The sequence below is a fragment of the Stenoxybacter acetivorans DSM 19021 genome (assembly GCF_000745895.1).
Classification (GTDB): Bacteria; Pseudomonadota; Gammaproteobacteria; order Burkholderiales; family Neisseriaceae; genus Stenoxybacter; species Stenoxybacter acetivorans.
Map to the genome: position 1 here is coordinate 1 of NZ_JQKE01000022.1, position 41,807 is coordinate 41,807.

At 46.9% G+C, this 41,807-nt stretch carries 42 protein-coding genes; 31 read left to right on the forward strand and 11 right to left on the reverse strand.

What is annotated here, in order from left to right; all coding sequences use genetic code 11:
* Nucleotides 1–545: 545 nt before the first annotated feature.
* The 4 genes from radC to tsaE form a co-directional block, all read right to left on the reverse strand.
* Nucleotides 546–1,229: a RadC family protein gene (radC, locus tag Q384_RS03915; protein WP_037586094.1), complete on the reverse strand. Its 684-nt coding sequence runs from the start codon at nt 1,227–1,229 to the stop codon at nt 546–548.
* Nucleotides 1,230–1,604: 375 nt separating this feature from the next.
* Nucleotides 1,605–1,814, reverse strand: a complete 210-nt coding sequence (locus Q384_RS03920) for a heavy-metal-associated domain-containing protein (protein WP_037586095.1) — start codon at nt 1,812–1,814, stop codon at nt 1,605–1,607.
* Between the two features lie 52 nt (nt 1,815–1,866).
* Entirely contained in the window at nt 1,867–3,183 is a 1,317-nt protein-coding gene (locus tag Q384_RS03925; RefSeq protein ID WP_037586096.1) for an N-acetylmuramoyl-L-alanine amidase, read from the reverse strand.
* Nucleotides 3,180–3,680, reverse strand: a complete 501-nt coding sequence (gene tsaE / locus Q384_RS03930; protein WP_084224387.1) for a tRNA (adenosine(37)-N6)-threonylcarbamoyltransferase complex ATPase subunit type 1 TsaE — start codon at nt 3,678–3,680, stop codon at nt 3,180–3,182. Before tsaE ends, Q384_RS03925 begins: the two co-directional genes overlap by 4 nt.
* Nucleotides 3,681–3,890: 210 nt before the next feature.
* Between tsaE and murI the strand changes: the two genes are divergently transcribed.
* The 21 genes from murI (at nt 3,891) to Q384_RS04035 (ending at nt 21,734) form a co-directional block, all read left to right on the forward strand.
* The gene (gene murI, locus Q384_RS03935; protein ID WP_037586097.1) at nt 3,891–4,703 is read left to right on the forward strand and encodes a glutamate racemase; all 813 of its coding nucleotides are present in this window, start codon (nt 3,891–3,893) and stop codon (nt 4,701–4,703) included.
* A 24-nt stretch (nt 4,704–4,727) separates the two neighbouring features.
* The gene (purN, locus tag Q384_RS03940) at nt 4,728–5,369 is read left to right on the forward strand and encodes a phosphoribosylglycinamide formyltransferase (RefSeq protein WP_037586098.1); all 642 of its coding nucleotides are present in this window, start codon (nt 4,728–4,730) and stop codon (nt 5,367–5,369) included.
* A gap of 53 nt (nt 5,370–5,422) precedes the next feature.
* On the forward strand, nt 5,423–5,890 hold the full coding sequence (locus tag Q384_RS03945; RefSeq protein ID WP_051940435.1) for an acyl-CoA thioesterase: 468 nt from the start codon (nt 5,423–5,425) through the stop codon (nt 5,888–5,890).
* A gap of 105 nt (nt 5,891–5,995) precedes the next feature.
* Nucleotides 5,996–6,334 carry a phosphoribosyl-ATP diphosphatase gene (locus Q384_RS03950; protein WP_037586100.1) on the forward strand — a complete coding sequence of 113 codons (339 nt, stop codon included), beginning with the start codon at nt 5,996–5,998 and terminating at the stop codon, nt 6,332–6,334.
* Nucleotides 6,335–6,364: 30 nt separating this feature from the next.
* Complete coding sequence (locus tag Q384_RS03955) at nt 6,365–7,153, forward strand: NYN domain-containing protein (protein ID WP_037586102.1); 789 nt, start codon at nt 6,365–6,367, stop codon at nt 7,151–7,153.
* A 211-nt stretch (nt 7,154–7,364) separates the two neighbouring features.
* The gene (gene tatA / locus Q384_RS03960) at nt 7,365–7,571 is read left to right on the forward strand and encodes a Sec-independent protein translocase subunit TatA (protein WP_037586103.1); all 207 of its coding nucleotides are present in this window, start codon (nt 7,365–7,367) and stop codon (nt 7,569–7,571) included.
* A 5-nt stretch (nt 7,572–7,576) separates the two neighbouring features.
* Entirely contained in the window at nt 7,577–8,065 is a 489-nt protein-coding gene (gene tatB / locus Q384_RS03965; protein WP_037586104.1) for a Sec-independent protein translocase protein TatB, read from the forward strand.
* 9 nt (nt 8,066–8,074) lie between these two features.
* Nucleotides 8,075–8,815 (forward strand): twin-arginine translocase subunit TatC, encoded by a 741-nt coding sequence (gene tatC / locus Q384_RS03970; protein WP_037586105.1) that lies wholly within the window; start codon nt 8,075–8,077, stop codon nt 8,813–8,815.
* 11 nt (nt 8,816–8,826) lie between these two features.
* On the forward strand, nt 8,827–10,305 hold the full coding sequence (gene ubiD, locus Q384_RS03975; RefSeq protein WP_037586133.1) for a 4-hydroxy-3-polyprenylbenzoate decarboxylase: 1,479 nt from the start codon (nt 8,827–8,829) through the stop codon (nt 10,303–10,305).
* A 68-nt stretch (nt 10,306–10,373) separates the two neighbouring features.
* Entirely contained in the window at nt 10,374–10,871 is a 498-nt protein-coding gene (locus tag Q384_RS03980) for a TIGR00645 family protein (RefSeq protein ID WP_037586106.1), read from the forward strand.
* A 6-nt stretch (nt 10,872–10,877) separates the two neighbouring features.
* Nucleotides 10,878–11,672 carry a thymidylate synthase gene (locus Q384_RS03985; RefSeq protein WP_037586108.1) on the forward strand — a complete coding sequence of 265 codons (795 nt, stop codon included), beginning with the start codon at nt 10,878–10,880 and terminating at the stop codon, nt 11,670–11,672.
* Nucleotides 11,673–11,762: 90 nt separating this feature from the next.
* The gene (locus tag Q384_RS03990; RefSeq protein ID WP_084224383.1) at nt 11,763–12,293 is read left to right on the forward strand and encodes a dihydrofolate reductase; all 531 of its coding nucleotides are present in this window, start codon (nt 11,763–11,765) and stop codon (nt 12,291–12,293) included.
* 204 nt (nt 12,294–12,497) lie between these two features.
* Nucleotides 12,498–12,944, forward strand: coding sequence for an acyl-CoA thioesterase (locus Q384_RS03995; RefSeq protein WP_037586110.1), 447 nt, complete (start codon nt 12,498–12,500; stop codon nt 12,942–12,944).
* 1 nt (nt 12,945) lies between these two features.
* The gene (gene pyrI, locus Q384_RS04000; RefSeq protein WP_037586113.1) at nt 12,946–13,404 is read left to right on the forward strand and encodes an aspartate carbamoyltransferase regulatory subunit; all 459 of its coding nucleotides are present in this window, start codon (nt 12,946–12,948) and stop codon (nt 13,402–13,404) included.
* A gap of 167 nt (nt 13,405–13,571) precedes the next feature.
* Nucleotides 13,572–13,784 (forward strand): cbb3-type cytochrome oxidase assembly protein CcoS, encoded by a 213-nt coding sequence (ccoS, locus tag Q384_RS04005; RefSeq protein ID WP_037586135.1) that lies wholly within the window; start codon nt 13,572–13,574, stop codon nt 13,782–13,784.
* Nucleotides 13,781–15,109: an MFS transporter gene (locus tag Q384_RS04010; RefSeq protein ID WP_051940421.1), complete on the forward strand. Its 1,329-nt coding sequence runs from the start codon at nt 13,781–13,783 to the stop codon at nt 15,107–15,109. The genes ccoS and Q384_RS04010 overlap by 4 nt, the downstream gene beginning before the upstream one ends.
* A 372-nt stretch (nt 15,110–15,481) precedes the next feature.
* Nucleotides 15,482–16,615: a class Ia ribonucleoside-diphosphate reductase subunit beta gene (nrdB, locus tag Q384_RS04015; protein ID WP_156956443.1), complete on the forward strand. Its 1,134-nt coding sequence runs from the start codon at nt 15,482–15,484 to the stop codon at nt 16,613–16,615.
* Nucleotides 16,616–16,630: 15 nt separating this feature from the next.
* Complete coding sequence (gene yfaE / locus Q384_RS04020; RefSeq protein WP_037586117.1) at nt 16,631–16,924, forward strand: class I ribonucleotide reductase maintenance protein YfaE; 294 nt, start codon at nt 16,631–16,633, stop codon at nt 16,922–16,924.
* Between the two features lie 234 nt (nt 16,925–17,158).
* Nucleotides 17,159–18,232 carry a lysophospholipid acyltransferase family protein gene (locus tag Q384_RS04025; protein WP_051940423.1) on the forward strand — a complete coding sequence of 358 codons (1,074 nt, stop codon included), beginning with the start codon at nt 17,159–17,161 and terminating at the stop codon, nt 18,230–18,232.
* Nucleotides 18,223–19,113 carry a phosphatase PAP2 family protein gene (locus Q384_RS04030; protein WP_084224384.1) on the forward strand — a complete coding sequence of 297 codons (891 nt, stop codon included), beginning with the start codon at nt 18,223–18,225 and terminating at the stop codon, nt 19,111–19,113. Before Q384_RS04025 ends, Q384_RS04030 begins: the two co-directional genes overlap by 10 nt.
* 77 nt (nt 19,114–19,190) lie before the next feature.
* Nucleotides 19,191–21,734 carry a PEP/pyruvate-binding domain-containing protein gene (locus Q384_RS04035; RefSeq protein ID WP_051940427.1) on the forward strand — a complete coding sequence of 848 codons (2,544 nt, stop codon included), beginning with the start codon at nt 19,191–19,193 and terminating at the stop codon, nt 21,732–21,734.
* A 234-nt stretch (nt 21,735–21,968) separates the two neighbouring features.
* Here the strand turns inward: Q384_RS04035 and Q384_RS04040 are convergent, their stop codons facing one another.
* Nucleotides 21,969–24,848, reverse strand: a complete 2,880-nt coding sequence (locus tag Q384_RS04040; protein WP_051940429.1) for a type III restriction-modification system endonuclease — start codon at nt 24,846–24,848, stop codon at nt 21,969–21,971.
* Nucleotides 24,849–24,889: 41 nt separating this feature from the next.
* The gene (locus Q384_RS04045) at nt 24,890–26,770 is read right to left on the reverse strand and encodes a site-specific DNA-methyltransferase (protein WP_051940431.1); all 1,881 of its coding nucleotides are present in this window, start codon (nt 26,768–26,770) and stop codon (nt 24,890–24,892) included.
* A 14-nt stretch (nt 26,771–26,784) separates the two neighbouring features.
* On the opposite strand from Q384_RS04045, the gene Q384_RS13765 reads away from it, so the two are divergent.
* Nucleotides 26,785–27,012, forward strand: coding sequence for a hypothetical protein (locus Q384_RS13765; protein ID WP_037586118.1), 228 nt, complete (start codon nt 26,785–26,787; stop codon nt 27,010–27,012).
* 82 nt (nt 27,013–27,094) lie between these two features.
* Here Q384_RS13765 and ptsP read toward each other — a convergent pair whose 3' ends face one another.
* The 3 genes from ptsP to Q384_RS04065 are packed head-to-tail and all read right to left on the reverse strand — an operon-like array spanning nt 27,095 to nt 29,530.
* Nucleotides 27,095–28,837 (reverse strand): phosphoenolpyruvate--protein phosphotransferase, encoded by a 1,743-nt coding sequence (ptsP, locus tag Q384_RS04055; RefSeq protein WP_037586119.1) that lies wholly within the window; start codon nt 28,835–28,837, stop codon nt 27,095–27,097.
* Between the two features lie 2 nt (nt 28,838–28,839).
* Nucleotides 28,840–29,109, reverse strand: coding sequence for an HPr family phosphocarrier protein (locus tag Q384_RS04060; protein ID WP_037586120.1), 270 nt, complete (start codon nt 29,107–29,109; stop codon nt 28,840–28,842).
* A 7-nt stretch (nt 29,110–29,116) separates the two neighbouring features.
* Nucleotides 29,117–29,530, reverse strand: a complete 414-nt coding sequence (locus Q384_RS04065) for a PTS sugar transporter subunit IIA (RefSeq protein ID WP_037586121.1) — start codon at nt 29,528–29,530, stop codon at nt 29,117–29,119.
* A gap of 362 nt (nt 29,531–29,892) precedes the next feature.
* Here Q384_RS04065 and Q384_RS04070 point away from each other — a divergent pair, with 362 nt between their 5' ends.
* From Q384_RS04070 to scpC, 6 genes are all read left to right on the forward strand, one after another.
* Nucleotides 29,893–30,096, forward strand: a complete 204-nt coding sequence (locus Q384_RS04070; protein WP_037586122.1) for a cold-shock protein — start codon at nt 29,893–29,895, stop codon at nt 30,094–30,096.
* 116 nt (nt 30,097–30,212) lie between these two features.
* The gene (locus Q384_RS04075) at nt 30,213–31,487 is read left to right on the forward strand and encodes a paraquat-inducible protein A (protein ID WP_084224385.1); all 1,275 of its coding nucleotides are present in this window, start codon (nt 30,213–30,215) and stop codon (nt 31,485–31,487) included.
* Entirely contained in the window at nt 31,484–33,124 is a 1,641-nt protein-coding gene (pqiB, locus tag Q384_RS04080; RefSeq protein WP_037586123.1) for an intermembrane transport protein PqiB, read from the forward strand. The genes Q384_RS04075 and pqiB overlap by 4 nt, the downstream gene beginning before the upstream one ends.
* Nucleotides 33,125–33,152: 28 nt before the next feature.
* A complete protein-coding gene (locus tag Q384_RS04085; protein ID WP_051940434.1) occupies nt 33,153–33,686 on the forward strand; it encodes a PqiC family protein in 534 nt (177 codons plus the stop codon).
* Nucleotides 33,687–33,713: 27 nt separating this feature from the next.
* Nucleotides 33,714–34,280, forward strand: coding sequence for a rhodanese-like domain-containing protein (locus Q384_RS04090; RefSeq protein WP_245608503.1), 567 nt, complete (start codon nt 33,714–33,716; stop codon nt 34,278–34,280).
* Between the two features lie 552 nt (nt 34,281–34,832).
* Nucleotides 34,833–36,335, forward strand: coding sequence for a succinyl-CoA:acetate CoA-transferase ScpC (scpC, locus tag Q384_RS04095; protein ID WP_037586125.1), 1,503 nt, complete (start codon nt 34,833–34,835; stop codon nt 36,333–36,335).
* A gap of 121 nt (nt 36,336–36,456) precedes the next feature.
* On the opposite strand, the gene clpB is transcribed toward scpC, so the two are convergent.
* Nucleotides 36,457–39,030 (reverse strand): ATP-dependent chaperone ClpB, encoded by a 2,574-nt coding sequence (clpB, locus tag Q384_RS04100; RefSeq protein ID WP_037586126.1) that lies wholly within the window; start codon nt 39,028–39,030, stop codon nt 36,457–36,459.
* A gap of 352 nt (nt 39,031–39,382) precedes the next feature.
* On the opposite strand from clpB, the gene Q384_RS04110 reads away from it, so the two are divergent.
* The 3 genes from Q384_RS04110 (at nt 39,383) to Q384_RS04120 (ending at nt 41,473) form a co-directional block, all read left to right on the forward strand.
* Nucleotides 39,383–40,564 carry an acetyl-CoA C-acetyltransferase gene (locus Q384_RS04110; protein ID WP_037586128.1) on the forward strand — a complete coding sequence of 394 codons (1,182 nt, stop codon included), beginning with the start codon at nt 39,383–39,385 and terminating at the stop codon, nt 40,562–40,564.
* A gap of 126 nt (nt 40,565–40,690) precedes the next feature.
* Nucleotides 40,691–41,050 (forward strand): hypothetical protein, encoded by a 360-nt coding sequence (locus Q384_RS04115; RefSeq protein ID WP_037586129.1) that lies wholly within the window; start codon nt 40,691–40,693, stop codon nt 41,048–41,050.
* A gap of 9 nt (nt 41,051–41,059) precedes the next feature.
* Nucleotides 41,060–41,473, forward strand: coding sequence for a protein YgfX (locus tag Q384_RS04120; RefSeq protein ID WP_037586130.1), 414 nt, complete (start codon nt 41,060–41,062; stop codon nt 41,471–41,473).
* A gap of 49 nt (nt 41,474–41,522) precedes the next feature.
* On the opposite strand, the gene Q384_RS04125 is transcribed toward Q384_RS04120, so the two are convergent.
* On the reverse strand, nt 41,523–41,807 hold a 285-nt coding region (locus tag Q384_RS04125), incomplete at its 5' end, for an integrase core domain-containing protein (RefSeq protein WP_037586131.1).

Genomic DNA, 41,807 nt, shown 5'->3' on the forward strand with positions numbered 1-41,807 from the left:
GTTCATGTGTATTTCCTTCCCTGTTCTGAAAACGCATACGCTTTGCCGCAGTCATTCGCTTAAAATGCCGCTGACCCGGTATGTTGATTTGTTTGTTGTTGAAACTGTTTGCGCTTTCACCACAAAACACAACAATAAATAACATTTACTCTAATCGCTTTGTCGGTGATTTTCTTTGATGTAGGACAAATTAAGTGTACTTTGATTTTAATTTTACACCTTGAAGATCGAATTAAAAAAAACCGTGCCGCCCAAAGCCATTTATCCAAACGCATAGTGTTGTTATGCGTTTGTGCCTGTCATTAATTTTTGTCGTTAAATTGATTGAATACGCAATATTATAGCTAAAACACTATTCTCCACATATAGATACGACTTTTTATTCTGGTTTCTGTCATGTAAACATGCAAGGCTTGATTGTTTCGGATTGCTGCGTTTTGCTGGACTCAGTATAAATCATTTTGCCGTCTGAGATTATTTTAAAGAAACCCCGCCGATTATTTGGCAGGATTTCCGATTGGCTTGCCGAACCGCAATCCGACTTTTTACTCCGCTTTCAGGCAGCCTGATTGTGCCATGGAAACCGCGTTGTCTTTGGTAACAATAAAATGATCCAAAAGACGAATATCCAGTAAATTCAAAGCCTTTTGCAAACGGTGTGTAAATGCAATGTCTTCGGCAGAAGGCACGGCGTGTCCGCCCGGGTGATTGTGTGCCACGATAACGGCGGCGGCGTGCTGCCTTAGTGCCAATGCGGCAATTTCGCGCACATACACTGTGTTGGCATTGACTGTACCGCGCGTTAATTCTTCCGTATGCAGCAATTGGTTTTGCTGGTTTAACAGCAAAGCCAAGCTTACTTCCACTTTTTCGTGTCCGATACGCAAACGCAAATAATCCGCCACCGTTTTAGGGCGGTTAAAAATCGGGGTTTGCGTTATTTCTTCCGACAACAACCGCTTGCCAATTTCGCGCACCACCGCAAATTGGGTAAAACTCGCCATGCCCATGCCCTTGCAAGCACACAATGCTGCCGAATCTGCTTGGAATAAAGCACTTAACCCGCCGAAATGGCTGAGTAAATCCCGCGCCAGTGCCACTGCGCTGCAACCTTGGATACCGGTGCGCAATAAAATTGCCAGTAATTCTGCATCGCTCAATGACGATGCACCCAATGTCAATAATTTTTCACGCGGCCGCTCGCTCGTTGGCCAGTCTTTGATGCTCATTACGCACCTTTCAGATTGGAATAACAGCGGCAACCAAAACAACAAAAGCGAGCTTTCCCAATCACTCGCTTTCATTTCGTTCAACCATTTTAAACAACGATTTAAACAGCAAATTACCGCGTTACGTACCGCTTTTCGCGATAACAATTGATGCGTTATCAGTCTTTTCAGGCTGCCTGAAAAACTGTGTCTGTCGTAAATATAGCTGTACTATTATTTTTTCAAAAAAGAAAACATAGCCTATTCACAGATTTCAGATAATTAGCCGTAATTTTTCTGGCTAGTCGTTTTGAAAAATTTAATAGTTTAGCTATAAGCAAGCTGCGGCAAATCGTGTTTTACCGAAATGGCCTCAGCTGCGTTTTGTTAAATCAATCAAGCCGATGCGTCAAAACCCGCGTCTTCCACGGCATTGACCAAAACCGACACATTGGTTTGGGCTTCATCAAAAACAATGTCGGCGCGCTCTGCTGCCAAATCCACAGCGGCACTCTGTACGCCGTTTACTGCTTCAAGAACACGGACTACGGTTTTGGCGCAGCCTTGGCAAGTCATGCCGCTGATATTTAAACTAATGTTTTTCATAATGATTATTCCAATTTTGTTTGGTATTGTGTTAATGGGTATTCATGCGTGATTACGAACGAGCCAATACCGCGGTGGCAAGATAGGTTTTCACTCCGGAAACGATTGACAACGCGGTTTGTTGGCGAAATTGGGTGCTGCCCAAAAGTTTTTCTTCGGTGGGGTTGGAAATAAATGCCGTTTCCACCAATATCGAAGGAATGTCGGGGGCTTTCAAAACCGCAAAATTCGCTTGGTTCACAGTGTTGTTGTGCAGTTTATTGATTTTACCCAACGCGTTCAATACGCCTTTGCCGAGCTTTAAGCTGTCGTTTACCGTAGCGGTTTGCGTCAAATCAAATAATGTATTATTAACGTGTTTGTCAGCGGAATAACTCACGCCGCCGATTAAATCGGCGTTGTTTTGGGTTTGTGCCAAATATTTGGCGGCGGCATTGGTTGCGCCTTTTTGGCTGATGGCGTAAACGCCTGTGCCGCGTGCGGCAGGATTGGTGAATGCGTCGGCGTGAATTGAAATAAAGACATCGGCTTTCAATTTACGTGCTTTGGCAACACGCACTCCCAAGGGAATAAACACGTCTTCGTTGCGGGTTAAATAGGTTTTATAGCCCAATTCATCCAAACGTTTCTTGGTTTCACGGGCAATTGCCAACACCACGTCTTTTTCACGCAAACCGGAAGGTCCAATCGCGCCCGGGTCTTCGCCGCCGTGCCCGGGGTCAAGCACAATAATCGGTTTGCGGTAAAAATTTTTCGGGCTGATAAAAACAGGCGTGTCTTCCGGTATTTCAGGCGGAGCGGGGCGAACGGGCGGTGTGGGTGCTTGGGCAACGGTGGTTTTATCGGTGATTTTACTGGTGCCGTCGCTGTTGATTTTGCCTCGGTTGTAGTCTTGCAGCAAAGCCATTAAAGGGTCGGCTTCTTCTTGCTGCGTTGCGCTCGGGTAAAGGTCAATCACCAAGCGGTTTTTGAAATCGGCAACGGGCTTGAGCGCGAATACCTGCGGATTGACACTGGCTTTCAAATCCATCACCACACGCACTGTGTTTTCGTTGAATTGTCCGATGCGCACGCTACCGATATAGGGGTCAAACGGCAATACTTTTTGCGGCAGACTTTGCAAAACCGTATTGATACCAATGCCCTGTAAATCCAAAACCAATCTGCCCGGATTGGTTAAAGCAAAATATTTGTATTCAATGGGCAGGTCTGATTCCAGCGTTAAACGTGTGTAAGCATTTGCCGGCCAAATCCGCACCGCCGTTACGTCTGCGGCAGCAGCCGTATTCGCCCGCAAAAACGGCGATAAGCCCAACAACAGGCTGCCTGAAGAAAATTTCAACAAAGCCCTGCGGCTGATTGTTTTCATACAACATCTCCCCCGATATTGTTCGGCAGTGCAGTCAGACAATTTTGCCCCGCCGGCGTTTGGGCATCAAAGTGCAGCAAGCGGCCGTTTTCATGGTGGGTGAATTGAATCAATACATCGGCATCAGGAACATAATCGCCGCCCAATTTCGCCCATTCAATAAAATTCAGCGCGTGTTCGGTGAATAAATCATCTAAGCCCGCATCTTGCCATTCTTCCGGGCTTTGGAAACGGTATAAATCAAAATGATTTACTGCCGTTTCAGGCAGCCGATACGTTTCCACCAGCGTATAGGTTGGGCTTTTCACTGCGCCTGTATAGCCCAAACCGCGCAGAATACCGCGCACAAATGTGGTTTTACCCGCACCCAAATCGCCGTTTAAACACACCAGCAAGGGTGCCTGCAAGTGCGCTGCCCACGCGCTACCGAATGCCGAAAGAGCCGCTTCATCGGGCAGAAAAAATGCGTGTTTATCGTGTTCATGCAGTGCAGCCATAGCAAGCCATTGAGTGCGCCGATTAAGGCATTTGGTAAATTTTTTTAGTTTTAACACGAAAAAAACCAAACGACAATAGCAAAACGGTGTATCGCCGAACACATTCGGCTACAATACCCGCCTTTATCTGCTTGCCTGAAACGGATAAATGTGTTTTTCAGGCAGCCTTTACTCATACGAAATCCCATCTATAATTGGCGTGTGAACACAATGAATGCCTTGCAACAAAAACCGATAGGCGTATTCGATTCGGGCGTGGGCGGTTTAACCGTGGTGCGCGCCTTAATGGAACGTTTACCCAATGAAAACATCATTTACTTCGGCGATACCGCGCGCGTGCCGTATGGCGTGAAATCGCGCCACACCATCGAAACCTACACCGAACAAATTGTGTCGTTTTTATTGGAACACGATGTCAAAGCCTTGGTGATTGCCTGCAACACCATTGCCGCCGTTGCCGGACAAAAAGTACGTCAAATGGCAGGCGCGATGCCAGTGCTGGACGTTATCAGTGCGGGGGCAACCGCCGCATTGGCAGTAACCCGCAATCAAAGCATCGGCGTTATGGCAACGTCCACAACCGTAAACAGTAACGCCTACGCCCGCGCCATTCACGCCCAAAATCCGCAGGCACGGATTTTATCGCAAGCCTGCCCTCTGCTTGTGCCGCTGGTGGAAGAAGGCTGGCTGGATCACGAAGTAACCCGCTTAACGGTGCGCGAATACCTCAAACCTTTATTGGCGGAAGACGGCGTGGACACCTTGGTTTTGGGCTGTACCCATTATCCTTTGCTCAAGCCGCTGCTCAAACAAGAAGCCCCGCGTGTTACTCTGGTTGATTCAGCCATTACCACCGCCGAAGCCGCCGCCCGCGCCTTAGATGCCGCCAATTTGCGCAATCCGAACACCACAGGCGCAGACTACCGTTTTTATGTAAGCGACATTCCCTTGCGCTTTCAAACCATCGGCGAGCGTTTTTTGGGACGCAGTTTAGAGCAATTGGAAATGGTATCGCTGGGCTAAAGGACAAAAAAACAGGGCAGCAATATGAAAAAAATCGTTATTTTAATTTCAGGACGCGGCAGCAATATGCAAGCGGTTGTCAACGCCGATATTGCGGGCGCGGAAATTGCCGCTGTTATCAGCAACCAACCTGATGCGGCGGGTTTGGCGTGGGCAGCGGAACGCGGATTGACAACGGCGACGGTGAATCACCGTGATTATGCCAATCGCGAAGCATTTGATGCGGCATTGATGCGGGTGATAGACGCGCATCAACCCGATTTGGTGTTGCTGGCGGGTTTTATGCGGGTTTTAACCGCTGATTTTTGCCGCCATTACCAAAACCGTTTAATCAATATTCACCCCTCACTGCTGCCCGCGTTTACCGGCTTACACACCCACCAACGCGCCATAGATGCCGGCTGCCGCATTGCCGGCTGCACCGTACATTTTGTTACCGCCGAACTGGATTGCGGTCCCATCATCGCACAAGCCGCCGTACCGATATTGGACGGCGACACCGCAGACACCTTGGCGGCACGGGTATTGACAGCAGAACATCAAATATTGCCGCAAGCGGTGGCTGATTTTGTTTCAGGTAGCCTGAAAATTGACGGCAGCCGTGTGTTGAATCACCGCAGCAGTCAAATCCACAATATCGGCAATACAACCGTATTGTCGGTGTGAATAAATATCAATAAAATCAGCAGACACAATAAAATCAAATGAAAGCACATCAAATGCGCGAAGACCATACCATTCAAAAAGCCGACCAACATCAATTATCCATGTCGGTGTTGATGACTCCCTCTATGGCGAATTTCAACGGCAATGTTCACGGCGGCGATTTATTGAAACTACTTGATCAAGTGGCTTATGCTTGTGCCAGCCGCTATTCGGGCGAATACGTGGTTACTTTATCGGTGGACAAAGTAACCTTCAAAGAAGCCATTCATGTGGGTGAAATGGTTACTTTCTGGGCATCGGTGAATTATGTCGGCAGAACTTCTATGGAAGTCGGCATTCGCGTGGAAGCACAGAATATTCAGCGGCGCAGTATCCGTCACACCAACAGTTGCTATTTCACCATGGTGGCGGTGGATCAACACGGCAAACCGGTACCGGTGCAACCCTTGTGCTTGGCAACCGATGAACAGCGGGTGCGCTTTGAAGCCGCTGAAAAACGCCGTGCCGAACGTTTAAGATAGCCTTAGGCATCACTCGGATAAAAGTCATCCGAAAGTCACTTATTTGTCATGAATTTGACTTACAATACATCAGTTTCAGCTCGCCGAACCGATTCGGAAAACAACATGGAAATTCAAAATTTATCTTCAGATTCAATATTATTGCAATTGGCTGAGGTGATGGAAACCCGCCGCCTTGCTGCACCGAGTGAATCGTATGTGTCGCAGCTTTTGCATGCGGGGCAAGACAAAATTTTGAAAAAAGTCATTGAAGAAGCGGGCGAAGTATTAATGGCATCAAAAGACGGAGACAACAGCCATCTGGTGAAAGAAATTGCCGATCTGTGGTTTCACACACTGGTTTTACTCACGCATCACGGCTTGCGCCCTGAAGACGTGCTGGCGGAATTACGGCAACGGCAAAATAGATCAGGGCTGGCTGAAAAAGCAGCACGGCAAAACTGATTTTAATTACTCCAATTAAAGAATACATCAATGGCTTCTACACAAATTTCTATATCTGAGGATAAAACTGCAAAACTAGCTATTTTGATTGACGCTGATAATGCATCTGCTCAAAACATGGAAAATATCTTGCAGGAAATTACCAAATTTGGCGAAGCAACAGTTAAACGAATTTATGGAAATTTTGTGGGCGGTGGTAGCAATTGGAAAAATGTAATAAACCGTTTTGCCATTAAACCCATGCAGCAATTTGCTTACACAACAGGCAAGAACGCTACTGATAGTTTTTTGATTATTGATGCAATGGATTTATTGTATAAAAACCTATTTGACGGTTTTTGTATTGTTTCCAGCGACAGCGATTTTACTGCATTAGCCATTCGGTTAAGAGAAGAAGGTAAAATAGTTTATGGTTTTGGCAAAAAACAAACACCGGAATCATTCAGGAATGCGTGTACTCAATTTATTTATGTGGAAAATCTGATTGAAATTCCGCAAACTCAAGTAACAGGACATAACACCGAACAAGAAAAATCAAATATCGAGCAAAAAACTGAAGAATCTTTATCTACAGAACTATCTACATTGCCCACAGAAATCATCAGGAAAATATTTGAGCAGCAAGATGATGAATGGATTACAGCTGCTGTTTTAGGTCAGCAATGGAAATTACTGAAAACAGATTTTGATGCACGCTCATATGGGTATAAAAATCTTACCGACTTAATTAAACAGAATCCAAATATATTTGATATTAAAGAAATTACAAATTCTAGCAATACTTACACAAATTTATATACCAAATTAAAAATAAAATAAAGTAGGTAACCTGAAAGCATTTTGTGACAAAATTGAAATCATTTTATAAATGAAGGCTCAATAATCACGATTTTTCTCTATATCTATATTTACAACAGTACCATATTTTGTCATACAGTAATCAGAATATAACAGTTGCAACATTCAGCTGTTTTGGAGTAAAACAGAAGTATTAAACGTTTTTATTATTCATTTTATTTAGGAAATCATAATGGGCGGTTTTTCAATATGGCATTGGGCATTGGTTTTGTTGATTGTGGTTTTGGTGTTCGGCACCAAAAAATTACGCAACGTCGGCAAGGATTTGGGCGGTGCGGTGCATGACTTCAAACAAGGCTTAAACGAAAGCGGCAACGCGGAAAAAGCCGCCAATGATGTGATTGAACATCAAAATCAAGACAACAACAAACCCGTTTAAACACCATGTTTGACTTGGGTTTCAGCGAGTTAATGCTGATTGCGGTGATTGCGCTGGTGGTGTTGGGTCCGGAGCGTTTGCCGAAAGTGGCACGCGCTGCCGGTTTGTGGGTAGGGCGTGTTCAGCGTTTTGTCAGCCATGTCAAAACCGAATTGAGTACACAATCGGGTGTGGCAGAATTCAAAGATGTCCGCGATTCGGTGGCACAAACCGCCCGTGCATGGCAGCACGATTGGCAGCAGCACGCACAAGAATTACAGCAAGGCTTGGATATGCGCCCGGCTTGGGAGCGTTTGCCGCCACAGCGAACGCCGGAAGACTTTCAGGCAGCCGATGATCATTCGACCAACCCGCTGCCTTTATCCATACCATATTCCCCGCCGATACACAGCGTGTCTTTGCGCCGCCAATCCATTCAGCGCAAGCGCGATGTACGCCCGCGCCGTCAAATCACCCCAAAATTACGCGCTCGCCGCCATTCTTCCAACCATTGATGTTAAACCATGTCTGAACACTCTGCCGAGCCGCAAACCTTAATTACTCATTTGCTGGAACTGCGCCGCCGCTTGGTGTGGGTGGCGGCTGTTCTGTTGTTGTGTTTTTTTGCTTTAGTACCGTTTGCGCAAAACCTCTATACCTTTGTCGCACAGCCTTTAATGGCAAACCTGCCTGCGGGCAGTCATATGATTGCCACCGATGTGATTGCGCCGTTTTTTGTGCCCATTAAAGTAACGCTGATGGCAGCATTTTTACTCACCCTGCCGCACACGCTGTATCAGATTTGGGCATTTATCGCACCCGGCTTATACCGCCATGAAAAACGCTTGATTTTCCCGTTGGTGCTGTCCAGTTTTGTGTTGTTTATCGTTGGCATGGCATTCGCTTATTTTTTGGTGTTTCCGGTGATATTCAAATTCTTGGCGGGCGTTACCCCCGATGGCGTGAACATGGCAACCGATATTGATAAATATTTATCATTTATCTTGGGCATGTTCGTGGCATTTGGCATCACGTTTGAAGTGCCTGTGGTGGTGATTTTGCTCAACAGTGCCGGCATCATCAGCATTGAACAGCTGAAAAGCGCGCGCCCTTATGTGATTGTGGCGGCGTTTGTGATTGCCGCCGTGGTAACGCCGCCCGATGTGATTTCGCAAACGCTGCTGGCAGTGCCGCTGATTGTGCTGTATGAATTGGGCATTGTGCTGTGCCGTTTATGGGGCAAGCCAAAAACAGAAACGGAATAACAGTGAGCAAAATAAAATACCAAGATTTGCGTGAATTCATGGCGCAGCTGGAAAACCAAGGCAAACTCAAACGCATCAGCCACCCCGTATCCCCGTATTTGGAAATCACTGAAATTGCCGACCGTGTATTGCATACGGCAGGACCGGCTTTGTTGTTTGAAAATCCAATCAATAGCCACAATCAACCTTATGCGTATCCCGTGCTGGCAAATTTGTTCGGCACACCCGAACGCGTGGCAATGGGTATGGGCGCACAGGGAATAGAAGAATTGCGCACCATCGGGCAGACACTCGCCTATTTAAAAGAACCCGAGCCGCCCAAAGGCATTAAAGACGCATTTGAAAAGCTGCCGCTGTTAAAAGATTTGTGGCGCATGACCCCGCATGTCGTCAAACACGCGCCTTGCCAAAAAATCATATTAATCGGCGATGAAGTTGATTTGTATCAACTGCCGATTCAGCATTGCTGGCAGGGCGATGTCGCACCGCTCATTACTTGGGGTTTAACCGTAACGCGCGGACCGCACCAAAAACGCCAAAATTTGGGTATTTACCGCCAACAATTACTCGGTAAAAACAAACTCATTATGCGCTGGCTGGCACATCGCGGCGGTGCGCTGGATTTTCAAGCACACAAACGGCTGTATCCCAATACGCCTTATCCTGTTGCCGTGGTTTTGGGCTGCGACCCAGCCACCTTGCTCGGCGCAGTTACCCCCATACCCGATGCCCTCAGTGAATACCAATTTGCGGGTTTATTGCGCGGCGCACGCACGGAATTGGTGAAATGTATCGGCAATGATCTGCATGTTCCCGCGCGTGCTGAAATCGTATTGGAAGGTGTGATTCACCCCAATGAAACCGCGCTCGAAGGTCCTTACGGCGATCACACCGGCTACTACAATGAGCAAGATTACTTTCCCGTATTCACCGTTGAACGCATCACCATGCGTGAAAATCCGATTTACCACAGCACCTACACCGGCAAACCGCCCGATGAACCCGCTGTGCTCGGGGTGGCATTAAACGAGGTATTTGTGCCGCTGCTGCAAAAACAATTCCCTGAAATCATGGATTTTTATTTGCCACCTGAAGGGTGTTCCTACCGCATGGCGGTGGTGAGCATCAAAAAACAATACGCGGGGCATGCCAAGCGGGTCATGATGGGCTGCTGGAGTTTTTTGCGGCAATTCATGTACACCAAATTTATTATCGTGGTTGATGACGACATCAATGTTCGTGATTGGAAAGACGTAATCTGGGCGATTACCACCCGCATGGACCCGGTTCGCGATACCACGCTGATTGACCACACCCCAATTGATTACTTGGATTTTGCCAGCCCTGTCAGCGGCTTGGGCGGTAAAATGGGCTTAGATGCCACCCATAAATGGCAAGGGGAAACCACACGTGAATGGGGCCGCGTGATTACGCATGACGCAGGAACATCGGCAAAAGTAGATGCCATGTGGGCAGATTTGGGTTTGTGAGTAAACAGCAGCCAATACCGCCGATAAATACCAAAAATATAAAAACACAACAACTTTGAAAGCACAGCATGAAAAACACCGAAAAATTCTTTGAAAATATTTTATACACTGCCCGCTGGTTACTTGCCCCCGTGTATTTTGGCTTGTCTTTGGCACTTTTGATGCTCACCCTCAAATTCTTTCAGGAGGTGTGGCATGTATTGCCGCATATTTTTGAAACCAGCGAGGCCGATTTGGTGTTGCTGATACTGAGTTTGGTGGATTTGTCTTTGGTCGGCGGTTTGCTGGTAATGATGATGCTTTCGGGCTATGAAAATTTTGTGTCTACACTCAATATCCATGAAGGCAGGGAAAAACTGGACTGGCTGGGTACGATGGACGCAGGCTCCCTGAAATTGAAAGTGGCTTCGTCTATTGTTGCCATCTCATCAATTCATTTGCTGCGCGTGTTTATGGAATTACGCGGTATTGAAGACGATAAATTGATGTGGTATGTATTGATACACTTAACTTTCGTTTTATCCGCCTTTGCCATGGGTTATCTGGATAAAATCACCAAACACTAGGAAATTATGCAAGCCTATCTTAATTTAATGCGTCATGTGCTGGACAACGGCACAGACAAAGCCGACCGCACCGGTACGGGTACGCGCTCGGTGTTTGGTTATCAAATGCGGTTTAATCTTGCCGACGGCTTTCCTCTGCTCACCACCAAAAAACTGCATTTGCGCTCCATTATTTATGAATTGCTGTGGTTTTTGCGCGGCGACACCAATATTCGCTATTTGCAAGAACACAATGTCCGCATTTGGGACGAATGGGCGGATACAAACGGCGATTTGGGCCCTGTTTATGGTTATCAATGGCGCAGCTGGCCTGCACCAAACGGTGAACACATCGATCAAATAACCAAGCTGCTTGAACAAATCCGCCAAAACCCCGACAGCCGCCGTTTAATCGTATCCGCTTGGAATCCCGCGCTGGTGGACAACATGGCATTGCCGCCGTGCCATGCTATGTTTCAGTTTTATGTTGCCGACAATCGGTTGTCATGCCAGCTCTATCAGCGCAGTGCCGATATTTTCTTGGGTGTGCCGTTTAATATCGCCAGCTATGCTTTATTAACCATGATGGTGGCGCAGGTGTGCGGCTTGCAGGCGGGTGAGTTTATTCATACTTTCGGCGATGCGCATTTATACAGCAATCATTTTGAACAAGCGCGGCTGCAATTAACGCGCACCCCGAAAAGGCTGCCTGAAATGCGAATAAACCCAAACATACATGATTTATTTGCCTTTGATTTTAACGACTTTGAATTAATCGGCTATGAGCCTGACCCGCATATTAAGGCGGCGGTCGCGGTGTAAACACAGTGGCACAGAGAGATAAAAAGTAGCGGTTTAGGGGTAAAAAATGCGACAATGCGCGGCATTGCCATACACTAAAAGTTTTTGATTATGAAAAAGCAAAAACTCACCTTAATTGCCGCTGTTGCCAAGAATAATCACATCGGCATCAACAATCTTATGCCTTGGCATATTCCTGCAGATTTTAAATTTTTTAAGGAATACACTTGGGAAAAGCCTGTGATAATGGGGCGAAAAACGTGGGATTCATTGCAACGAAAACCCCTGCCCGGACGGCGCAATATTGTTATTACTCGGCAAACAAATTTACAAAAAAACGGCGCGGAATTTGTCGGCAGCCTGAAAGAGGCGTTGGATCTGCTCTCAAGCGGTAATTATGAAGAAATCATTATTATGGGCGGCGGGCAGGTTTATGCCGATGCCATGCCGCTGGCAACCGATTTACAAATCACGCATGTGGATTTGGACGTACCGAGCGACACGCAATTTCCTGAAATCAAACGTGATGAGTGGCAAGAAATCGAAGCAGAAACCAAATCGGTACATGCCGACACAACCATTAACGGCAAAAAAAGAAGCGTGGAAATTCGATTTACCCATTACAAACGACGCATTGATTGACTGATAAAAATGGGCAATGTTTGGGTATTTGGGTGATACATTGCTTGGAAATTTTTCGGTTTTTTGGATTTTTTCGAGTTTCCTTGTATCACCATTCCGTATCCCTGACACAATGAAAAGAAGAAAACCAGCCGATGATTTTGTAAAACACGCAATGGTATCAATCCATTTTCTCTTTATTATTAAACATCTGAAGCCAACGCCATGAGTCGCATTCGCATCGACTTGCCCGAACACTTCTTGTTCAGCACCTCAATCACCGTACAAATCGGCGACATTAACTACGGCAATCATCTTGCCAACGATGCGGTTTTGCGCCTGTGCCACGAAGCGCGTATGCGCTGGCTGCAATCCATGAATTTCAGTGAATTAAACGCAGGCGGTGTGGGGCTGATTATGGCAGACGCCGCGATTAAATACCAAGCACAGGCCTTTCATGGCGACATATTGCGTTTGGATTTGGGCATTGCCGATAAAAGCAGTTCCGGTTTTGCCTTGATTTACCGCATCAGCCGCACCAAAGACCAGACCAATATCGCATTGGCAAAAATCGGTATGGTATTTTTCGACTACGCCGCTCAGCGCGTGAGTAAAATTCCCGCCGCTTTCCTGAGTGCGGTTGATGCCGCCGTCAAAAATAAGGAAATTTGAAATGGACACCCAAAAACTGAGTGTAGAAGCCATTAAAAACGGCACGGTAATCGACCACATTCCTGCCGGTCTGGGCTTGGCCATTTTGCGCCAATTTAAATTATTGCAATATGGCAGTGCCGTTACCGTGGGTTTTCATCTGCCCAGCAAGCGCGGTAAACGCAAAGACATCATCAAAATTGACGGTGTTCATTTGGACGATGATGCCGCCAACCGTTTGGCGGTATTTGCGCCCAACGCCACGGTAAACGATATTGATAATTTTGCTGTGGTCAATAAACGTACCCTCAGGCTGCCTGAAAGCATCAGTGAAGTATTTCGCTGCCCCAACAGCAATTGCGCCAGCCACAGCGAACCTGTAAAAAGTTTTTTCAGCCTGCGCAGCATCGGTGAGCAAACCAAATTTAAATGCCGTTATTGCGAAAAAACATTTGGGCGCGATGCCGTGATTGAGGCGTAATCAAACAGCATGAGTTTGTTTATTCATTTGACCTTTTGATATTGCTCTGATTTTATTGCTGTTGAGGCGGCATCGATTCTTTGATAGTCCGCCGCAAGAACGGTTACGCTGAAAACACCTTGCATCACGTAAAAAATAAACCGCCGCACTGTGAAAGTTACCCAAACATGGAAAGTATTTACATACTGATACCCGTCAGCATTATTTTGGTATTTGTGATTGGTTATTTTTTTTGGTGGTCGGGCAAAAGCGGGCAATTTGACGATTTAACCGGACCCGCACACCGTATTTTATTAGATGACGATTCCGTAACGGATTTGGTGGAAAACAAAGAAACAAAAGACGGCTCTGCGTTAAACACACAGGATAAGACACCATGAAGCAACCCGATTACCTCCCGCGTGACGGACAGTTTGCGTTTGCGCCCACACGGCGATTCGCACCGTTGTTTGCCACACAGTTTTTGGGGGCGTTCAACGACAACTTATTTAAAACCGCGCTGTTTGTGTTAATCAGCTTTTATGGTTTGGGCAAAAATGAGTGGCTGCCGGCAAGTCAAATGCTCAACTTGGGTGCGATGCTGTTTATTTTGCCTTACTTTCTGTTTTCTGCCGTTTCCGGACAGCTCAGTACCAAATACGATAAAGCCAAATTAGCGCGTGTGATAAAACTCATGGAAGTGGGTATCATGCTGCTGGCGGTATGGGGGCTTTTTCTGCAATCCGCATCAATGTTACTGGCTTGTTTGTTTTTACTGGGCTTGCAATCCACATTGTTTGGTCCGCTGAAATACGCCGTTTTGCCCGATTACTTAAACAGCAGAGAATTGATTTCCGGCAACAGCTTGATTGAGGGCGGTACTTTTTTGGCGATTTTGCTGGGGCAAATTCTCGGTACGATTCTTGCGGGCGCGGATAAAAGCTGGTTAATCGGTTCGGTGCTGGCAGTAGCCATTTTGGGACAAATCAGCAGCTTTTTGATGCCGAGTGTGCCTGCTAAAATGCCGCAATTATCGGTTGATGCCAACATCATTCGTAGCACCAAACAATTATTGACGCAGGCTTTGAAGCAAAAAGAATTGCTCACCGCCATTATCGGTATTTCATGGTTTTGGTTTATCGGCGCGGTTTACACCACACAACTGCCCACGTTTACCCGTTTAAATCTGGGCGGCAATGAGGGCGTCTTTAATCTGATGCTGGCTTTGTTCTCAATCGGCATTGGCACGGGCTCAATATTGTGTGCCAAAATAAGCCATGAAAAACTGCATCTGGGGCTGGTTGTTCCCGGCACAATCGGCATCACGTTTTTTGGTTTGCTGCTGGTGTGGCTGACGCATGGTCAGCATTACGATACAGTCAGCAATGTTACTGCCTTTTTAAGCCGTGCCAATGCGTATCCGGTGATGTTGTGCATCGCGTTTCTGGGCTTCTTCGGCGGCTTTTTTTCAGTACCGCTTTATACGTGGCTGCAAACCGCCAGCAGCGATGAATTTCGGGCGCAAGCCATTGCCGCCAACAATATTATCAATGGATTATTTATGGTGGCAGCGGCGATTATCAGCGCGGTGCTGATTTGGCTGTTCAACAGCATTACTTTGCTGTATTTGGTGGTGGCGGTGGGCAATTTAGCGGTATTAACTTATTTATTGCTGACTGCACCCAAAATTTGGCAAGACGCCAAAACACCGTTTCAACGGCGTTAACAAATACAGCCGAATAAGTAAAAATCCATCATTTCAGCATGGGTTTTAATATTTAACATTATGTTTTCAAATGGTTATTATGATTACAACCTATTCTAAATAATGAAAAATAAAGTTATTTAACCATAGATTACCCGTATTACCCGTTTGACGGATAGCGCGTGCGGTCAGCAGGTTTTATGATGACCGTCCTGATACACACAGGCTGCCTGAAAACCGTTTCAGGCAGCCTGTGTGTGATGCAAAATCCATTCAATTTTAAATACATACACATCGATTGCACCGCACAATGTATTTAAAATCAACTTTGATTGCATTGATTATTTACCTCAAATTTTATTGGAAATTACCATGTCTTGCGAACACCTCACCATGACATACAGCACGTTTTGTAAAACACCCAATGATGCGTTGGCTGAACCGATGTTTTTTGGTCAGCCCGTCAATGTGGCACGTTATGATCAGCAAAAATACGAAATTTTTGAAAAACTGATTGAAAAACAGCTGTCGTTTTTTTGGCGGCCTGAAGAAATCGATGTATCGCGGGACCGCATTGATTACGCCAATCTGCCCGAACACGAAAAACACATTTTTATCAGTAATTTAAAATACCAAACCTTATTGGATTCCATTCAAGGGCGCAGCCCCAACGTTGGCTTTTTGCCGTTGGTGTCCATTCCCGAATTGGAAACATGGGTAGAGACATGGGCGTTTTCCGAAACCATACACTCACGCAGCTATACCCACATTATCCGCAATATTGTGAATGATCCTGCCGTTGTGTTTGACGATATTGTCCAAAACGAATACATCTTGGCGCGTGCCGAAGACATTGCCTGTTATTACGATGACTTAATCGAATACACCCAGTATTACAACTTGCTGGGTGAGGGCAAACACAGCATCAACGGCAAACCCGTCCACATCAGCTTGCGCGAATTGAAAAAGAAACTGTATTTGTGTTTAATGAGCGTGAATGTATTGGAAGCCATTCGTTTTTATGTATCGTTTGCCTGCTCTTTTGCTTTTGCCGAGCGCGAACTCATGGAAGGCAACGCCAAAATCATCAAACTCATTGCCCGCGATGAAGCCTTGCACTTAACCGGCACGCAACACATGCTGAATTTAATGCGCAGCGGTGCGGACGATCCCGAAATGGCAGAAGTGGCAGCAGAGGCAGAACAAGAATGCTATGAACTCTTTAAGCGGGCTGCCGAGCAAGAAAAAGAATGGGCTGCTTATTTATTTAAAGACGGTTCAATGATTGGCTTAAATAAAGACATCTTGGCACAGTATGTTGAATACATCACCAATTTGCGCATGCAAGCAGTGGGTTTGCCTTCACCGTTCGCCCTCATCAAACAAAATCCCATTCCGTGGATTAACACTTGGCTGTCTTCAGACAACGTTCAGGTAGCACCGCAGGAAGTGGAAATCAGCTCCTACCTCATCGGGCAAATTGATGCAGAATTAAACAACGAAGATTTAAATGATTTTGAATTGTGATTCGGCTGATTTGGCATGAAACGCATCAATACCCGCGGCAAAAGTTTTATTTTAGAACCCAACGAAACTTTACTGGAAGCCTTGGAACGCACCGGTCATGACGTGGAATACCAATGCAAGAGCGGCTACTGCGGCGCATGCCGCCTGAAAATACTTTCAGGCAGCGTGTCCTATGCCAATACGCCGCTGGCATTTATTCAATCCGATGAAATTCTGCCCTGCTGCTGCCAAGCGCAAACCGATATCACCTTGGATTGTCGCTTGCGCCAAACCGAATCGGCAAAATCAGCGGATTTATTTACTGAATAAAAATGAAACACTGTTGAGGCAATGTATCCATTTAACACCAAGCACGTAAACACTGAATAAATCAAACCGGCACTGCTTCGGCTTTTTTTAAAGCCATGATCGTGTTGTTTCCGCCTGCTTTATTCCAAATACCAATGCCGCATTACCGCCAATATTTGTCTTGCTTTAAATGACCGCTGCGGTAACAATATTTGAAATTTCAGGCTGCCTGAAAATCATTTAAAGTTATCCGTCATGAAGCCAATTGCCGCCAAACCCGCACCCACTGTTTCTATTGACTCCATTCCGCTGCGTTTGCCTTTATGGCATCGTTTGGTAATGGCGGCAATTCGTACCGTATATTTCCGACACGTAACCTTAGCCAGTACCCTGCCCGCACCGGAAGCGGGTAAACCGCGTTTATGGCTCATCAGCCACCGCAATGGTGCTTTGGATGCTTGTATCGTATTGGCATTTTGCCCCAATGCACAATTTTTGGTGTCAATGCAGCTGCTGCGCAATCCCTTTTTACGCGCACTCTTCAGCGGTATTCCCGTAGTGCGGGAAAAAGACCGCCAACGCTATGGCATGAACCGCAGCGACATTGCCGATCCGATTGCGTTGTCGTGCCAACACATGCAGCGCGGCGGAGAATTGGCAATCTTCCCCGAAGGAAGCAGCGAATGGGGGCACAAACCGCAGGCGTATCATTCAGGCAGTGCGCGGATTGTGCGCCGATTATTGGAAAGCGGCATCACGCCGCAAGTCATACCGCTGGGTTTGTTTTACCGTGCGCCCGACAAATTCCGTGCCGATGCGGAAATATTGGCAGGTGCGGCTGTGGATTTGCCGCCGCGTCTGCCCGATGAAACCGCACGCCAATGGGAAAACCGTTTACAAGCCGCTATGGTTTCCGCGCTGGACGCCGTATCGGTTAATTGCGCCGATAAAGCCACTTTTGAACAAGTAGAACGTTTGGCAGGGGCAGACAACACTTCTTCCTATGCGCAAGCCTTTGTGTATTGGCAAAACCATGCTGCACATTCTCCTTTGCCTGCCGCGCCCCCTTTGCGGCACGCACATTCTCTTTGGTGGGCAATACCGTTTATGGCGGTGTTTTGCATTTTGTTTGCACCCGTATTATTGGCATCGTGGTTTGCAGGCAAACAAGCCGACGGCAAAAATACAGTGAGTTTCTTTCGTGTATTGGGCGGTCTGGCGGCTTTACTTCTGTATTTACCCTTTTTACTGGCTGCATTTTACTGCGCACCGCTGCCAATCGGCATTGCTGCCATATTGGCATATTTGGGGTGGAAATTATGGCAATGAATTTGGCATTTGCTCAACTTGAGCGGCGGGTATTTTGGCTGTCTGCTGTTTTGATTTGCGCGATTGCGGCAGCAGGCGCGTTTGCCGCGTGGCACGGTACTGATGTTTTGCTTCAAATCAACAGCGTTTTGGCACTGGTGTTTTGCCTGTGGCTGGTGTGGGCTGTGTTACAGCGCGAGCGTTACCTGTTTTGGCGCGGCTGCCTGATATTCTGGGGCTTCTGGCTGGTGTTTCCTTTATTTAAATCCATCAACCAATTTTGGATAAGCCGCAGATTTGATGCTGAATTGCTGATATTGGATCGTGCGTTATGGGGCGGTTTGAGTCTGCCTGAATACGCCATGCGGCTCGAACATTTTGTATTGTCTGAAATCGTGAGCTTGGGCTATGCACTGTTTTACAGCGTAGTGATATTACCTGTACTTTGGTTTACCTACAAACGCAAAAGCGGCACGGCGCGGCGTTTTTTTCTGGGTTTGGCCTTGATGTATCTGATTGGTTTTTCCGGCTATTTATTGATACCTGCCGGCGGACCGTTTGCCGCGTTTCCGGAAATTTTTCCCTATCCTCCAGCGGGCGGAGTAATTACGCATGCTTTGGTTGATGTGGTGGCACAAGGCATTACCGGCATGGACGTATTTCCCAGCTTACACGGCGGCGTGAGTTTATATGTGCTGGGCTTTTTTGTTATCAGTGCGATTTTGCAGCGTAATTGGGCTTATTGGTGGGCATCATTGCTGCTGCTGATTGTGTGCATACCTTTACTGGCGGCAACCGTGTATTTGCGCTATCACTACGGCATTGATTTATTGGCAGGCACGGCTTTGGCGGCAGCAGTTTTGTGGTTTATTTATCGGCCGCATTACCGCTTAAAGCAGTAAAAAAACATGGGAAAGCGCATTTAAACGCTGCGCAGCAAACCTTCACGGTTAAACAAGTCCTTCACAAGGAGAAATTGATGACTATCGAACACACCGACAATTGGGTATTGCCGTTTCACGCCGCTGAAGCCGCTGAGTTGCGCTTAAGCGGCGGCAAAGGGGCAAATTTAGCACGTTCAGCACAATTATTGCCTGTTCCCGAGGGCGTAATTGTTTCCAGCCGTGCTTACCATGCTTTTATCACACCCATTCAAGAAGAAATACGCCGTATTCTGACCCAGTTTTCAGGCAGCCACGCCGCGCAAAGCGAGCAACTGGCTGCCTTAATTTTGCGCACACCTTTGCCAAATGGTCTGGAACAAGCCATTGAAAAAGCGTTAATTGCCGCTGATTTGCAAACGGCACGTTTGGCGGTGCGTTCATCGGGCACACTGGAAGATCTGCCGGGTGCGGCATTTGCCGGACAGCACGATACCTTTCTCGGCATCACGGGTATTGATGCGGTATTAGATGCTGTGCGCCGCTGTTACGCATCTTTATGGAATGAACGGGTATTGCCTTACCGAGAACGTTTACAGGTATCGCATTTTGATGCGTCGATGGCAGTGGTGTTACAGCGCATGGTTGCGGTTCGTGAAAACGAAGCGGCGGGTGTGGCGTTTTCCATTGACCCCGTGCGCGGGCAATTGAGTGAGGTATTGATTGATGCCGCTTTCGGCTTGGGTGAAAGCGTGGTCGGCGGGGAAGCGGCGGTTGATGAATTTCGTGTACACCGAGATGATTTAAACATCTCCGAACGCGTCATTGCCCACAAAAGCGAAGCCATTGTTTCTTTATCAGCAGACGGCAGCCAAGGGACACGCACCATACCATTGCCGCCTGATTTGCAAGACACCCCCGCGCTGACCGACACACAAATCCGGCAAGTGGCACACTTGGCATTGGCAGCCGAGCAATACTGCGGCTTCCCGCAAGATATTGAATGGGCATTCAGCAACAATACCTTGTATTTGCTGCAAACCCGCCCGATTACGCGTATTCCGCCGCATTTTACCCGTGATGAATCTGCCGAACGCTTTCCCAATGCAGTTACACCCATGACGTGGGAATTGGTGGAAGAAGGTTTTCATGCTTCTTTAAATCACTCATTCGCACTGATGGGCTTACCGCCGTTCGGCGATAAATGGTTTGCCATGAAAGACTATTATATTTACGGCAACCAAAATGCAGTGCAGCTCTACGGCGGACGTTTGCCGGCAGGGCTGGGCGACAGCATCGCATCGCTGGCAGACAATCTGCCGAAGCTGGCGGCACAATACGCATGGGTGCAAAACCTGCCCATCTTGTGGATGCGCGATTTAGACACTTATTTAATCGGCATCGGCACTTTAATGCACGAACCCCTTGATGACAAAACCTTGCCGCAGCTGTGGGATTATGTCTTGCGGGTACGTGATTTGGGGCGCGATTATTTTCTGCCCAATATCGCCATTTCGCTCACACAGCGCAGCCTGTATGTTTTACTCAATCGCTTGCTGCGTTTGGTATTGCGCGACGATGCCGCCGCACAACAATTATTTGATACATTATTGGCACAAGTGGATACCAAAACCGCGCAAGTAAACGATGAATTGCGGGAATTGGCGCGAATGATGCGTGCCGATAGCACTTTATTTACCCAAGTACAAAATTTGGACGGCCGTGGTATTTTGGCAATTTTGCCGAAATTTCCCACTTTTGAACGTGAATTCACCGTGTTTTTACAACGGCATGGGCATCGTGAATTGGATTTCGATGCCTATTGTCCAACGTGGATTGATGCGCCCCACACCGTATTAGACCAAATCAAAGCCTTGCTGCAGCACATCGGCAGCACAGAAAACGAAGCACGCGATCCCAATGCGCCGCGCAAAATCGCAGCGGCAGAAGCCGAATTGCAGCTGCTGGCACAAATTCCCGAAAATCTGCGTTACGCCGTGCGTGAGATTATTCGTATGGCACGGGTCTATACCGAATTAGATGATTTGGAACACTACCAAACCACACGCCTCACCTTACCATTCCGCCGCGCTTTGTCGGCACTTGGCAATAAGCTCTTGGCGAAAGGTATTTTAGACGCACCCGATGATGTCTATTTTTGCCCGGCTTCAGTCATGGTAGCCGCTTTGCAGCAGAACGATCTCAGCCAAATTCGCGCCACTGTTTATCAACACAAAGCCGCCTACGAGCAAGCCAAAAACAACGCGCCAACATGGATTTACGGCGAAGCAGATACGCTGTCGGAATCAGCAGAAATTTTAACCGGTTTAGGCGGCAGTGCCGGCGTAACAGAAGGTGAAACTTTCGTGATACACAGCCCTGACGATTTTGCACATTTTCCCAGAAATGCCGTATTGGTCGCACGCACCACCAATCCCGCTTGGACACCGCTGTTCTACCAAGCCATTGCGGTTATCACCGAAAGCGGCGGCCCCTTGTCGCACGGCGCAGTAACCGCCCGCGAGTTGGGCTTACCCGCTGTTATGGGTGTCCGCCACGCCTGCACACTGCTGCCCAACGGCACCAAAGTGCGTGTAAACGGCAGCGCGGGAACGGTGGCAATCGTTGAAGCAGTGAAGTAATCTTTTTTGCAGTTTGCTTGATACGCCTGTTTCATCAATTTTCGGATTGGAAAAAACGGCTTGAACCCCAATAAACACATGGTTTTCAAGCTGTTTTTCGGTTAAATTACTGCGGTTATTTTTACACCGAAATAAATGTCAAACAGGATCAAAACTGAACCGCCGTTGTGGTGCAGAATTGAACTGCTTCAAGAACGGTTTTTAATGACTCTATTTTTATTTTGATGGAAAGTGTCAATAATCCTGCTGATCCTTCATTAATTTTCCCAGTTCAAACTGCAATTCATCTACTGTTTTCACTTCACACCACCGAATATTTTTCCCGATTTCAGCAAATAATTTCTGCTGTGCCGCCACCGCAATTTTATCGGAATCACGTTTATTGTCAGATTTAACTTCCACCACCAAATGCAAGCTGATTTCATCGCCTTTGCCCACTGCATAGACAAAATCGGGGCTGGTACTGCCGCCCACATACAGCGGTACTTGAATGCTTTTTTTCGGCAGTTTGCCATACACCCGCACTTGTGTATCGGGTTTGTATTTCAAAATAGCGTATTCAGGCTCACTGTCGTATGCCGCTTTATCATATAAATATTTTTCAGCATCAATATCAACATCATGAGCTAATTTTGTGCCCACCAAACCTTGCGCCAACTCGGTTTCAAATTCACCGTTGGCTTTGAAAATACTGGTTTGGGCAGTAAAATTCAGTGGCTGATAATCAAAGTGCTGAGCAAAAGTTTCGCGGAACTCGTTTTGAAACGCCTGCAACAGCCGTGCCAAACTTTGCGGGTTAAAGCATTCCGATTTTATGTTTTTACCGTGCATTGCCTCGGCAATCGCCTGATGCCACAGCACAATCGGCACATGGCTGGCTTGGTTTAAGCCTTGCAAAAATTCGCCGTACGGCAGAGGGCGGGTGGACATGGTAATGGCTTGGGTGCTGATTTTTAAGCCCACCGCATGATTATCTTGGTCTTGTACGGTGCGGCTTTCGTGCAATTCGGCGGCGGGCATTTGCCAAATCGCCTCATTTTTCAGAGCTGTGCGCAATATCGCCAGCCACACACTTTCAGGCAGCCTGTTAAACCGCAATAAATAACGGCGGCTCACCTGTTGCCACAAATCACGGATTTTGGCGAAATTGGCTTGATTGAGTTTTAACATCGGTTTTTGAGGCAAACCATCACCGATGATTTTGCCGATCCCCAGTTTGTCGGCTTCAGGCAATTCAGTAAGCAAGGCTTCGCGGTTTAAGACTTTATCGTGTTCGTCAATGATTTCTTCCAGCAATAATTTCGCTTTTGCCTTAGCGGCAGTAGCGGCAAAACCTGCTGACACCAATTTTGCCAACAAAACATCATCTATTTGCCAATCATCACCGCACCGCAACAAGGCTTCGCTATTGATTTCCCCCACCAATCGCTTAGCAAAATCGCTTTCTGAAAAATCCACCAAGTAATGCAGATAAAATTCTTCATCGGCAACCCGATTGCCGTATTCATCAAAAGGCAAACGCAAGCCGCGCCCCACTTCTTGCAGTTTGCGAATATCCGAACCGCTGGAACGCAGTTTACCGATCACAAACACATTCGGATTGTCCCAACCCTCGCACAGCGTCCATTTGGAAAAGAAAAAGCGGCAAATATTCCATTTTCCTTGTGCTGTTTTAAAGGTGAGCGATTGTTCCTTATCGCGCAACACCTTATCCACTTCATCTTGAATGGCATCATCACCTTTTTTCTGATTGTCTTCAGCAAAATAGCCAGCCATACAGCCATCTAAATTCGCCAAAGAAGCCTGCAAAAATGCGTAATATTCACCGTTTGTGGTGGCAATTTCCGTTTCCAGCTTGTTTTTTAACAAACGGCTGAACAATTGCCGCAACCACGCATTTTCAGAATCGCGAAACGAAGCCACGCTGTCAATAAAAAACAGTGAATTGGTTTTGATGCGGGCGGCGGGGTGTCCGTTTTTAATGCGGTGAAACAAAGCGCGTTCTCGTTCAAAATGCTTGTCCAACGCCTGCTGTAACATCGCTTCTTGGTAACTCACGGCAAAAATTTGCGGATACAGGCTGATGCCTTTGCTCAAAACAATACCATTGGATAAACACACCTGTTTATCCGTGATGTCCAACACCACATCGCCGAAATCCGCATCTAATTCGGATAAGCATTCCCCAATCGGTAATTCTTGTTTACGTGCGCCGTTACTGAAGCGCACCGCCTTAAACTGATTTCCCGTTTTAACAATCTCATCAACCGTATATTTCGGCAAATCATTCAGGCTGCCTGAAAGCGCAGGCAAAGCCGGATAACTCACTGCCACACCTTTCACCAAACTTTGATTAAACGCCTGCACCGCCCCCAATTCATACACCAAATCCCCGTAATCAATGCGGCTGATTTTTGCCTTACCTTTGCCCTCTATTATTTCAGGAAAAGTCGCCCCCAGCCGAATAATCATCTGCGGCTGTAAGGTTTGAATATTTTGCCACGCCTTGCCGTCGCGTTTGAATTTGTGCGGCTCATCAATAATCACAATCGGGCGGATGTTTTTCAAAGCGGTTTGCGGGCAGGTAAGATTGCCCAATAAAGTACTGTCGTAATCATCGGCACGCATAGATGTTGAACCCAACATACCGTCATTCAGCAACAGGGCAAACACCGTATTCTGTTCAGCGGCATTGCCGTCGGCAAAACCGCGCAAAGCATTGGGAATCTGCTTTTTCTTGCCCTTTTTTACCTGAAAATCACCGGCATTGATAACGCCCAATTGAATACTTTGATTATTAAACTCACGCCGAAAATGCTGCCGCCAATCATCAGACAAAATCGACTGCTTCGCGCCTTCTTTAATCGCAATACTCGGCACCAACAGCACAAACTTAAATAAGCCGAAACGTTGTTTTAATTCGTGCATCAGGCGGGTGTAAACATAGGTTTTACCCGTTCCCGTTTCCATTTTGACATCAATGGTCTGCGCCGAATCGCCTTGCCATATTGGATTGGCATAGGCTTTTGCATCGGCTTGAAAAGAAGCGGCGGCAATATGGTTGCATACCGTGTTAATGGCATCGATTTGGTATTCTAAGCGGTCGATTTTCATGGGAATTATCTTTTTTAATGACAAAGGCAAACACAATATGTTTAATACCGCTTTAATAAATGCACATTCCCTTGTAAATTGGTTTTCACATTGGTTTCCAATTCGCGCATGGCTTCCGCACCGAAAGAATAGGGGTAAACCACAAGGGTGTTTACCGCCAATTGATGCGAACCAATGCGATTAAGCAAATCGAGCAAGGCTTCGCTGTGAAAATCGGCAGCAAGCAAATACAGGGTTTGGCTTTCGGGCAGGTAATGGGCAAGATAAGGTTTTTGCCCTTCGGCAGGGCTTTCAGGCAGCCTGATGATTTGCGGCTTGATGTCAAAACCGTTGCCGTCTTCGATTAACCAAGTTTGCAATAACACCGCTTCACCCGAAGCCTGCCAATCTTTGGCGGCAAAATGGTGCAAGATGTTTTGATCAAATAAATCAGGGCGAAATGCTTCAAAGGTTTGAATGCTTTCCAAAGCCTGAACAGCAGGTTCACGGCAGATAAAATGTTGAAAACCGCCGTCCCAGTGCTCAGGCAGCTTGTCGGCAAAATCGGTGCGGATTTTGACAGCGGCTTTGTGAATGCGTGTACGCGCAATTTGATCTATAGTCTGAAAACCCGCTTTACGCGCTTCGCTGTCGGGCGGGGTTTGTTCTGCCCATTGCGCCAGCATAAAACGGCGATTGCCGCCGTCTTCAGCATTGAGTTGCATCACGGCATGAGCAGTAGTGGCGGAACCTGCGAAAAAATCAAGGATAAGGTCGTTGTCATTATGGTTACAGGTAAATTGAATGAGTTTTTTGATAAAACTCATGGGTTTGGGGAATGTAAAAGCAATATCACCAAATAATTCATTTAATTCTTTCGTAGCTACCTGATTCATGTATTCGTTACCAATAAAAAATAATGAATCAACAAGATTATTTTCACTTCGTAGTTCTGATAGGTATTTCTTAATAATAAATCCACGCTGACCTGATTTTATCTCACGTCTGAAAACTACTTTGCCACTTTCTACCCATTCATTAAAAGTAGATTGAGCAAACGCCCAATATCTGCCTTTAGGTGGTAAATCAATTGTTCCTGTATAAGGATTTTTGATTTCAAACCGTGCATTATCACTACCGCTACGGGCGCTTGGGTCAGTGATAACCCAAGCACCCGCAGCATCATTGTCTGGGTTTTTATAATTGGACGTATCTTTGATTTCTCCTTTTAATAAAATCTGTAGCTTATCTTTTGCGTACACCAATATAAACTCATGTTGATAATTCAAACCATTTTTGGCATCGTTAGTCTGGGATTTTGTTTTTCTGATTATGTCTCCGACAAAATTCCCCTCCCCAAACACTTCATCCATTAACAACTTTAACTGCGCTTGCTCATTATCATCAATTGACACAAAAATCACGCCGTCATCGCGCAATAATTGCCGAGCCAATTTCAGGCGCGGATACATAAATGCCAGCCACGCCGAATGCGAACTTCTGCCTTGCAGGCTTTTTAAGCGTTGGATTTCGGCATCGTCATACTGCAAACGTGTTTTTAATACGTCATCAGAAAATTCAAATTTATCGTGGTAAACAAATTCTTTGCCGGTGTTGTAGGGTGGGTCGATGTAAATCATCTTCACTTTGCCCGTATAGGCATTTTGCAAATGCCGCAATACTTCCAGATTGTCGCCGGTGATAAATACATTATCACTTTTGGCATTTTCAGATTCTTGATTGTGTACCACATCGGGAATCAGCACGCTTTGCGCCGCCATGCTGCTTTGCAATCGTGCATAGTCTTTGCCGACAAAATCCAAACGATAACCGTCGCGGGCTTCTTGAAGATGATTTTTTTGAATGGCATCGGTGAATGCGTCCAGCAAAAATTCACCGTTTTTATTGAAAAACTGCGGCAACGCGGCTTTCAGGGAATCCAAAAGCGCACTGTTGGGTGAAAGCTGTTGATTGTGTTGCCAAGCGGCTTTTAAACCGCCGCAGGGTGGATTTTCAGTATAATTTGGCTGGCTGGCTGGCTGGCTGGCTGGCTGGCTGGCTGGCTGGCTGGCTGGCTGGCTGGCTGGATAGTTTTATCTGTTGTTTTCATTACGACTTCCTAAACAATGGCACTGGTGTTCCTCAACAAATCATGCTTCTGATTCGTAATCATTTTGGTTTTTAAACCAATGAAGACTCATTGCCGATTTAAAATACAGCCAAAATACGGTCAGAAAACTTCCCTGCATTATCAGGAGGAAGCCGTATTATGTGCCCTGATTGGTTTGATTTAATTTTTTGATTAATTTGGTGATTTTATCCAAGTCATCGCTGCGGGTGATGCGTTGAATTTCCGTTTCCAGCATCATCACGTCACTTTGTATCACACGGTTTTTTACTGCCAATAAATTATTCGGATTCATGGAGAAGCGGCGCAGACCCATGCCCAGCAATAACCGTGTGTATTGTTTATCACCCGCCATTTCACCGCAAACCGATACTTGCTTCTGCATGCGATTGGCAGTGCGTATCACGTGCTGCAATAATTTCAGCACCGCCGGATGTGTCGGCTGATACAAATAGCCCACAGATTCATCGCCGCGATCCACTGCCAGCGTGTATTGAATTAAATCATTGGTGCCGATGGAAATGAAATCCACGCATTTGAGCAGCGCACCAATCGCCAAAGCCGCCGACGGAATTTCCACCATAATGCCCACGGCAATATCTTTATCGAATGCTTTATCTTGTTCGGCAAGCTGCTCTTTGGCGATATTTAAATGCGTTAAGCACTGCTGCACTTCTTCCAGCGAGGAAATCATCGGCCACATTAAACGCACGGGACCATGAGCGGCAGCACGTAAAATGGCACGCATTTGGGTGCGAAACATCATCGGCTCTGCCAAACACAAACGTATGCCGGTTAAGCCCAATGCCGGATTTAAGCTGCGGTTATGCCCAAACCAGCGCGGGTTTTTATCCACGCCCAAATCCACTGTGCGTATGGTTAATGATTTGCCTTTGAGTTTTTTAACGGCTTCAAGATAAATACCAAATAATTCATCTTCGGTGGGCAATGTATCGCGGTTTAGGTAAGTGAATTCACTGCGAAATAAACCCACACCATCGGCATTGAATTTATGTAAATTTTTAATGTCTTCCGTTGTTTCGATGTTGCCCAGCAATTCGATATTGATATTATCTTGTGTCGTTGCGGCGGTTTTTTTCAGCCGGCTTAATTGCCGCTGCTGATTTTTAAATTCACGCATTTCCCGACGGTATTCGGCCAGCACCACCGCATCGGGATCGATAATCAGCACGCCGCTTGAACCGTCCACAATCACCCATTCGTCTTCGCTGATCAGATCACGAACATGGTTTAGCGCAATCACCGACGGCATTTCCAAACTGCGTCCCAAAATCGCGGTATGGCTGGTGGGACCGCCCGCATCGGTAACAAAAGCGGCAATGCGGCCGTCTTTAAAAAAAACCGTATCTGCCGGCGATAAATCATGTGCAATTAAAATGCTGTCGTCTTCAAAATCTTCCGTGCCGATGATGTCGGTATTTAAGCCCCGCAAATTTTTATAAATGCGTTCTGCCACTTGCAGCATGTCTTGTTTGCGCTCGCGCAGATAATCGTCGCCGATGGCATTGAATTGTTCTGTCAAAAAATCCACTTGCTGTTTTAATGCCCATTCGGCATTGATTTTTTGCTTAACGATGATGTCTGCAGGATCGCGGGATAACGTGGCATCACTCAGCAGCATTAAATGCAAAGAAATGAATGCCCCCAGCTCTGTTGGTGCATTTTCCGGAATCGCCGTTCGCAATTGTTCCAACTGGCGGCGCGTGGCTTTAACCGCTTGCTCATAGCGTTCTGCTTCCGCATCAATTTCGTTTTCAGGCAGCTCATGGTGCGGCACTTCGTCCATGCCGCGCACCACCAGATGCGCCCTGCCAATGGCAACGCCTGAACCAACTGCAATGCCGTGCAGCACAATGCTCATGCTTACTCGTCCTCACCGAAACGGTCTTGAATTAAAGACACCAGCGTATTCATGGCTTCTTGTTCGTCAATGCCGTTGGTCTCCAACTCAATCACACAACCCTGCGCCGCCGCCAGCATCATCAAGCCCATAATGCTTTTGCCATTAATGCGGCGATCTTTGCGGCTCACCCACACTTCACACTGAAACCGCCCTGCCGTTTGCGTAAAACGGCTGGATGCGCGGGCATGCAAACCCAATTTATTGACAATTTCCACTTCTTGCTTGAGCATAATGTGTTTATTCCTCGTATTTAACCGCTACAATGCCGTTAATCGCCGCTGTTTTAACTTCTTCCGCCAATTGTGATAAATCAGTACGGCTGCCTGAATATTGCAATGCTTTTACTGCCATTGGTACATTTAAACCGGTCAGCATAATCACTTTTTTATGCTGAATAACTTGATTTTGAATCACATTCTGCGCACTGTTACACGGCGTCGCACCAAAAATATCACCCAGCACCAACACCCCATTTCCGCTGTCCAAAACTTGCAGCGATGAAGCCACTTCTTCACGCAACCATTCGGGTGCATCATTTTTTTTAACGCTGATAATGCGCAAATGCGGCGGCACATCACCGAAAAAATGTTCTGCCACCCGAACATAAGCCTTACCCAAAGCCTCATGCGTGATAATCAACAAACCAATCATAAAACAAATCCTTCAGGCAGCCTGAATCATTCATCAAAAGCGAAAAGATAGCAGATTTTAATCTTTTCGGCACGATAAGCTGTTATTTAATCCGCTTCGCTGCCATGTAAAGAAGCCAAGAAATTTTTAAATTTTGTGCATATTTTGATACACATCAGCGTTTTTTTATTATTTTTTTAATGTTTTTTGATTTTTATTGACAAAATAGCTTGACGAAAGAATGAAATCCCCGTAAAAAGCACATTAGCAACGCGGACATTAACTGCTTAAACCAGATACTTTCTTTTGATCCTGCATCTGAAATAGCCGTGTGCCGTTTTCGCAAATTGTTTAATTCGTTTTTATTTAGTATAGGAAGTTACATGGCAACTGGTATTGTTAAGTGGTTTAACGACGCTAAAGGTTTTGGTTTTATCACTCCTGATGAAGGCGGTGAAGATTTGTTCGCACATTTCTCTGCAATCAACATGGGTGGCTTTAAAAGCTTAAAAGAGGGTCAGCGCGTGAGTTTCGACATCACCACCGGACCCAAAGGCAAACAAGCATCTAACATTCAGCCCGCATAATACCTCGCCGGCTTTATGTCGGCTATATTTGCGTTAAATGAATGAACTTCGGCAGACTTTATAAACAAGTCTGCCGTTTTGTTTTTATCTCTTCGTTTTGGTTTCATTGCTGATTCATGCCAAAGGCAAATTTAACTGCCAATAGTCCATTCAGGCTGCCTGAACACCAACTGGATTGCCCCGAATGCGGCTTATCCCTGACCCTGCCCGCATTGTATCCGGGTGAGGAAGCCTATTGCCTGCGATGCCGTCATTCTTTGGTACGCGTGGAAGCCAACCCGCTGCAAGGAACACTCTCTTGGGCTTTGGCTTCGGTTATCATGATTTTATTGGTGTACAGCCAGCCGTATTTAAGCGTTGATTTGCCGGGTGTTCATACCGATTTAAGTTTATGGCAAATATTGGGCGATTTGCTGGGGCAAGACTTCGGCTTTTTGGCAGAAGTGATGTTTATCCTCACTTTCGGCACACCGATTGTCTTTTGTTTATTGTGTTTGTATGTTTATACCGCCTTGAGCATACACAAAATATTGCCGCATCTTTTGTATGCTGCCCGCGTACTGGTGTGGCTGCGGGACTGGATGATGGTGGACGTATTTTTTATTTCCACTTTGGTGGCATACATTAAATTAAACAGTGTGGCACACGTTACTTTCGGTGCGGCATTTTGGCTGATTTTGGTGCTGGCAATTTTATTGATTCGCACGGCACAAAGCGTGCCATCGCATTGGATTTACTATCAAATACAGCGCGTAACAGCAAAAAAAACATTCCTGCTAACCGAAACACCGCAAACCGTGTGCTGCAGTAAATGTTTGTATTTTCAGCCAGCCAATCTCACTCATTGCCAAGTTTGCGGCAATGCCTTATATCAACGCCGTCCCATGAGTTTGCGCACCAGCGCGGTTTTTTTATTGACTGCCGCATTATTGTATCTGCCTGCGAATTTACTGCCGATTATGATCAGCAGTAATCCGATGAGTACCGAAATCAACACTATTTTTAATGGTATTCAATTTATGTGGCGCGATGGTGATAAATTGATTGCGCTTATTATTTTCAGTGCCAGCATGGCAATTCCCGTTTTAAAAATGATTTCCATGTCGGTATTGCTGTATTCTGCTGCTTGCCGCCCTTTGCTGCCGATTAAAATTTTGTCGCCGCTGTATCGCATCACCGAATCCGTTGGCCGCTGGTCGATGATTGATGTGTTTGTGATTATTATCTTAATGGCATCATTCCACACGCCCATTGCCCGCGTTACCCCCGGTCCTGCGGTGGTGTATTTTTGCTTGGTGGTGGTGCTTACCATGCTGTCCGCTTACTACTTCGACCCGCGTTTGATTTGGGATAAAATAAACCGCATCAACCCACTGCCGCCTCGCTTATGAATACCTCTGATACTGCCCGCCCGCCGCAAGCACGCGTGAAAAAAAATGCACCGTTAAACTCCGTGGTGTGGCTGATTCCGTTGTTGGCTTTGTTTACCGGCTTGTGGCTGGCGTTCCAGCACATTCAAAACACCGGTCCGGAAATCACATTGCTGATGAAAGACGCCGATGGTATTGAAGTAAACAATACAATGGTGAAGGTGTTGAACGTGAGTGTCGGCAAAGTAACCGATGTGAAATTGCGCCAAGATGAAAAAGGTGTGTCGGTAATGGTTCAATTATCGGCAGACGTGAAACACATGATACGCAAAGATACGCAATTTTGGATTGTGAAGCCGCGTATTGATCAAAGCGGGATTACCGGCTTGAATACTTTGGTTTCCGGCGCGTATATCGCGTTCACGCCCGGGCATTCTGCCGAAACCGCCACAGTATTTCAGATAGCCGATGTGCCGCCGATCAGTGCCATTGGCCAAACCGGCTTGCGCCTGCACTTAACCAATAAAAGCAATAAATTACTCAGCGCAGGCAGCCCTGTATTGTATGGCGACATCAATGTTGGACAAGTGGAAACCGCATCGTTCAATCCTGATGATAAAACCGTGCATTATCAAATTTTTATCAATAGCCCCAATGATAAATTGGTGAACAGCAATTCCCGTTTTTGGGTGCAAAGCGGCTTAAAAATTGAAGCCGGCGGCGGCGGTATTAAAATTGACGCCTCCCCCATTCCCGCATTGCTGTCCGGTGCCATCGTGTTTCGTGATGAACCGCCCGGCAAAGGCAATTCCGTGCCGAACAATGCCGAATTCACGCTCTACAACAGTTTATCCGATTTGCAAAACCAACCCAATTCACGCGCTTTGTATTATGTGGTGTTTTTCCGTGATTCCGTGCGCGGCTTGAGTGCGGGTGCATCGGTTGAGTACAAAGGTTTACCCGTCGGCACAGTAACCGACGTGCCGTTTTTTGCCCGAAACGACAGCCTCAAACTGTTTTCCGACAAACGCATTCCCGTGCGCATTATGCTTGAACCGGAACGCATGGAAATCAATGCAGACCGCCAAGCCAGCGGCGTTTGGCAGCAAAGCATTCAGGCAGCCTTAAACCGCGGTTTAACCGCCTCTTTGGAATCAGACAGCCTCATCACAGGGCAATTGTTTGTCAATTTATCAGACAGCACAACAGGCGTTCCCCTGTTTAAACCGCAGGCACAATATCAAGGCAACGTGGTCATTGCCAGCAAAAACGGCGGTTTTGCTGCCTTGCAAAATCAATTATCCGACCTTTTGGCAAAATTCAATGCCTTGCCGCTCAATCAAACCGTGTCGGAACTCAACAGCAGCTTGCGTGAACTCAAAAGCACCCTAAACAGCGTGAACCGCTTGCTCGCCCAAGACAGCACCCAAAAAATGCCGCAAGAAATCAGCCAAACCCTGCGCAATATTCAGCAAACCTTGCAAGGCGTATCGCCAAACTCACCCTTATACACCGATATTCGGGCAACGCTAAACCGCCTCAACCAAACCTTACAACAAGCCGAGCCTGCCCTGCAAACCTTACAAGAGCAACCCAATGCCTTGATTTTTAACAAGGGGCAGCGTGATCCGATACCGCAAGGTGCTGTATCGAAATAAACAATTGAGTGATTTGATTGGAATGAATATGAACACCTTATTGCGCTTCACCGCCGTTGCCATCATCATCGGTTTAACTGCCTGTGCCGGCAACCCAATCAGCTATTACCGTTTGCCCGACAGCAGTTTTCAGGCAGCCTCAAATTCGCTGCCGATTGTGCGCATTGAAGTGCAAACGGCAGACTTCTTAAACCGCAGCAATCTCGTTTATCAAGACAGCCCCGAAAACGTCTATTTTGCCCGTCAGCATTTATGGAGTGAACCCCTAAACACCATGCTTGCCAAAGCATTTGCCAATGATTTAAACAGGCTGCCTGAACGCCGCTTCGCCTACACCGCAGCCCCTGCCGCCAATACCCCCATACTGCTGATTCACATCGAAGACTTTCAAGGCAGCCACACCGGCTACACCCACATCAGCGGCTACAGCCAATGGCAGGACATCAAACTCAATACACACAATTTCGATATTCACACAGCCCAGCAAGGCAACGGTTACACCGCTATGGTGCAATCTTTAAGACAAGGTGTCCGCGATGCTGCCAAATCAATTGCTCCGTAGAACAATTGCTTTGAGTAAAAAGCAGATATGTACTCATTTTGGAATGATACGCCGCAGAGTAGCGGGGAATATGATCCAAAGAGATTTAACAGTGTTTCCCTAAAAAATAACTTGCCGGTATCCGTCAGACCGTTGAACAAATTGCCAAAACGTTGGCTGCTGAATACAAACTTCCCAGTAAACAATGAGGTTATTATGTCATCGATTGAACAACTATCTTACTATCAAAAAAAATTAGCCTATGAAACAGATTCATGGGATTTGTATCTGGCATTAAAGAATAATGAAAATGTTGTTGTGGTCGATGGACGCAGTAAAAATGCCTATCAAAAAGAACATATTCCGGGAGCGATTAACCAGCCGCATAAAGAAATTTGTTTCAATAACACTGAACATTTAGATAAAACCAAATTATATATCTGCTACTGTGATGGGATTGGTTGTAATGCTTCTACCAAAACGGCGATGAAACTGATGACTTTGGGTTTTCAGGTAAAAGAATTACTGGGTGGGTTAGACTGGTGGAAGCGTGATGGCTATTCCACTGAGGGTGTTGATGGGAAAGAAGGCACTCTGGTAACCTGTGGTTGCTGAGAAACAGAATATAGAAGCGGTGCGGGCCAAGGGCAACGGCGACGATAATATTCTAAACGGCAATGATATAGCTAAACTATTAAATTTTTCAAAACGACTAGCCAGAAAAATTACGGCTAATTATCTGAAATCTGTGAATAGGCTATGTTTTCTTTTTTGAAAAAAATAATAGTACAGCTATAAACCGCCGCACGGTACGCATTGAGTATGTTATGAGAGCGCGCCATGCGGTGATTTGCTGTTTAGGGCATAGCCACCAAACAACTTTCTTTTTCATCGCGTAGCAATCCAAAACAATCAAACCCTGTACGGCAGAAAGCAGAACAGAAAGCCGTATCCATACACAATCCATGCGCAGAAAATAGTCATTTATCTGTATTACTGGTTGTGGCTACCATGCCGCGTTTGGTGTTAAGATAAAGCCAATAACGCCGATGAAAAAATTGGCGTTTTGTACAGACTTGTGATGCAGCAATACCCAAGTTACTTTTTCAGTTCATCATCAATGACAAAGACAAAAAATTGTCTGTAACCTTTATAGAGAGAAATCAGATGAGTGGATCCCGTATTCTGAACAGTGCCTTGCGCAGTAAAATTATGTCGGCAGATGAAGCCGCCGCGTTTATCCGCCCGGGCGACAATATCGGCATGAGCGGCTTTACCGGTTCAGGTTCGCCAAAAGCCGTGGCAAGCGCATTGGCAAAACGCATCGGCGCGGCGCATGAACGCGGCGAAGATTTTCGTGTTGGCATGCTGACTGGCGCATCCACTTCACCGGACGTGGACGGCGAATTATTTAAAGTAGACGGCGTTTCTTTGCGCTTGCCGTATCAGTCTGACCCCGAATGCCGCAGCCGCATCAATTCAGGCGAGGCTTATTACACCGATGTGCATTTATCGCACGTTGCCCAAAACGCGATTTGGGGACATTACGGCAAAATTCGGGTGGCATTGGTTGAAGTGGTTGCCATTTTAGAAGACGGCCGTTTGATTCCGTCCACTGCCGTGGGCAATAATCCAACTTGGCTGGACCTGGCTGATGAGGTGATTATTGAAGTTAATTCTTCATTCAGCACCAAAATGGAAGGCATGCACGATATTTATCAAGTCGCTTTGCCGCCCAACCGTCAGCCCATTCCGTTAATTAATCCCGCAGACCGCATCGGCGATCAATACATGCGCGTGGATTTGAATAAAGTGGTGGCGGTGGTGGAAACCAACGCGCCTGACCGCGACACCGCTTTTTCCGAACCGGACGAAAACTCACGCATGATTGCCAACCACATTTTGGAATTTTTCCAAAATGAAGTGAAACAAGGCAGAATGCCGAAAAATTTGCTGCCGTTCCAATCCGGTGTCGGCAATGTTGCCAACGCCGTGATGGCAGGCTTGAATGAAGGTCCGTTCAGCAACCTCACGTCCTACACCGAAGTATTGCAAGACGGCATGCTGGACATGATTAAATCAGGTACGCTGTCCATTGCTTCCGCGACTGCCATTTCTTTGTCTGCCGCCGCGCAAACCGATTTTTTCAATAATATCGACGAATACCGTAAACGCATCATTCTGCGCCCGCAGGAAATCAGTAACCACCCCGAAATCATTCGCCGCTTGGGCATTATCGGTATGAATGGTTTACTGGAAGCGGATATTTACGGCAACGTGAATTCCACCCATGTACTGGGTACGCGCATGATGAACGGCTTAGGCGGCTCAGGTGATTTCACCCGCAATGCTTATTTATCCATTTTCATGACGCCGTCAACCGCCAAAGGCGGTAAACTCTCGTGCATCGTACCCATGGTTGCCCATGTGGATCACACCGAACACGATGTACAAGTCATTGTTACCGAACACGGTTTGGCAGATTTGCGCGGTTTAGCCCCGCGCCAGCGCGCCAAATTGATTATTGAAAAATGTGCTGCACCTCAATTCCGCCCAATGCTGGAAGACTATTTTGCCCGTGCGCAAAAAGAAGTCAGCGGTCAAACCCCGCATTTATTGGGCGAAGCCTACAACTGGCATTTGCGTGCTTTAAGAGGTGAATCAATGTAAGCCCTGCTTCATTGTTCCCAATACAAACAGCCGCTGAAGTTCAAATAAAACTTCAGCGGCTTGTTTTTTGATCGGGCAGCACCAAACAGCAATGCAGCAATGCTGTTTCAGGCAGCCTTAATCATTCAAACACCAAATGCCCGTCTTTAACACCCACCATAATGGTACTCTCAGGCAGATACTTGCCTTCCAGCAATCTTTTCGCCAGCGGATTTTCAATCTCGGCTTGAATGGCGCGTTTGAGCGGACGCGCACCGTAAATCGGGTCAAAGCCGGCACGTGCCAGTTCATCAAGTGCTTCATCATCTACTTGCAGGTGTAAATCCATTTGTGCCAAACGTTTGCGCAGACTTTGCAATTGGATTTTGGCAATGGCGCGAATATTGTCTTGATTTAAGCCGTGGAACACCACCACTTCGTCAATCCTATTAATCATTTCCGGACGGAATTGGTGTTTTACTTCTTCCATCACCTCTGCTTTCACCGCATCATAATCCGCTGTTCCCATTTCCTGAATGCGTTGGCTGCCAATATTGGAAGTCATCGCAATCACGGTGTTTTTAAAGTCCACCGTGCGTCCTTGTCCGTCGGTTAACCGCCCGTCGTCCAAGACTTGCAGCAAAATATTGAAGACATCGGGGTGCGCTTTTTCCACTTCATCAAGCAAAATCACACTATACGGTTTGCGCCGCACTTGCTCTGTGAGGTAGCCGCCCTCTTCGTAACCAACATAGCCCGGCGGCGCACCAATTAAGCGGGCAACCGCGTGTTTTTCCATGTATTCGGACATATCAATGCGAATCAAATGGTCTTCACTGTCAAACAAGAAATTCGCCAACGTTTTACACAATTCTGTTTTGCCAACACCGGTTGGTCCCAAAAACAGGAAACTGCCGTAGGGTTTATTGGGGTCTGCCAAACCGGCACGGCTGCGGCGAATGGCATCGGCAACCGCGCGAACGGCTTCGTCTTGCCCAATCACGCGCTGATGCAATACTTCTTCGATTTTCAGTAGTTTTTCGCGCTCGCCCTCCATCATTTTTGCCACCGGAATACCGGTCGCACGCGATACGATTTCGGCAATTTCTTCCGCACCCACTTTTGTGCGCAGTAATTTATTTGTATTGCCGCTCTGAGCTTGGTTTTCGGCAGCCTGCAATTGTGCTTCCAGTTTGGGCAATTCTTCGTATTGCAGTTTTGCCAGTGCTTCCCATTTACCTTCGCGCTGCAACGCTGCCATTTTCACTTTTAACTGCTCAATTTGCTCTTTAATGCCTGCGCTGCCTTGCGCCACTGCTTTTTCTGCCGTCCAAATTTCGTTAAGGTCGGCAAATTCTTTTTCTAAACTGCTGATTTCTTCTTCAATTAACGCCAAGCGTTTTTTACTGGCATCGTCGCTTTCTTTTTTCAAGGCTTCGCGTTCGATTTTCAATTGAATCAATCGGCGGTTGAGTTTGTCCATGCTCTCGGGCATGGATTCACTCTCCATCTTGATTAAAGAAGCAGCTTCATCAATTAAATCAATGGCTTTATCGGGTAAAAAACGGTCGGTAATGTAGCGGTGTGATAATTGCGCCGCCGCCACAATGGCAGGGTCGGTAATATCCACTTTGTGGTGAATTTCATAGCGTTCCTGCAAACCGCGCAAAATCGCAATCGTGTCTTCCACGCTCGGTTCACTCACCAACACTTTTTGAAAACGCCGCTCCAGTGCCGCGTCTTTTTCAATATATTGGCGATATTCATTCAGCGTGGTTGCGCCGATACAGTGCAATTCACCGCGAGCGAGCGCAGGTTTGAGCATATTGCCTGCGTCCATCGCACCGTCTGCCTTGCCCGCGCCCACCAATGTGTGGATTTCATCAATAAAAATCAGCGTATTGCCGTCGTCTTTCGCCAAGTCGTTCAATACCGCTTTTAAGCGTTCTTCAAACTCACCGCGAAACTTCGCACCGGCAATTAAAGCCGCCAAATCCAACACCAGCAAACGTTTATGGCGCAAAGATTCCGGCACTTCACCATCAACAATGCGCTGCGCCAAACCTTCCACAATCGCGGTTTTGCCCACACCGGGTTCACCGATTAAAACGGGGTTGTTTTTGGTACGCCGCTGCAATACCTGAATGGCACGGCGAATTTCGTCATCGCGCCCGATAACCGGATCAAGTTTGCCTTCGCGGGCGCGCTCGGTTAAATCCAGCGTGTATTTTTTCAAGGCTTCGCGTTGGTTTTCCGCGTCGGGGTTATCCACTGCCGCACCGCCGCGCACGGTATCAATTGCCGCATTCAGTGCCGCTTCACTCGCACCTGCCTGTTTCAAAATCTTAGCAAGCGCGCCGTTTTCCTGCACCGCCGCCAACAAAAACAATTCGCTGGCAATATAGACATCACCGCGTTTGGCAGCGGCTTTGTCTGTGAGATTTAAAATATTCTGCAATTCACGCGACGGCAGCAGCTCTCCGCCTTGCCCCGATACTTTGGGCAGCGCATTCACGGCTGTCTGAACGCCCTGCTTTACCTGCGCCACATTCACACCCGCGTGTGCCAGCATCGCCGCCGCACCGCTGTCGTTGTCGTCCAGCAAGGCTTTTAATACATGCACCGCTTCCAAATAACCCGCATCGTCGCTCAAAGCCAAACTCTGTGCTTCTTGTAAGGCTTCCTGAAATTTAGCGGTTAATTTATCAAATCGCATCATTTGTCCTTTATTTATTGGTTAATTGTGGTCTATATGGGTCTGTTTTTTATTCTGTCAAGCCTTTTCAGGCAGCCTGAAAACACATCGGCAGCACCAATAACAATGATTGCGAAGCCGCTGCAACCATGCCCTGTATTGAATATTCAGCGGCAACATGCTTTTTATCGCCTTGCTTACATTTTCAAAATGTGTTTATGGTTGGTTTATTTTTGGCGTTCACGCTACAATGAAAGCGATTTGTGCAGCGAACAAATATTTATTGAAGTCGGCGGTTGCCGCATTGAAATATTAAATCGCTGTTTGGTTGTTATCATCAGTCTGGTTGTTATCCTTAAAGGAGGAAACGCACATGAAAGAAGTGGTGATTGTGGCGGCAAAACGCACCGCCATCGGTAATTTCGGCGGCAGTTTGGCATCATTGGGTGCGCCCGCATTGGGCAAAGCCGTGATTGAGGCTTTACTGAACGAAACAGGCGTCAGCAAAGATGCCGTCAGCGAAGTTATTTTCGGGCAAGTATTAACCGCCGGTGTGGGGCAAAACCCCGCCCGCCAAGCCGCTTTAGCGGCGGGTTTGCCGGTTACTGTGCCGTGTGTAACCATCAACCAAGTCTGCGGCTCCGGCTTGAAAGTAACCCATTTGGCAGCACAAGCCATTGCTTGCGGCGACAGTGAAATCGTGATTGCAGGCGGGCAAGAATCCATGTCCAATTCACCCTATTTATTGCCGGGTGCGCGCACCGGTTTGCGCATGGGCGACGGCAAAGTGGTGGACAGCATGGTTGCCGACGGCTTAACCGATGTCTATAACCAATACCACATGGGCATTACCGCTGAAAACATCGCCGAGAAATACCACATCAGCCGTGAAGCACAAGATCAATTTTCATTAACATCGCAAAACCGTGCCGAAGCCGCCCAAGCGGCGGGTAAATTCAAAGAGGAAATTGTGCCGGTATCTGTTCCGCAGCGAAAAGGCGACCCGCTGATTTTTGATGCCGACGAATTCATCAAAAAAGGCGCAACCATCGAAAGCATCAGCAAACTTCGCCCTGCATTTAAAAAAGATGGCACAGTAACCGCCGCCAACGCATCGGGAGTAAACGACGGTGCGGCAGCGGTGTTGATGATGTCTGCACAAAAAGCCAAAGAACTGGGTTTGAAGCCGCTGGCAACCATCAAAGCCTATGCCTCGTGCGGTGTTGCCCCCGAAATCATGGGCATGGGTCCCGTCCCTGCGGTGCAGGCAACTTTGGCAAAAGCGGGCTGGACTTTAGACGACGTTGATTTAATCGAAGCCAACGAAGCATTTGCCGCCCAAGCCTTGGGCGTAACTGCCGAGCTGAAGTGGGATATGGATAAAGTCAACGTGAACGGTGGCGCAATCGCGCTGGGACACCCCATTGGTGCTTCAGGCAGCCGTATTTTGGTCACTTTACTGCACGAAATGCAGCGGCGCGATGCCAAAAAAGGCTTGGCAACCTTGTGTATCGGCGGCGGCATGGGCGTTGCCTTGGCGATTGAACGCGATTAAGCAATTGATTTTCAGAAACAGGAAACGGGCAGACTTTGCCCGTTTTTTTGTATCAATTGGTTTTTCAGGCAACATGAAACCACAGTACAATAAAGCCTTTTAAGCAACCGAAAAGGCAGCCGCACCATGTATTTTGTTGACCGCAGTGCCGTGGTACTCAAACCCACCGCCGCTTTTTTACAATGGCTCAAAAGCACTGATGACAATATCCCCGAGCTCACCCTGACACAGCTGCAAAGCAATTGCACCACTTTGTTAATCCCCGAATGTGACCGCCCCGAATCTGCCATCGCCTATATCGGCGAGCGATACCAAGCCATTTTTGAAGCCGAAATTGCCGCATGGGAGCTGCCTGAAAGCCAATGGCCTAGAGACATGAGTTTAACCGCGTTTTGGCAATTTTTTGAAGCGGAAATTCACGACATGGTCTTGGATACGATGGACGCAGATATTCATGTTTCTCCCGTGTCAAACAACATGATGTAACAAAACACTATGCCGCCTTTTCGTGTGAATTTAAAACCGTCAAAACCGCTGATTGCGGTCAGTGCGGCAACGTATGCAGTGGCGGCGGCAATCATCATGGTCTATTTTTCAGGCAGCCTGAAAATCATATTGCTGTTATTAACCATCACTTTTTTATTTTGGACACGGTATCAGCAAAATACACTTTTCGCATCGGGCATATCTCGCATTGATATTGATGCAAAAGGCAAACCTGCCGTATTTTTCCACCGTGAAAAAATTATGCGGGAGGCAGTGTTACTGAATGTCAAAGTCAGCCGCCGCACCGTATTCTTGCATTGGGTATTTGATAAACAGCAAAGACATCAGGCAATTACAGCAGACATGACCGATAAAACCGCCTTTCGCCGCTTGAAAGTTTGGGCGAAGTGGGGGCAGAAATAAGCTGTTTATGCCAATAACTTCCCCAACGAATATAGCTAAACTGTAAGAATTACCCGCGTTGTTTACACTTTTCATCAAAATAAAAATATTTCTCTAGTACCTCGTATGGTGTCGCTCCGTTAAGTGATTTATGGGGCTTCACCGTATTGTAGTAGTTGATGAAGCGATTTAGCTCCAGCTTTCGATACTCACTGTCCTGAAAGCGTGTTTTATCGTGCCACATCTGCATCAACGTCCTGATAACCCGCTCTGCCTTACCATTGGTCTGTGGGTGGGCAACTCGGGTAAATTTTTGATTGATGCGATGTTCTGTACAGACAATTTTGAAAGCATG

Bases quoted from the DNA above. Each gene is read 5' to 3' on its own strand.
- tsaE (WP_084224387.1), bottom strand. From the start codon at position 3,680: ATGGCTGCACTGCATGAACACGATAAACACGCATTTTTTCTGCCCGAT.
- pyrI (WP_037586113.1), top strand. From the start codon at position 12,946: ATGGACACCCAAAAACTGAGTGTAGAAGCCATTAAAAACGGCACGGTA.
- Q384_RS03925 (WP_037586096.1), bottom strand. From the start codon at position 3,183: ATGAAAACAATCAGCCGCAGGGCTTTGTTGAAATTTTCTTCAGGCAGC.
- Q384_RS03995 (WP_037586110.1), top strand. From the start codon at position 12,498: ATGAGTCGCATTCGCATCGACTTGCCCGAACACTTCTTGTTCAGCACC.
- Q384_RS04115 (WP_037586129.1), top strand. From the start codon at position 40,691: ATGTATTTTGTTGACCGCAGTGCCGTGGTACTCAAACCCACCGCCGCT.
- yfaE (WP_037586117.1), top strand. From the start codon at position 16,631: ATGAAACGCATCAATACCCGCGGCAAAAGTTTTATTTTAGAACCCAAC.
- Q384_RS04120 (WP_037586130.1), top strand. From the start codon at position 41,060: ATGCCGCCTTTTCGTGTGAATTTAAAACCGTCAAAACCGCTGATTGCG.
- Q384_RS04070 (WP_037586122.1), top strand. From the start codon at position 29,893: ATGGCAACTGGTATTGTTAAGTGGTTTAACGACGCTAAAGGTTTTGGT.
- radC (WP_037586094.1), bottom strand. From the start codon at position 1,229: ATGAGCATCAAAGACTGGCCAACGAGCGAGCGGCCGCGTGAAAAATTA.
- Q384_RS04090 (WP_245608503.1), top strand. From the start codon at position 33,714: ATGTACTCATTTTGGAATGATACGCCGCAGAGTAGCGGGGAATATGAT.
- Q384_RS04030 (WP_084224384.1), top strand. From the start codon at position 18,223: ATGGCAATGAATTTGGCATTTGCTCAACTTGAGCGGCGGGTATTTTGG.
- tatB (WP_037586104.1), top strand. From the start codon at position 7,577: ATGTTTGACTTGGGTTTCAGCGAGTTAATGCTGATTGCGGTGATTGCG.
- Q384_RS03980 (WP_037586106.1), top strand. From the start codon at position 10,374: ATGAAAAACACCGAAAAATTCTTTGAAAATATTTTATACACTGCCCGC.
- ccoS (WP_037586135.1), top strand. From the start codon at position 13,572: ATGGAAAGTATTTACATACTGATACCCGTCAGCATTATTTTGGTATTT.
- Q384_RS04065 (WP_037586121.1), bottom strand. From the start codon at position 29,530: ATGATTGGTTTGTTGATTATCACGCATGAGGCTTTGGGTAAGGCTTAT.
- Q384_RS03955 (WP_037586102.1), top strand. From the start codon at position 6,365: ATGGCTTCTACACAAATTTCTATATCTGAGGATAAAACTGCAAAACTA.
- Q384_RS04035 (WP_051940427.1), top strand. From the start codon at position 19,191: ATGACTATCGAACACACCGACAATTGGGTATTGCCGTTTCACGCCGCT.
- Q384_RS04075 (WP_084224385.1), top strand. From the start codon at position 30,213: ATGCCAAAGGCAAATTTAACTGCCAATAGTCCATTCAGGCTGCCTGAA.
- tatA (WP_037586103.1), top strand. From the start codon at position 7,365: ATGGGCGGTTTTTCAATATGGCATTGGGCATTGGTTTTGTTGATTGTG.
- Q384_RS04025 (WP_051940423.1), top strand. From the start codon at position 17,159: ATGAAGCCAATTGCCGCCAAACCCGCACCCACTGTTTCTATTGACTCC.
- Q384_RS04040 (WP_051940429.1), bottom strand. From the start codon at position 24,848: ATGAAAATCGACCGCTTAGAATACCAAATCGATGCCATTAACACGGTA.
- Q384_RS03950 (WP_037586100.1), top strand. From the start codon at position 5,996: ATGGAAATTCAAAATTTATCTTCAGATTCAATATTATTGCAATTGGCT.
- Q384_RS03990 (WP_084224383.1), top strand. From the start codon at position 11,763: ATGAAAAAGCAAAAACTCACCTTAATTGCCGCTGTTGCCAAGAATAAT.
- nrdB (WP_156956443.1), top strand. From the start codon at position 15,482: ATGACATACAGCACGTTTTGTAAAACACCCAATGATGCGTTGGCTGAA.
- murI (WP_037586097.1), top strand. From the start codon at position 3,891: ATGAATGCCTTGCAACAAAAACCGATAGGCGTATTCGATTCGGGCGTG.
- pqiB (WP_037586123.1), top strand. From the start codon at position 31,484: ATGAATACCTCTGATACTGCCCGCCCGCCGCAAGCACGCGTGAAAAAA.
- Q384_RS04010 (WP_051940421.1), top strand. From the start codon at position 13,781: ATGAAGCAACCCGATTACCTCCCGCGTGACGGACAGTTTGCGTTTGCG.
- Q384_RS04110 (WP_037586128.1), top strand. From the start codon at position 39,383: ATGAAAGAAGTGGTGATTGTGGCGGCAAAACGCACCGCCATCGGTAAT.
- tatC (WP_037586105.1), top strand. From the start codon at position 8,075: ATGTCTGAACACTCTGCCGAGCCGCAAACCTTAATTACTCATTTGCTG.
- clpB (WP_037586126.1), bottom strand. From the start codon at position 39,030: ATGCGATTTGATAAATTAACCGCTAAATTTCAGGAAGCCTTACAAGAA.
- purN (WP_037586098.1), top strand. From the start codon at position 4,728: ATGAAAAAAATCGTTATTTTAATTTCAGGACGCGGCAGCAATATGCAA.
- scpC (WP_037586125.1), top strand. From the start codon at position 34,833: ATGAGTGGATCCCGTATTCTGAACAGTGCCTTGCGCAGTAAAATTATG.
- Q384_RS03920 (WP_037586095.1), bottom strand. From the start codon at position 1,814: ATGAAAAACATTAGTTTAAATATCAGCGGCATGACTTGCCAAGGCTGC.
- Q384_RS03985 (WP_037586108.1), top strand. From the start codon at position 10,878: ATGCAAGCCTATCTTAATTTAATGCGTCATGTGCTGGACAACGGCACA.
- Q384_RS04085 (WP_051940434.1), top strand. From the start codon at position 33,153: ATGAACACCTTATTGCGCTTCACCGCCGTTGCCATCATCATCGGTTTA.
- Q384_RS04060 (WP_037586120.1), bottom strand. From the start codon at position 29,109: ATGCTCAAGCAAGAAGTGGAAATTGTCAATAAATTGGGTTTGCATGCC.
- ptsP (WP_037586119.1), bottom strand. From the start codon at position 28,837: ATGAGCATTGTGCTGCACGGCATTGCAGTTGGTTCAGGCGTTGCCATT.
- Q384_RS03945 (WP_051940435.1), top strand. From the start codon at position 5,423: ATGCGCGAAGACCATACCATTCAAAAAGCCGACCAACATCAATTATCC.